The sequence below is a fragment of the Mycobacterium scrofulaceum genome, from assembly GCF_002086735.1.
Taxonomy (GTDB): domain Bacteria; phylum Actinomycetota; class Actinomycetes; order Mycobacteriales; family Mycobacteriaceae; genus Mycobacterium; species Mycobacterium scrofulaceum.
The window spans coordinates 1-56,877 of the sequence record NZ_MVIJ01000023.1 but is presented as its reverse complement, the minus strand read 5'-3'; the positions used below and the strand labels follow the sequence as shown (position 1 = coordinate 56,877).

The 56,877-nt window shown below is 69.0% G+C and carries 54 protein-coding genes and 4 pseudogenes (1 of these 58 only partly in view); 24 read left to right on the top strand and 34 right to left on the bottom strand.

Translation table 11 applies throughout. The annotated features are described in order from the left end of the window. The 3 genes from imuA' to BST44_RS16215 all read right to left on the bottom strand — a co-directional run. On the bottom strand, positions 1-181 hold the 5' end (the start) of the coding sequence (imuA', locus tag BST44_RS16225) for a DnaE2-dependent mutagenesis accessory factor ImuA' (protein WP_083178124.1). 509 nt of this gene lie to the left of the window's left edge; 181 of the gene's 690 nt are visible here — the first part of the coding sequence; the start codon lies at positions 179-181; its stop codon lies beyond the left edge, outside the window. Positions 182-462: 281 nt separating this feature from the next. After that, positions 463-2,043: a glutamine-hydrolyzing GMP synthase gene (gene guaA, locus BST44_RS16220; RefSeq protein ID WP_208619815.1), complete on the bottom strand. Its 1,581-nt coding sequence runs from the start codon at positions 2,041-2,043 to the stop codon at positions 463-465. A 93-nt stretch (positions 2,044-2,136) separates the two neighbouring features. Next, entirely contained in the window at positions 2,137-2,778 is a 642-nt protein-coding gene (locus tag BST44_RS16215) for a winged helix-turn-helix transcriptional regulator (RefSeq protein ID WP_083178123.1), read from the bottom strand. A 78-nt stretch (positions 2,779-2,856) separates the two neighbouring features. Between BST44_RS16215 and BST44_RS16210 the strand changes: the two genes are divergently transcribed. From BST44_RS16210 to BST44_RS30675, 4 genes are all read left to right on the top strand, one after another. Then, positions 2,857-4,392 (top strand): DHA2 family efflux MFS transporter permease subunit, encoded by a 1,536-nt coding sequence (locus tag BST44_RS16210; RefSeq protein ID WP_083178122.1) that lies wholly within the window; start codon positions 2,857-2,859, stop codon positions 4,390-4,392. A 31-nt stretch (positions 4,393-4,423) separates the two neighbouring features. Continuing rightward, positions 4,424-5,248 (top strand): class I SAM-dependent methyltransferase, encoded by an 825-nt coding sequence (locus BST44_RS16205; protein ID WP_083178121.1) that lies wholly within the window; start codon positions 4,424-4,426, stop codon positions 5,246-5,248. Continuing rightward, positions 5,245-6,048: a class I SAM-dependent methyltransferase gene (locus BST44_RS16200; RefSeq protein ID WP_083178120.1), complete on the top strand. Its 804-nt coding sequence runs from the start codon at positions 5,245-5,247 to the stop codon at positions 6,046-6,048. The genes BST44_RS16205 and BST44_RS16200 overlap by 4 nt, the downstream gene beginning before the upstream one ends. 99 nt (positions 6,049-6,147) lie before the next feature. Beyond that, positions 6,148-6,453, top strand: a complete 306-nt coding sequence (locus BST44_RS30675) for an alpha/beta fold hydrolase (RefSeq protein ID WP_208619814.1) — start codon at positions 6,148-6,150, stop codon at positions 6,451-6,453. A 342-nt stretch (positions 6,454-6,795) separates the two neighbouring features. Here the strand turns inward: BST44_RS30675 and BST44_RS16190 are convergent, their stop codons facing one another. Further along, positions 6,796-8,043: an HNH endonuclease signature motif containing protein gene (locus BST44_RS16190; RefSeq protein ID WP_083178119.1), complete on the bottom strand. Its 1,248-nt coding sequence runs from the start codon at positions 8,041-8,043 to the stop codon at positions 6,796-6,798. An 87-nt stretch (positions 8,044-8,130) separates the two neighbouring features. Next, on the bottom strand, positions 8,131-9,252 hold the full coding sequence (locus tag BST44_RS16185) for an NmrA family NAD(P)-binding protein (protein WP_083178118.1): 1,122 nt from the start codon (positions 9,250-9,252) through the stop codon (positions 8,131-8,133). A 100-nt stretch (positions 9,253-9,352) separates the two neighbouring features. Here BST44_RS16185 and BST44_RS16180 point away from each other — a divergent pair, with 100 nt between their 5' ends. The 3 genes from BST44_RS16180 to BST44_RS16170 are packed head-to-tail and all read left to right on the top strand — an operon-like array spanning position 9,353 to position 13,159. Next, a complete protein-coding gene (locus tag BST44_RS16180; RefSeq protein WP_083178117.1) occupies positions 9,353-9,967 on the top strand; it encodes a TetR/AcrR family transcriptional regulator in 615 nt (204 codons plus the stop codon). Between the two features lie 22 nt (positions 9,968-9,989). Further along, positions 9,990-10,796 carry a beta-phosphoglucomutase family hydrolase gene (locus BST44_RS16175; RefSeq protein WP_083178159.1) on the top strand — a complete coding sequence of 269 codons (807 nt, stop codon included), beginning with the start codon at positions 9,990-9,992 and terminating at the stop codon, positions 10,794-10,796. After that, complete coding sequence (locus tag BST44_RS16170) at positions 10,793-13,159, top strand: glycoside hydrolase family 65 protein (protein ID WP_083178116.1); 2,367 nt, start codon at positions 10,793-10,795, stop codon at positions 13,157-13,159. The genes BST44_RS16175 and BST44_RS16170 overlap by 4 nt, the downstream gene beginning before the upstream one ends. A 3-nt stretch (positions 13,160-13,162) precedes the next feature. Here BST44_RS16170 and BST44_RS16165 read toward each other — a convergent pair whose 3' ends face one another. Further along, positions 13,163-13,729: a TetR/AcrR family transcriptional regulator gene (locus BST44_RS16165; protein WP_083178115.1), complete on the bottom strand. Its 567-nt coding sequence runs from the start codon at positions 13,727-13,729 to the stop codon at positions 13,163-13,165. Positions 13,730-13,789: 60 nt separating this feature from the next. On the opposite strand from BST44_RS16165, the gene BST44_RS16160 reads away from it, so the two are divergent. Further along, positions 13,790-14,692, top strand: a complete 903-nt coding sequence (locus BST44_RS16160; RefSeq protein WP_083178114.1) for a TauD/TfdA dioxygenase family protein — start codon at positions 13,790-13,792, stop codon at positions 14,690-14,692. Here BST44_RS16160 and BST44_RS16155 read toward each other — a convergent pair. Genes BST44_RS16155 through guaB form a run of 3 tightly spaced genes read right to left on the bottom strand, consistent with a single transcriptional unit; the run spans position 14,689 to position 19,213 of the window. Further along, positions 14,689-16,425: a GMC oxidoreductase gene (locus BST44_RS16155; RefSeq protein ID WP_083178113.1), complete on the bottom strand. Its 1,737-nt coding sequence runs from the start codon at positions 16,423-16,425 to the stop codon at positions 14,689-14,691. The two genes, BST44_RS16160 and BST44_RS16155, sit on opposite strands and share 4 nt — an antisense overlap. Before the next feature lie 42 nt (positions 16,426-16,467). Then, positions 16,468-17,595, bottom strand: coding sequence for a GuaB3 family IMP dehydrogenase-related protein (locus BST44_RS16150; protein WP_083178112.1), 1,128 nt, complete (start codon positions 17,593-17,595; stop codon positions 16,468-16,470). Positions 17,596-17,602: 7 nt separating this feature from the next. Next, entirely contained in the window at positions 17,603-19,213 is a 1,611-nt protein-coding gene (gene guaB, locus BST44_RS16145; protein ID WP_083178111.1) for an IMP dehydrogenase, read from the bottom strand. Between the two features lie 163 nt (positions 19,214-19,376). Between guaB and BST44_RS16140 the strand changes: the two genes are divergently transcribed. Beyond that, positions 19,377-19,784 carry a DUF5319 domain-containing protein gene (locus BST44_RS16140; protein WP_046186907.1) on the top strand — a complete coding sequence of 136 codons (408 nt, stop codon included), beginning with the start codon at positions 19,377-19,379 and terminating at the stop codon, positions 19,782-19,784. A gap of 7 nt (positions 19,785-19,791) precedes the next feature. On the opposite strand, the gene BST44_RS16135 is transcribed toward BST44_RS16140, so the two are convergent. From BST44_RS16135 to BST44_RS16125, 3 genes are all read right to left on the bottom strand, one after another. Further along, a complete protein-coding gene (locus tag BST44_RS16135; protein WP_208619813.1) occupies positions 19,792-20,556 on the bottom strand; it encodes an anti-sigma-D factor RsdA in 765 nt (254 codons plus the stop codon). Next, a complete protein-coding gene (locus tag BST44_RS16130) occupies positions 20,543-21,118 on the bottom strand; it encodes a sigma-70 family RNA polymerase sigma factor (RefSeq protein WP_007167936.1) in 576 nt (191 codons plus the stop codon). The genes BST44_RS16135 and BST44_RS16130 overlap by 14 nt, the downstream gene beginning before the upstream one ends. 90 nt (positions 21,119-21,208) lie before the next feature. Next, complete coding sequence (locus BST44_RS16125) at positions 21,209-22,027, bottom strand: hypothetical protein (protein WP_208619812.1); 819 nt, start codon at positions 22,025-22,027, stop codon at positions 21,209-21,211. 354 nt (positions 22,028-22,381) lie between these two features. Between BST44_RS16125 and BST44_RS16120 the strand changes: the two genes are divergently transcribed. From BST44_RS16120 to BST44_RS16110, 3 genes and pseudogenes are all read left to right on the top strand, one after another. Continuing rightward, complete coding sequence (locus BST44_RS16120) at positions 22,382-22,690, top strand: WhiB family transcriptional regulator (RefSeq protein WP_046184677.1); 309 nt, start codon at positions 22,382-22,384, stop codon at positions 22,688-22,690. A 77-nt stretch (positions 22,691-22,767) separates the two neighbouring features. Beyond that, positions 22,768-23,532: a superoxide dismutase family protein gene (locus tag BST44_RS16115; protein ID WP_083178108.1), complete on the top strand. Its 765-nt coding sequence runs from the start codon at positions 22,768-22,770 to the stop codon at positions 23,530-23,532. Between the two features lie 30 nt (positions 23,533-23,562). Next, positions 23,563-23,700, top strand: a pseudogene (locus tag BST44_RS16110) (styrene oxide isomerase); the annotation flags it as partial. Positions 23,701-23,826: 126 nt separating this feature from the next. On the opposite strand, the gene BST44_RS16105 reads toward BST44_RS16110, so the two are convergent. Next, on the bottom strand, positions 23,827-26,799 hold the full coding sequence (locus BST44_RS16105) for an AMP-binding protein (protein ID WP_083178107.1): 2,973 nt from the start codon (positions 26,797-26,799) through the stop codon (positions 23,827-23,829). Further along, positions 26,786-27,250, bottom strand: coding sequence for an STAS domain-containing protein (locus BST44_RS16100; RefSeq protein ID WP_083178106.1), 465 nt, complete (start codon positions 27,248-27,250; stop codon positions 26,786-26,788). Before BST44_RS16100 ends, BST44_RS16105 begins: the two co-directional genes overlap by 14 nt. A 318-nt stretch (positions 27,251-27,568) precedes the next feature. Here BST44_RS16100 and BST44_RS16095 point away from each other — a divergent pair, with 318 nt between their 5' ends. The 6 genes from BST44_RS16095 (at position 27,569) to BST44_RS30950 (ending at position 33,538) form a co-directional block, all read left to right on the top strand. After that, positions 27,569-28,396: a GAF and ANTAR domain-containing protein gene (locus BST44_RS16095; RefSeq protein ID WP_083178158.1), complete on the top strand. Its 828-nt coding sequence runs from the start codon at positions 27,569-27,571 to the stop codon at positions 28,394-28,396. Positions 28,397-28,526: 130 nt separating this feature from the next. Continuing rightward, entirely contained in the window at positions 28,527-29,102 is a 576-nt protein-coding gene (locus tag BST44_RS16090; protein ID WP_142274523.1) for a hypothetical protein, read from the top strand. Positions 29,103-29,300: 198 nt separating this feature from the next. Further along, positions 29,301-30,413, top strand: coding sequence for a glycosyltransferase (locus BST44_RS16085; protein WP_083178104.1), 1,113 nt, complete (start codon positions 29,301-29,303; stop codon positions 30,411-30,413). Beyond that, a complete protein-coding gene (locus BST44_RS16080) occupies positions 30,410-31,432 on the top strand; it encodes a glycosyltransferase (RefSeq protein WP_083178103.1) in 1,023 nt (340 codons plus the stop codon). The genes BST44_RS16085 and BST44_RS16080 overlap by 4 nt, the downstream gene beginning before the upstream one ends. After that, entirely contained in the window at positions 31,429-32,907 is a 1,479-nt protein-coding gene (locus BST44_RS16075) for a glycoside hydrolase family 130 protein (protein ID WP_083178102.1), read from the top strand. The genes BST44_RS16080 and BST44_RS16075 overlap by 4 nt, the downstream gene beginning before the upstream one ends. Positions 32,908-33,160: 253 nt before the next feature. Beyond that, on the top strand, positions 33,161-33,538 hold the full coding sequence (locus tag BST44_RS30950) for an HPF/RaiA family ribosome-associated protein (protein WP_244184835.1): 378 nt from the start codon (positions 33,161-33,163) through the stop codon (positions 33,536-33,538). Between the two features lie 783 nt (positions 33,539-34,321). Here the strand turns inward: BST44_RS30950 and BST44_RS16065 are convergent. The 3 genes from BST44_RS16065 to BST44_RS16055 form a co-directional block, all read right to left on the bottom strand. After that, positions 34,322-34,501: a DUF6131 family protein gene (locus BST44_RS16065; RefSeq protein ID WP_083178101.1), complete on the bottom strand. Its 180-nt coding sequence runs from the start codon at positions 34,499-34,501 to the stop codon at positions 34,322-34,324. 49 nt (positions 34,502-34,550) lie between these two features. Next, on the bottom strand, positions 34,551-34,724 hold the full coding sequence (locus BST44_RS16060) for a CsbD family protein (RefSeq protein WP_083178100.1): 174 nt from the start codon (positions 34,722-34,724) through the stop codon (positions 34,551-34,553). Positions 34,725-34,810: 86 nt separating this feature from the next. After that, entirely contained in the window at positions 34,811-35,260 is a 450-nt protein-coding gene (locus tag BST44_RS16055) for a hypothetical protein (RefSeq protein ID WP_083178156.1), read from the bottom strand. A gap of 159 nt (positions 35,261-35,419) precedes the next feature. On the opposite strand from BST44_RS16055, the gene BST44_RS16050 reads away from it, so the two are divergent. Then, positions 35,420-36,181: a TetR/AcrR family transcriptional regulator C-terminal domain-containing protein gene (locus BST44_RS16050; RefSeq protein WP_083178099.1), complete on the top strand. Its 762-nt coding sequence runs from the start codon at positions 35,420-35,422 to the stop codon at positions 36,179-36,181. 36 nt (positions 36,182-36,217) lie between these two features. On the opposite strand, the gene BST44_RS16045 is transcribed toward BST44_RS16050, so the two are convergent. Then, the gene (locus tag BST44_RS16045; protein WP_244184833.1) at positions 36,218-37,348 is read right to left on the bottom strand and encodes a sensor histidine kinase; all 1,131 of its coding nucleotides are present in this window, start codon (positions 37,346-37,348) and stop codon (positions 36,218-36,220) included. Between the two features lie 572 nt (positions 37,349-37,920). Between BST44_RS16045 and BST44_RS16040 the strand changes: the two are divergent. After that, positions 37,921-38,163 (top strand): annotated as a pseudogene (locus tag BST44_RS16040) (fatty acid desaturase); the annotation flags it as partial. A 321-nt stretch (positions 38,164-38,484) separates the two neighbouring features. Here BST44_RS16040 and groL read toward each other — a convergent pair. From groL to glmS, 15 genes and pseudogenes are all read right to left on the bottom strand, one after another. After that, positions 38,485-40,119 (bottom strand): chaperonin GroEL, encoded by a 1,635-nt coding sequence (gene groL, locus BST44_RS16035; protein WP_083178098.1) that lies wholly within the window; start codon positions 40,117-40,119, stop codon positions 38,485-38,487. A gap of 19 nt (positions 40,120-40,138) precedes the next feature. Beyond that, a pseudogene (locus BST44_RS31700) lies at positions 40,139-40,238 on the bottom strand (hypothetical protein); the annotation flags it as partial. A gap of 73 nt (positions 40,239-40,311) precedes the next feature. Then, entirely contained in the window at positions 40,312-40,614 is a 303-nt protein-coding gene (groES, locus tag BST44_RS16030) for a co-chaperone GroES (RefSeq protein ID WP_007167930.1), read from the bottom strand. 201 nt (positions 40,615-40,815) lie between these two features. Next, positions 40,816-41,838 carry a tRNA (adenosine(37)-N6)-threonylcarbamoyltransferase complex transferase subunit TsaD gene (gene tsaD, locus BST44_RS16025; RefSeq protein WP_083178097.1) on the bottom strand — a complete coding sequence of 341 codons (1,023 nt, stop codon included), beginning with the start codon at positions 41,836-41,838 and terminating at the stop codon, positions 40,816-40,818. Beyond that, positions 41,835-42,302 (bottom strand): ribosomal protein S18-alanine N-acetyltransferase, encoded by a 468-nt coding sequence (gene rimI / locus BST44_RS16020; protein ID WP_083178096.1) that lies wholly within the window; start codon positions 42,300-42,302, stop codon positions 41,835-41,837. The genes tsaD and rimI overlap by 4 nt, the downstream gene beginning before the upstream one ends. Further along, positions 42,299-42,922 carry a tRNA (adenosine(37)-N6)-threonylcarbamoyltransferase complex dimerization subunit type 1 TsaB gene (tsaB, locus tag BST44_RS16015; RefSeq protein WP_083178155.1) on the bottom strand — a complete coding sequence of 208 codons (624 nt, stop codon included), beginning with the start codon at positions 42,920-42,922 and terminating at the stop codon, positions 42,299-42,301. The genes rimI and tsaB overlap by 4 nt, the downstream gene beginning before the upstream one ends. After that, on the bottom strand, positions 42,919-43,407 hold the full coding sequence (gene tsaE, locus BST44_RS16010; protein WP_142274526.1) for a tRNA (adenosine(37)-N6)-threonylcarbamoyltransferase complex ATPase subunit type 1 TsaE: 489 nt from the start codon (positions 43,405-43,407) through the stop codon (positions 42,919-42,921). Before tsaE ends, tsaB begins: the two co-directional genes overlap by 4 nt. A 19-nt stretch (positions 43,408-43,426) precedes the next feature. Continuing rightward, complete coding sequence (locus tag BST44_RS16005) at positions 43,427-44,479, bottom strand: alpha/beta fold hydrolase (RefSeq protein WP_208619817.1); 1,053 nt, start codon at positions 44,477-44,479, stop codon at positions 43,427-43,429. 52 nt (positions 44,480-44,531) lie between these two features. Continuing rightward, positions 44,532-45,707 (bottom strand): alanine racemase, encoded by a 1,176-nt coding sequence (gene alr / locus BST44_RS16000; RefSeq protein ID WP_083178154.1) that lies wholly within the window; start codon positions 45,705-45,707, stop codon positions 44,532-44,534. 84 nt (positions 45,708-45,791) lie between these two features. Next, positions 45,792-47,174 carry a glutamate decarboxylase gene (gene gad / locus BST44_RS15995; protein ID WP_083178093.1) on the bottom strand — a complete coding sequence of 461 codons (1,383 nt, stop codon included), beginning with the start codon at positions 47,172-47,174 and terminating at the stop codon, positions 45,792-45,794. A 24-nt stretch (positions 47,175-47,198) separates the two neighbouring features. After that, positions 47,199-48,620 (bottom strand): NAD(P)H-hydrate dehydratase, encoded by a 1,422-nt coding sequence (locus tag BST44_RS15990; RefSeq protein ID WP_083178153.1) that lies wholly within the window; start codon positions 48,618-48,620, stop codon positions 47,199-47,201. A 33-nt stretch (positions 48,621-48,653) separates the two neighbouring features. Further along, positions 48,654-49,331, bottom strand: coding sequence for a rhomboid-like protein (locus tag BST44_RS15985; protein WP_083178092.1), 678 nt, complete (start codon positions 49,329-49,331; stop codon positions 48,654-48,656). Positions 49,332-49,431: 100 nt separating this feature from the next. Then, positions 49,432-50,283, bottom strand: a complete 852-nt coding sequence (locus BST44_RS15980; protein ID WP_083178091.1) for a DUF4436 domain-containing protein — start codon at positions 50,281-50,283, stop codon at positions 49,432-49,434. Positions 50,284-50,403: 120 nt separating this feature from the next. Then, complete coding sequence (locus BST44_RS15975; RefSeq protein ID WP_083178090.1) at positions 50,404-51,294, bottom strand: DUF4436 domain-containing protein; 891 nt, start codon at positions 51,292-51,294, stop codon at positions 50,404-50,406. Between the two features lie 91 nt (positions 51,295-51,385). Next, positions 51,386-53,251, bottom strand: a complete 1,866-nt coding sequence (glmS, locus tag BST44_RS15970; RefSeq protein WP_083178089.1) for a glutamine--fructose-6-phosphate transaminase (isomerizing) — start codon at positions 53,249-53,251, stop codon at positions 51,386-51,388. Positions 53,252-53,334: 83 nt separating this feature from the next. Between glmS and BST44_RS15965 the strand changes: the two genes are divergently transcribed. From BST44_RS15965 to BST44_RS15950, 4 genes are all read left to right on the top strand, one after another. Then, positions 53,335-53,781: a DUF2510 domain-containing protein gene (locus BST44_RS15965; protein ID WP_083178088.1), complete on the top strand. Its 447-nt coding sequence runs from the start codon at positions 53,335-53,337 to the stop codon at positions 53,779-53,781. 421 nt (positions 53,782-54,202) lie between these two features. Continuing rightward, entirely contained in the window at positions 54,203-54,439 is a 237-nt protein-coding gene (locus BST44_RS15960) for an Rv1535 family protein (RefSeq protein ID WP_083178087.1), read from the top strand. A gap of 23 nt (positions 54,440-54,462) precedes the next feature. After that, a complete protein-coding gene (locus BST44_RS15955; RefSeq protein WP_083178086.1) occupies positions 54,463-55,302 on the top strand; it encodes a dienelactone hydrolase family protein in 840 nt (279 codons plus the stop codon). An 88-nt stretch (positions 55,303-55,390) separates the two neighbouring features. Continuing rightward, complete coding sequence (locus BST44_RS15950) at positions 55,391-56,446, top strand: LLM class F420-dependent oxidoreductase (RefSeq protein ID WP_083178085.1); 1,056 nt, start codon at positions 55,391-55,393, stop codon at positions 56,444-56,446. A 5-nt stretch (positions 56,447-56,451) separates the two neighbouring features. Here BST44_RS15950 and BST44_RS15945 read toward each other — a convergent pair. Then, a pseudogene (locus BST44_RS15945) lies at positions 56,452-56,877 on the bottom strand (hypothetical protein); the annotation flags it as partial.

Genomic DNA, 56,877 nt, shown 5'->3' with positions numbered 1-56,877 from the left:
CCAGCCACTGCGGCAACGCCAGCCGGGACTCCGATTCCGGAAGCAGGTCGTCGGCGCAAGGGGTTGGGCGGGACGCGGACCCCGGCACCCTCCCGGTGATCACGGCCATCCGCCGGCGCAGCGATTCCAGCTGCTCGGCGCGGGTTTCCGGCCGGTGATCGGGGGCGAAAGCCGCAGTCATGACCAACCTCCTACCACCGCTCTCGCACGACTGTTTTCGAAAGTATGTTCGACTGATTGCGAGTAAACACCCGCCCTCCGACAACCGTCAAGAAACGTGAGGGGCGCTTTATGCGATCGATACCGGTGGGGCGAAAGGGGCGATTTTGGCGTTCGGAGGGGGCGCCGAGGGCGGCGCGCATTCGCGAGTCATAAACCACTGCGACTCCCGTCGGCGTGTCGTCGCAACCAGTTATGTGTCGCGACACGGGCCGGCAGTCGCGCCCGAGCGAGGCGCCGAACCTACTCCCACTCGATGGTGCCGGGGGGTTTGCTGGTGATGTCCAGCACCACGCGGTTGACCTCGGGCACCTCGTTGGTGATGCGGGTCGAGATGCGCTCCAGCACCTCGTAGGGCACCCGGGTCCAGTCGGCGGTCATGGCGTCCTCGCTGGACACCGGCCGCAGCACGATCGGGTGCCCGTAGGTGCGGTTGTCGCCCTGCACACCGACCGAGCGGACGTCGGCCAGCAGCACCACCGGGCACTGCCAGATCAGGTTGTCCAGGCCGGCGGCGGTGAGCTCCTCGCGTGCGATCAAGTCGGCGCGGCGCAGGGTCTCCAACCGCGCCGCGGTGACCTCGCCGACGATCCGGATGCCCAGACCGGGGCCCGGGAAGGGTTGCCGCGCAACGATTTCCTCCGGCAGGCCAAGCTCACGCCCGACGGCGCGCACCTCGTCCTTGAACAGCAGCCGCAGCGGCTCGACGAGCTTGAACTTCAGGTCGTCGGGCAGGCCACCGACGTTGTGGTGGCTCTTGATGTTGGCGGTCCCGCTGCCCCCGCCGGATTCCACCACGTCGGGATACAGCGTGCCCTGCACCAGGAAATCGACCTCAGACCCGGTGGCGCTCAAGATGTCCCGCACCGCGCCCTCGAAGGCCCGGATGAACTGGCGGCCGATGATCTTGCGCTTGCCCTCGGGATTGGTCACCCCCGACAGCGCCTTCAGGAAGGTGCCCGCGGCGTCGACGGTGACCAGGTTGGCGCCGGTGGCGGCCACGAAGTCGCGCTGCACCTGTTCGCGCTCGCCGGCGCGCAGCAGTCCGTGGTCGACGAAGACACAGGTCAGCCGGTCGCCGATGGCGCGCTGCACCAGCGCGGCGGCCACCGCCGAGTCCACCCCGCCGGACAGCCCGCAGATCGCGTGGCCGTCTCCGATCTGTTCGCGCACCTGCTCCACCAGTGCACCGGCGATGTTGGCCGGCGTCCACTCCGTGCCCAGCCCGGCGAACTCGTGCAGGAATCGGCTGAGCACCTGCTGCCCGTGCGGGGTGTGCATGACCTCGGGGTGATACTGCACCCCGGCCAGCCGGCGGCTGCGGTTCTCGAAGGCGGCCACCACCGCGCCCGGGCTGCTGGCGACCACGTCGAATCCGTCCGGCGCGGCCGTGACCGCGTCACCGTGGCTCATCCACACCGGCTGGGCGGTCGGCAGACCCGAATGGAGTTCGCCGCCAACCACGTTCAGCTCGGTGCGGCCGTACTCGCTGGTGCCCGTGTGGGCGACGGTCCCGCCCAGGGCTTGCGCCATGGCCTGAAATCCGTAGCAGATGCCGAACACGGGCACCCCGAGGTCGAACACCGCCGGGTCGAGTTGCGGGGCGCCTTCTTCGTAGACACTGGACGGACCCCCGGAGAGCACCAACGCCGACGGCTGCCGCGCCTTGATCTCGTCGATCGAGGCGGTGTGCGGGATGACCTCGGAGAAGACCCGCGCCTCCCGGATCCGCCGGGCGATCAGCTGCGCATACTGCGCGCCGAAATCGACCACGAGCACGGGCCGGACCGGCCCGGCCGCTTCGGGACCACCAAGGTTCGCCACGCTGCAAGCTTAATGGGGCTTCTGATCGGCCCGGACGGCCACGTCGCGGCGGGCACGCCGGGCGCGGCCAACGGACGGCGGCGAACCGCCCGCCTAGAGCGCGAACGCCTGACGCACCGCGCCGACCGCGGCAGGATCGCCCGTCACGGCGATGCGCCGCAGCGCCGCCCTGCGCTTGGCCTCGCTCGCGCCCAGGCGGGCGGTCACCAGATCCGCCGCTGCCGCGGTGATCGTGACCGAAGGTTCGCCGTGACCACCGGCCAGGCGGCCCCGGGTCACCGCGAAGTCGAAACGCCGGCCGTCGATCTCGGCCCGGCAGGTCGCCTCCAGACCGGCGGCCTTGGCCGAGTCGAAGCCGAGCAGGATTCCGGCCAGAAACCCGTTGAGCGGCGACACCCCGCCGCCCTCGAACGGGTCCAACCGGTCCAGGCCGAACAGCGCGACGCTCCGCAACACGGGCAACGCCCGCTGCCACCCCGCGTCACTGAGGGTGTAGACGGTCCGCCCGATCGGGGCGGGCAGGTCGGTGCGGTCGACCAGCCCGGCGTCTTGGAGTTCCTTGAGTCGCTCGGCCAGCAGATTGGTTGCGATACCGGGCAACTCGGCGCGCAGGTCACCGTAGCGGCGGGGACCGCCGACCAGTTCGCGCAGGATCAGCAGCGTCCACCGCTCGCCCAGCACGTCGAGCCCGAGCGCGATGGGGCAGTTCTGGTTGTAGGTCCTGCGGGTCGCCACCAGGCCACCCTACCAATGGTAGACATGATTCTCTACTAACTACTTGATTTATTTGTCTCTTAGCTTTAGCGTCTTGTCATGCACACGGAACCCCTGTTGCGAAGCCGCCCCGTCCCCGCGCTCGCCGTCATTTGCCTCGGGGTCTTCGTGATCAGCGTCGACGCCACCATCGTCAACGTCGCGCTACCCACCCTGTCGCGCGAACTCGGCGCCGACACCGCGCAACTGCAATGGATCGTCGACGCCTACACCCTGGTGATGGCCGGCTTACTGCTGTCGGCCGGCAGCCTGTCCGACCGCTACGGCAGGCGCGGCTCGCTGAGCCTCGGCCTGGCCTTGTTCGCCCTCACCTCCGGCGTCGCGGCACAGGTCGATTCGGCCGACGCACTGATCGCGGCCCGCGCGGCCATGGGGGTGGGCGCGGCGGTGATCTTCCCGACCACGCTGGGGCTGATCACCAACATCTTCACCGACCCGGTGCCCCGCGCGAAGGCGATCGGGCTGTGGGCGGCCATGGTCGGCGTCGGGGTGGCCGTCGGACCGATCAGCGGCGGCTGGCTGCTGGAACACTTCTGGTGGGGCTCAATCTTCATGGTGAACATCCCGATCTCCGCGCTGGCCATCGTCGGGGGCGCGTTGTTCGTGCCGACCTCGCGCGACCCTGCGGCGCCGCGCGTCGACGTCGGCGGCCTGATCCTGTCCGCGGTCGGCATCACCACACTGGTCTACACGGTCATCGAGGCGCCCACCTGGGGCTGGACCGACGTCCGGACCGCGGCCGGATTCGCCCTCGCCACGGCGGTTCTCGCCGGATTCGCGGCGTGGGAACGGCGCAGCACCCACCCGATGCTCGACGTGTCGGTGTTCGGAAATCGCCGCTTCTCCGGCGGCAGCCTGGCCGTCACCGCCGGCTTCCTGACGTTGTTCGGCTTCATTTTCGTCATCACCCAGTACTTCCAATTCATCAAGGGTTACACGGCATTTCAGGCCGGGGTGCGGTTGCTGCCGGTCGCCGGCTCGATCGCGCTGGCGAGCATCGTGGGGCCCCGGCTGGTGGAACGAATCGGCACCACCGCCGTCGTCTCCGCCGGTCTCGCGGTGTTCGCCGCCGGGCTGGCCTGGGCGTCGACGGCCGACGCCGCAACGCCGTACACCCAGATCGCCGCGCAGATGCTGGCGCTCGGCGGCGGCCTCGGCCTGACCTTTTCGCCGGCCACCGAGGCCATCATGGGATCGCTGTCGGCCGACAAGGCTGGAGTCGGCTCGGCGGTCAACGACACCACGCGCGAACTCGGGGGCACGCTCGGCGTCGCCATCGCCGGCAGCATCTTCGCCTCGGTCTATTCGGGACATCTCGAGCCGAGCGCGCTGACCGGGCTGCCCGCCGAAGCCATGCGGCACTCGATGGCCATGGCGCACAACGTGATCGGGCGCCTGCCGGCCGCGCAGGCCGGCCACGTCCGCGCCGTCGTCGATCGCGCCTTCCTCGACGGCCTGCGGGTGAGTTCGCTGGTCTGCGCGGGCATCGCGCTGGGCGCCGCGATCGTCGTCGCCTGGCTCCTGCCGGCCCGCGGGCGGCAGGCGGCCCCGTCCGCCGTACTCGCCCAGGCCTAGCCCCCCACCACAGAGAAAGGCACGAAACCAAATGAGCGCAACCGACAGCACGTATGTCCTCGGCCACGCCGACGTAGAGGTACAGCGGCTCCTGCTGCAGGGACGGATGTACGACGACTACACCGAGCACGCGCTGCGGCTCGCCGGCCTGCATCCGGGCATGCGGGTGCTCGACATCGGCAGCGGCCCCGGCGACGTGTCGTTCGTCGCCGCGCGGCTCGTCGGGCCCACGGGAAGCGTGCTCGGCGTCGACGCCGCACCCGAGATGATCGAGCTGGCCCGCGCCCGCGCGGCCGAAAAGGGCCTGTCAGCAATGCGTTTCATGCAAAGCGCAGTCGACGCGATCACCCTCGACGAACCCGTGGACGCCGTCATCGGCCGGCTGATCTTGATGCACCTGCCCGACCCGGCCGCCACGCTGCGGCACCTCAGCACGTTCGTGCGCCCCGGCGGCATCATCGCGTTCTCGGAGATCGACGTCACCGCCGCGCGCTGCGTCCCGGACCTGCCGCTGTTCGACAAGGTGATCGCGGGTATCGCCCGCGCCTTCGGGGCCATGGGGCTGTCCGCGCGGTTCGGCGCCACGCTGCACACCGTTTTCGCCGCCGCCGGCCTGGGCGTGCCGCAGTTGACGCAGGGCACGCCGAGCGGCACCGCCGCCGACGCCGACATACTGGCCTACGCCGCGGAAGTCTGGCGGCTGGTCTCCCCCGTCGCGGAACAAGGGGGCTTCGCCATAGACGAGGTCGCCGACATCGGCAACTTCGTTCCTCGCTTTCGGGAGGAGGCGCAGGCCGCCGACGCCCTCATCACGATGCCCCCGATCATCACCGCATGGGTGAAGGTGCAGAAGTGAACGACACCATCCAAAACCAGTACGCGACGGGCCTGTCGCGCAACAACATCGAGCGGGCGCTGCGCTCCGCCGGCAAGGACCTCGACAGCCTCGCGCCCGCCGACCTGGGCCTGGTGGAGGACTTCCACACGATGGGCCGAATCGCCACCGCGCAGCTGGTCGACCTCGCGGGGATCAACGGTGACAGCGATGTCCTCGACGCCGGCAGCGGGGTCGGCGGCACCGCCCGCTACGTCGCCGACCGCTACGGCTCCCGGGTCACCGCCGTGGACCTCACCGAGGAATACTGCGAAACGAATCGCTGGCTCAACCGGCTCGTCGGGCTCGACGACCGGATATTTGTTCGTCAGGCCGACGTCACCGCACTCCCCTTCGCCGACGGCGCTTTCGACGTCGCCATCAGCCAGCACGTTCAGATGAACGTGGCCGACAAGGCACGCCTCTATTCCGAAGCGCACCGGGTGCTGAAATATGGCGGTCGGCTTGCCCTGTGGGACATCGCGATTGGTGACGGTGGCACGCTCGACTACCCACTCCCGTGGGCCGACCACCCCACACGCAGCCACCTGGTGACCCCTGGTGACCTGCGCGCCCTGGTCGAATCCGCCCGGTTCACCGTCGAATCGTGGAACGACCTCACCGACCAGGCGGCCGCGCTCATGCAGGCCTTGCTCGCCCAGCCCGAAACCCCGCTGGGCCTACAGGCCTTCGTCACCGACTTCCGCCGGAAAGCCGAAAACCTCGCCCAGGCCCTGGCCGACGGGCGCCTTCGCGCGATCCAGGCGATAGCCGAATCGTAATACCATGCAAATCAAGAGATCCCGGACCAGCACTACACGCTGTCGTGGTGCCGCGGCCGCGGCGAGGTCGGGTTCCTGCCGCGGCCCGACGGCTCCCGGTTGCGCTACTTCACGGCGGGAACCGGCCCGACGCTGGTCCTACTGCACCCCGTCCGCACCCAGCTGGACTACTTTCAGCGGGTCGTGCCCGGCGCCCGATACGACGAGCCCGCATTGCGCAGCGCAGTAGTCGAATTCGTTAGAGCGCTCGACCTGCGTGACGCCACGCTGGCCGGCGAATCGATGGGAGGGGCGCTCGCGCTGCTCGCCTCCATCGAGCTGGCCGACTCCGTATCCGCGTGGTCACCTTCAACCCCTACGACTATCCGGGCGGGCTGGAACGAGGCAACTGGTTCGCCCACGTGATCGCAACAGGCCGCCGGGGGACCTGATTCGCGAGCTGCGCCGCAGCGGCCACCGGCCCGGCTACCCCGGGGTGAATCGGGCCATCATGCGCATCCTCCCGGGGCTCATCGACGCCAAAACCCGCTACGCGCAGGTCAAGACGTCCGTCACGCTGGTCTACAGCGAGCACGATTGGTCGCGTCCGGCGGAGCGGGAGCAGGTCGCTCGTCTACTCGGTGCCCGGACCGTCACGGTGAGCGGCGTGGGTCACTTCTCGGCTCTCGAACGCCCCGCCGAGATGGTCAGCATCATCCGGCACGGCCGGTGTACCCAACTGGCGGAGCAGCCGACTTGGCCCATATCTCAGTTGGTAGTTGGCGGCGGCTGGGGTTGGAAGGGTGTGTACCACCACCAGTCGGCGCGCTCGCCCAGAGGCCCCGGGCACGGCGGGACCTGGGGTGGGGTTTGAGTCGGTGGGCGCGCGAGTGAGCCCGCGCGAAGTGGTCGACCGGAGTCGTCGGTGACGACGAGATCGTGGGCGGGTCCGGTGATGGTGATGACGCCGCGGTGGTGTGCCCGGTGGTGATACGGGCACACCAGCACCAGGTTGGCCAGCTCCGTGGGGCCGCCATCTTCCCAGTGCCGGAGGTGATGGGCGTGCAGGCCGCGAGTGGCGCCACAGCCGGGCACCGCGCAGGTCGATTGTCGGTGTTCGAGCGCGCGGCGCAGCCGCCGGTTGATCACCCGCGTCACCCGGCCGGCGCCGACGGGCTGGCCGTCGCGTTCGAACCAGACCTCACAGGTGGCATCACAGGTCAGGTAGCGGCGTTGCGCGTCGGTGAGCAGCGGACCCAGGTGCAGGGCGGCGGCGCGCTGCTCGACGTCGACGTGGACCACCACCGTGGTGTGCTGCCCGTGGGGCCGGCGGGCCGCCTCGGCATCCCAGCCGGCCTCGACCAGGCGCAAGAACGCCTCGAGGGTGCCCGGCAACGGCGGCCTCTGCTCTGAGCCGGGGTCGCCATCGTCGTGATCCCGTTTCCACTCGGCGATCAGCGCGTCACGATGCGACGCCAGCGCGGCGTCAAACGTCGCCGCCTCGTCTTGGGGCAAGCTGATCCGATAGCAACTGCCTCGCTCGTTGGTGGTCTTGGTGATCGAGCGCTCGGGCTCGCACCGGGGTTCGGGGTCGGGTCGCGGCTCCAGCTTTACCGCGGTACGCAACTGGTTGACCGTGGCCACCTGCGCGAGCTGGACGTAATGCTCATCAGATCCCTCACCCGCGCGTGCGGCGATCACCCCCACCTGATCCAGCGACAGCCGCCCCTCGCGCAACGCCTGGTTGCACCGGGGAAACTCCCGCAGCCGGCTCGCGATGGTCGCGATCGTGTGGGCGTTTGCCGGTGACGAGCCGGTCTTCCACGCCACCAACGCCGCCACCGACCGCGCACCGGTGATGCCGCACAGCTCGTCGCGATCGATCTCGGCCACGATCTGCACGATGCGCCCGTCAATCGCGTTGCGCTGACCGGTCAGCTCCGCCAACTCCTCGAACAACACATCAAGACGCTCGGCAGGGCTTACTGCCGAGGGAGCCGATGCGGTCAAGGACATGACCGCATCATTGCAGCCGGGTCCGACAACTCTCGGCTAGCCAAATCCATGCCAGGGCGTGCATTTCGTAGTTGGCTCCACCACCACCTACTGGGCATCCACCGCCAACTCGCCCAGGCCGAACCGGTAGTGGGCGGGGTCAACTGACGGTGCGTGCTCGGCCTGCCACACGGCCGACTCGGCCGAATACCGGGGCAGGGCGGGCTGCGGATGCTGCCGGCGTCTGTCGAAGCGGTCGAGCCGGGGCGTGGGCACCAGCCCGGTCAGCACGAGATTGCCGACCTCCCGCAGCATCCCGCCCGCGGTGCGCCGGGTGTCCGCGGCGTTGACATAGCGGCGGGCGATGGTGAGGAAGTCTTCCGGCTCAACCCCCGCGACGTCACGCACGTCGGTGGTCGGACCGCCCACCTCCCAGGTGCCCAGGCCGGTCTCCGGCAGGTAATGCCGCAGACCGGACTCGAAGAACATGTCGACCCCGAGCCGCTTGGCGCTCACGCGCACCGCTCGCAGGAACATCCACGACGGGATCTCCATGAGGCGGACGCGCCGGCCGAGCGCCTCACCGACCGCATCGGCGATGTCCGCGCCGGACAACAGCTTTGGCCCGGTCGGGCGGTAGGCCCGCCCGTCGTGGCGGTGCGGGTCGAGCAGCGCACCCACCGCGACGCGCGCGATGTCCTCGTTGGACGGGGGCGCGTTGAGCCGACCCCCCGTCCTCGGCATCGGCAACACACCGAGTTGGGCCGCAACCGGCAGGACCTGGAAATAGTTGTCCGCGAAGAAGCCGGGATCGACCGCGACGTGAGCGGTGTCCGGCAGCAGCGCAAACAGCCTGTCGGACAACCACTGTTGGCGTGTCATCAGAGACGGATGCTCGGGGCTGGCCAGCCACTGACCCAGCGCGACCACCGCCTCGACGCCGGCGCTGCGCGCGGCCACCGCAAAGCTGACCGCACTGTCGAGCGCATGCGGGTGGTACGGGGGGTTGAAGAACAGTCGATCCACGCCGTCGACCGCCACCCGAACCTGTTGAACGTCAAGCATATCCGCCACGACGACCTCGGCACCCAGGGCGCGCAACCGGGCGCTGCGGCCGTCGTCGCGATGCACCAATGCCCTGGTGGCCACCCCCCGTTCCAGCAATTGGGCCGCCACCGCGCCGCCGACCTTTCCCGTGGCGCCGGTGACCAGCACGCGTGCGTGTGTCATTGGAGTTCCCTTCTCGATATGTGACCAGTGGTTACATCAGCAGTATGCGGCCGCTATGTGACCGTTGTCAACATCCCGGCGAGCGTGAGATTCTGGCGGCATGGGTTCCGACGACGCCGCGCCCCCCGGCAAACAGGGCTACCACCACGGGGCGTTGCGGTCGGCCCTGGTCGAGGCGAGCATCGCCCTGGCCCGCGAGGGCGGCCCCGATCGGGTGATCCTGCGTGAGGCGGCCCGGGCCGCCGGGGTGTCGCATTCGGCCGCCTACCGCCACTTCGCCGACCGCGAGGCGCTGTTGGCCGAGGTGTCGCGCTTCGCGCGCAACGAGCTCGCCGAGCAGATGCGCCGAGGGGTCACTCGCAGCACCGACCCGCGCAAGAGACTGCGCGCGGTCGGCACGGCCTACATCGACTTCGCGATCGCCGAGCCGGGGCTGTTCCGCACCGCGTTCACCTCGCATCCCGCGATCTCGGCCGGGCCAACCGACGCCACCGACGAACCCTTCGGGGTCCTCGGCCAGGTGCTCGACGAAGCCCAGGCCGCCGGCCTGCTGGACGCCCGCCGCAGGCAGGGGGCCGAGGTCGCGGCCTGGTCCGCCGTGCACGGCCTGGCCGGCCTGCTACTCGACGGGCCGCTGCCCGCGAGCCCCGCCGCCATCAAATCTTCGCGGGCCCGGGTGCTGGACCTCATCGAGCGCGGCCTGCTGGACGAGTGACGCTGGCGGCATGCATCCCGGCATGGTGGAGTGGGTATCGCACCACCAACCCCCACCGGCCGAGAAAGCGAGGTCCGCAGTGAGCCCAGCACTGGGTCTGCCCGAGAAGGTGCATGCCTGCCTGTTCGACCTCGACGGGGTGCTCACCGACACCGCCAGCGTGCACACCAAGGCGTGGAAGGCCATGTTCGACGATTACCTGTCCGAGCGGGCCAAGCGCACCGGGGAGGAATTCGTCCCCTTCGACGCGGCGGCCGACTACCGCACCTACGTGGACGGCAAGAAACGTGAGGACGGGGTCCGGTCGTTTCTGGCCAGCCGCGGGATCGACCTGCCCGACGGCAGCCCGGACGACCCGGACGACGCCGAGACGGTCTACGGCCTGGGCAACCGCAAGAACGACATGTTCCAGCGCGTCCTGCACAAGGACGGCGTCGAGGTCTTCGAGGGATCACGCAGATACCTCGAGGCGGCGTCGGCGGCCGGCCTGGGCATCGCCGTGGTGTCCTCGAGCGCCAACACCCGCGACGTCCTGGAGATCACCGGCCTGGACCGTTTCATCCAGCAGCGGGTGGACGGTGTCACGCTGCGCGACGAGCACATCGCCGGCAAGCCGGCGCCGGATTCCTACCTGCGGGGGGCCGAGTTGCTCGGCGTGGGCGCCGACGCCGCGGCCGTGTTCGAGGACGCCATCTCCGGTGTGCAGGCCGGCCATGCCGGTAACTTCGGTTACGTGGTGGGCGTCGACCGGGTGGGCCAGGCCGACGATCTGCGCCGCAACGGCGCCGACGTGGTGGTCACCGACCTCGCCGAGCTGCTGCAGTCATGATCGACGACGAAGCCTTCCCCGTCGATCCCTGGCACGTCAGCGAAACCAAGCTGGACCTGAACCTGTTGGCCCAGTCCGAATCCCTGTTCACCCTGTCCAACGGGCACATCGGGCTGCGCGGCAACCTCGACGAGGGCGAGCCCTACGGCCTGCCCGGCACCTACCTGAACTCCTTCTACGAGATCCGGCCGCTGCCCTACGCGGAGGCCGGCTACGGCTACCCCGAGGCGGGGCAGACGATCGTCGACGTCACCAACGGCAAGATCGTCCGCCTGCTGGTCGAGGACGAGCCGTTCGACGTCCGCTACGGCGAATTGCTCTCGCACGAGCGGACTCTGGACATGCGTGCCGGAACGATGACCCGGCGCGCGCACTGGCGCTCGCCCGCCGGCAAGGAGATCAAGCTGGTGTCCACCCGGCTGGTGTCGCTGGCCCAGCGCGGTGTGGCCGCCATCGAATACGTCGTGGAGGCGGTCGGCGATTTCGTCCGCGTGACGGTGCAGTCAGAACTGGTCACCAACGAGGACCAACCGCAGACCTCGGGCGACCCGCGGGTGTCGGCCATCCTGGAGAGCCCGCTGGTGGCCGTCGATCACGAAAACACCGACACCGGAGCGCTTCTCATGCACCGCACCCGCAGCAGCGCCCTGATGATGTCGGCCGCGATGGACCACGAGATCGACGTCCCCGGCCGCGTCGAGTGCAGCACCGACGCCCGCGACGACCTGGCGCGCACCACCGTGATCTGCGGGCTGCGCGCCGGCCAGAAGCTGCGCCTGGTCAAGTACCTGGCGTACGGCTGGTCGAGCATGCGCTCGCGCCCGGCGCTGCGCGACCAGGCCGCGGCCGCCATCCACAGCGCCCGCTACAGCGGGTGGCAGGGCCTGCTGAACTCGCAGCGGGCGTACCTGGACGACTTCTGGGACAGCGCGGACGTCGAGGTCGAGGGCGACCCCGAATCCCAGCAGGCGGTGCGGTTCGGGCTCTTTCACCTGCTACAGGCCAGCGCGCGCGCCGAGCGGCGCGCGATCCCGGCCAAGGGGCTCACCGGAACCGGCTACGACGGCCACGCCTTCTGGGACACCGAGGGTTACGTGCTGCCGGTGCTCACCTACACCGCGCCGCACGCGGTGGCCGACGCGCTGCGGTGGCGGGCGTCCACCCTGGACCTGGCCAAGGAGCGGGCGGCCGAACTGGGCCTCGAGGGCGCCAGCTTCCCGTGGCGGACCATCCGCGGGCAGGAGTGTTCGGCCTACTGGCCGGCCGGCACCGCGGCCTGGCACATCAACGCCGACATCGCCATGGCCTTCGAGCGGTACCGCATCGTCACCGGCGACGAGGAACTGGAAAAGCAGTGCGGCCTCGCGGTGCTCGTCGAGACCGCCCGGCTCTGGCTCTCGCTCGGCCACCACGACCGGCACGGCGTCTGGCACCTCGACGGCGTCACCGGTCCCGACGAGTACACGGCGATCGTGCGCGACAACGTGTTCACCAACCTGATGGCCGCGCACAACCTGCGCACCGCCGCCGACGCCTGCAACCGCCACCCCGAGGCGGCCGAGGCGATGGGCGTCACCACCGAGGAGACGGCCTCCTGGCGCGACGCGGCCGACGCGGCCAACATCCCCTACGACGCCGGCCTGGGCGTGCATCAGCAGTGCGACGGGTTCACCACCCTCGCCGAGTGGGACTTCGAGAAGAACACCACCTACCCGCTGCTGCTGCACGAGGCCTACGTCCGGCTCTATCCCGCGCAGGTGATCAAGCAGGCGGACCTGGTGCTGGCGATGCAGTGGCAGAGCCACGCGTTCACGCCGGAACAGAAGGCGCGCAACGTCGACTACTACGAGCGGCGCATGGTGCGCGACTCGTCGTTGTCCGCCTGCACCCAGGCGGTGATGTGCGCCGAGGTGGGCCACCTGGAGTTGGCCCACGACTACGCCTACGAGGCCGGGCTGATCGACCTGCGCGACCTGCACCACAACACGCGCGACGGCTTGCACATGGCGTCGCTCGCCGGCGCCTGGACGGCGCTGGTGGGTGGCTTCGGCGGCCTGCGCGACGACGAGGGCATCCTCTCGCTGGATCCCGCGCTGCCCGATGGCATCTCGCGGCTGCGGTTCCGGCTCCGGTGGCGCGATTTCCGGCTGACCGTCGACGTCAACCATTCCGACGTCACCTACACCGTGCGCGACGGGCCGGGGGGCCAGCTCACGATCCGGCACGCCGGCGACGAGGTGACGCTGAGCACCGACGCGCCGAAAACCATCGCGGTGCGCGGCCGCAAGCCGCTGCTGTCGGCGCCCCAGCAGCCGCCGGGCCGCGAGCCGCTGCACCGCCGGGCGCTGGCCCGGAAAAAGTGAGCATCAGCCGGGGTTGAGAATCCGCGCCACCTCGACGCGCGCGGCCTCGCGTATGTCGTCGTCCGTCAGCTCGTCGAGCCCGGTCGCCGACCGCAGGATCGGCGCGAAGAGTCGCCAACCGAATTGCAACGCAAGGGCGTTGGCGACGGCGAGGCGGGCCTTGATCTCGGTGTCGTGCAGCGGCAGCACCCAGTCCAGCAACGTCGCGATGGTGGGAAAGCGCGTCTGCAGCTGCCCCGCCGGATACCCGTCGAGCACGGTGCGGGCCATGACTCGCATCTGCCGGTCGAGGGCGCGGTCCAGCACGTCGGCGGGCGGCTCGGCGCTCAGCAGGGCGCTCAGGTTGGCGCCCAGGTGATCGAGCACGGCGCCGACGAGTTTGTCCTTGGTGCCGAAGTGACGAAACACCAGCCCGTGGTTGACGTTGGACCGGGCGGCGATGTCGCGGATCGAGGTCGCGGCCGGGCCGCGCTCCGCGAACAGGTCGGTGGCGGCCTCCAGGATCGCCGCGGCGACCTCCGCCCGCCCGGTGGGCATGTTGGCGCGGCCTCTTGCGGAAGGTGTAGTCATGCGACTACAGTACTCGATGTAGTCAGTTGACTACGCCCCTTCGCACTAGGATTGATGACAATGAGTGGTCAGATAACCGTCACCAAGCTCGGCAGCCGCATCGGCGCGCGCGTGGACGGGGTGCGCCTCGGCGGCGACCTCGACCCGGACGCGGTCGACAAGATCCGCCGGGCGCTGCTGGCCCACAAGGTGATCTTCTTCCGCCACCAGCACCACCTCGACGACCAGCGGCAGCTGGCATTCGCGGGCCGGCTGGGCACGCCCGTCGGCCACCCGGCCGCCGAGCTGCTGGCCGCCAAGAACGCGCCGGTGATCACGCCGATCAACTCCGAATACGGCAAGGCGAACCGCTGGCACACCGACGTCACGTTCGTCGCCAACTACCCGGCGGCCTCGATCCTGCGGGCGGTCACCCTGCCGCGGTACGGGGGGTCGACGCTGTGGACCAACACGGCCGCCGCCTACGAGGCGCTGCCGGAGGCGCTCAAGGGCCTGGTGGAGAACCTCTGGGCCCTGCACAGCAACCGCTACGACTACGTGACCGAGGAATCGGTGCGGGCGATGAGCGACGCCCAGCGGACGTTCCGCCAGGTCTTCGAAAAGCCGGACTTCCGGACCGAACACCCGGTGGTGCGGGTGCACCCCGAGACCGGCGAGCGCACGCTGTTGTTGGGAGATTTCGTGCGGGGCTTCGTCGGCCTGGACAGCTACGAGTCGAGCGTGCTGCTGGAACTATTGCAGCGGCGAATCACGGTGCCAGAGAACACTATTCGCTGGAGCTGGGCGCCGGGTGACGTCGCCATCTGGGACAACCGGGCCACCCAGCACCGGGCCATCGACGACTACGACGACCAGCCCCGGCTGATGCACCGCGTCACGCTGATGGGCGACGTGCCCGTCGACGTGCACGGCGAGCGCAGCCGGGTGGTCAGCGGCGCCCCGCTCGAGGCGATCGCGAGCTAGCCGGTCGACCGCGCCGGCGTAATCGGCAACCAGCGCAGGGCACCCGGTGCGTCGAGGGGCACCACCGGGTGCCCTGGCGCGATCGGGTCCAGCCGGCGGTAGGGCTCGCCCTGCGGCGGGCGCTGATCGTTCTCGCCCTTGTTCGGCCACAGCGACGCGGCCCGTTCGGCCTGCGCGGTGATCGACAGCGACGGGTTGACGCCCAGGTTCGCCGAGATCGCGGCGCCGTCCACCACGAACATCGTGGGATAGCCGTACACCCGGTGGTAGGGGTCGATGACCCCGTGTTCGGGGCTGTCGCCGATCGCCGCGCCGCCGAGGAAGTGCGCCGTCAGCGGGATGTTGAACAGTTCTCCCCAGGTGCCGCCGGCCACGCCGTCGATCTTCTCGGCGATGCGCCGGGTGACCTTGTTCCCGACGGGATTCCAGGACGGGTTCGGGTCGCCGTGGCCCTGCTTGCTGGTGTACCAGCGGATGCCCAGCTTGCCGCGTTTGGTGAAGGTGGTGATCGAGTTGTCCAGGTGCTGCATGACCAGCGCGATCAGGGTGCGCTCGCTCCACTGGTGGACGTTGAGCATCCGCATCATGCGGCGCGGGTCCTCGCGGGCCTGGTCCAACAGCTGCTTCCAGCGGGGCACGTCCGTGCCCCCCGGACCGCTGCCGTCGGTCATCAGCGTCTGCAGCAGGCCCATCGCGTTCGATCCCTTGCCGTAGCGGCAGGGTTCGACATGGGTGTCGGCGGTCGGGTGGATCGACGACGTGATGGCCACGCCGTGCGTCAGGTCCAGGTTCGGGTCGACCTCGAGTTTCCCGGCGCCGACGATGGACTCGGAGTTGGTGCGGGTCAACACGCCCAGCCGCCCGGACAGGCGCGGCAACTTGCCCGTGTCGCGCATCTTGAACAGCAGATGCTGAGTGCCCCAGGTGCCCGCGGCCAGGATCAGGTGCGTCGCGGTGTAGGTGCGCCGGTCGCGGCGCAGCCAGCTGCCGGTGCGCACGGTGCGGACCTCCCACAGCCCGTCCGGCCGCTGCTGGAAGCCCTTCACCGTCGTCATCGGAATCACTTGCGCGCCAGCGGATTCGGCGAGGCCGAGGTAGTTCTTCAGCAGGGTGTTCTTGGCGCCGTAGCGACATCCCGTCATGCAGCAGCCGCACTCCAGGCAGCCGGTGCGCTCCGGGCCCGCGCCGCCGAAGTACGGGTCCGGCACGGTCTTGCCCGGCGTCTTGGTGCCGTCGGGCCCGAAGAACACCCCCACCGGGGTGGGCACGAAGGTGTCACCGCAGCCCATCTCGTCGGCGACTTCCTTGAGCACGCGGTCGGCGTCGGTGAAGGTCGGGTTCGTGACCACCCCGAGCATCCGTTTCGCCTGCTCGTAGTGCATCATCAGCTCGTCGCGCCAGTCGGTGATGTGCGACCACTGCCGGTCTTTGAAGAACGGCTCCGGCGGCACGTACAGCGTGTTGGCGTAGTTCAGGGAGCCGCCGCCCACCCCGGCGCCGGCCAGGATCAGCACGTTCTTCAGGGGATGGATCCGCTGGATGCCGTAGCAACCCAGCTGCGGGGCCCACAGGAACTTGCGCAGGTCCCACGAGGTCTCGGCGAAGTCCTCGTCGGCGAAACGCCGCCCGGCCTCCAATACGCCTACGCGGTAGCCCTTTTCGGTCAGCCGCAGCGCGCTGACGCTGCCTCCGAAACCCGAACCGATGATCAGAACGTCGTAATCCGGCCTCATCGCACCAGTATGGCCTTACTCACGGGTAACGAGCCAGTGCCCTCAGCTACCGACGGTCAGCCCTACCTTCTGGAACTCCTTGAGGTCGCAATAGCCGGCCTTGGCCATCGACCGGCGCAGGCCGCCGACCAGGTTCAGCGAACCGAACGGGTCGTCGGAGGGCCCGTTGAGCACCCGCTCGAGCGGCGGGCGCTCGCCGAGCGCGATCTGCAGCAGCGCCCCGCGCGGCAACGACGGGTGCGCCGCCGCGGCCGGCCAGAACCAGCCCTCGCCCAGCGCCTCGGCGGACTCGGCCAGCGGCGTGCCGAGCACCACCGCGTCGGCCCCGCAGGCGATCGCCTTGGCCAGCTCGCCGGAGGTGTGGATGTCGCCGTCGGCCAGCACGTGCACGTACCGGCCGCCCGTCTCGTCGAGGTATTCGCGGCGCGCGGCGGCCGCGTCGGCGATGGCGGTGGCCATCGGCACGCTGATACCGAGCACCTCGTCGCTGGTGGTCACCCCCCGGGTGGAGCCGTAGCCGACGATGACGCCGGCGGCGCCGGTGCGCATCAGGTGCAGCGCCGTGCGGTGGTCGAGCACCCCGCCGGCCACCACCGGGACGTCGAGCTCGGAGATGAAGGTCTTGAGGTTCAGCGGCTCGCCGTCGCTGGCCACCCGCTCCGCCGAGACGATGGTGCCGTGGATGACCAGCAGGTCGATGCCGGCCTGCAGCAGCACCGGGGTCAGCGCCTGGGCGTTCTGCGGGCTGACCCGCACCGCCGTGGTCACCCCGGCCTCCCGGATGCGCGCGACGGCCGACCCCAGCAGATCGGGGTTCAGCGGCGCGGCGTGCAGCTCCTGCAGCAGCCGGATCGACGCGGACGGTTCGGGCTCCTTGGTGGCGGCCTCGACGAGCTGCGCGATCTTGGCCTCGACGTCGGCGTGCCGGCCGATCAGCCCCTCGCCGTTGAGCACGCCCAGCCCGCCGAGGCGGCCGAGCTCGATGGCGAACTCCGGCGATACCAGGGCGTCGGTCGGGTGGGCCACCACCGGGATCTCGAAACGGTAGGCGTCCAGCTGCCAGGCGGTGGAGACGTCCTGCGATGACCGGGTGCGCCGCGACGGCACGATGCTGACTTCGCTCAGTTCATAGGTACGACGGGCGGTGCGGCCCATCCCGATTTCGACCATGCCGGCCTCAGCGCGCGAAGTAGTTCGGCGCTTCGACGGTCATGGCGACGTCGTGCGGATGGCTTTCGCGCAGCCCGGCCGACGTGATCCGGACGAACTGCGCCTGCTGCAGCGCCTCGATGGTGGGCGAGCCGGTGTAGCCCATCGCGGCGCGCAGGCCACCGGTGAGCTGGTGGATCACCGAGGACAGCGGGCCGCGGAACGGCACCCGGCCCTCGATGCCCTCGGGCACCAGCTTGTCCTCGCTCAACGCGTCGTCGGCGAAGTAGCGGTCCTTGGAGTACGACTTCGCCGCGCCTCCAGAGCCGCCCCGGCCCGCCATGGCGCCCAGCGACCCCATGCCGCGGTAGCTCTTGAACTGCTTGCCGTTGACGAAGATCAGCTCGCCGGGGGCCTCGGCGGTGCCGGCCAGCAGCGAACCCAACATGGCCGTCGAGGCGCCGGCGGCCAGGGCCTTGGCGATGTCGCCGGAATACTGCAGCCCGCCGTCGGCGATCACCGGCACGCCGGAAGGCCGACAGGCCGCTACGGCTTCCAGGATCGCCGTGATCTGTGGCGCGCCGACCCCGGCGACCACCCGGGTGGTGCAGATCGAGCCCGGACCAACGCCGACCTTGACCGCGTCCGCGCCCGCGTGGACCAGCGCCAGGGCGGCCGACCGGGTGGCGACGTTCCCGCCGATCACCTCGACCTTCTCGCCCACCTCGGCCTTGAGCTTGCCGACCATGTCGAGCACCAGCCGGTTGTGCGCGTGCGCGGTGTCCACGATCAGCACGTCGGCCCCGGCGTCGACCAGCATCATCGCGCGGACCCAGGCGTCCCCGCCGACGCCGACGGCGGCGCCGACCAGCAGCCGGCCGTCGCTGTCCTTGGTGGCCAGCGGGTGCTGTTCGGTCTTGACGAAGTCCTTGACGGTGATCAGCCCGGTGAGCCGGCCGTGGCCGTCGACGATGGGCAGCTTCTCGATCTTGTTGCGGCGCAACAGGCCCAGCGCGGCGTCAGCGCTGACCCCCTCCTGGGCGGTGATCAGCGGCGCCTTGGTCATCACCTCGGCGACCTTGCGGGTCTGGTCGACCTCGAACCGCATGTCGCGGTTGGTGATGATGCCGACCAGCGCCCCGGTGTCGTCGACCACCGGCAGACCCGAGATCCGGAACCGGGCGCACAGCGCGTCGACCTGCGCCAGGGTGTTGTCCGGCCGGCAGGTGACCGGATCGGTGACCATGCCGGCCTCCGAGCGCTTCACCATCTCGACCTGCCCGGCCTGTTCGGCGACGGGCAGGTTGCGGTGCAGCACGCCCATGCCGCCGGCCCGGGCCATCGCGATCGCCATCCGCGACTCGGTGACGGTGTCCATCGCGGAACTCACCAGCGGGACCTTGAGCCGGATCTTTCTGGTGAGCTGGCTCGAGGTGTCCGCGGTGGCGGGAACGACGTCGGAGGCGGCGGGCAGCAACAGCACGTCGTCGAAGGTGAGGCCCAGCATCGCGACCTTGTGCGGGTCGTCGCCCCCGGTCGGCACGGGGTCGTCGACCAGTCCCCCTATCCGCGGATCGCGCACGTAGGGGCTGCCGACGAGGTCGGAGCTGTCTTCCAGGTGGGACATGCCACGGGTCATCGGCGGGGCCCTCCATACGATGCGGCGTGAGCTTCCCATCCTATCGGCTCGCCCGACCCCTCCACCCGCTTGCCGGGGCGCGCCGCGGGCGCCAAAACGCGCGGAAACGACGGGCGGCTTCCCTGCTGGCGTTATCCCCGCCCGGCTGCGTAGGCTAGTGTGCGTGCGCGATCACCTCCCACCGGGTTTGCCGCCCGACCCCTTCGCCGACGACCCCTGCGATCCGTCGGCTGCGCTCGAAGCCGTAGAGCCGGGGCAGCCCCTGGACGCCCAAGAGCGGATGGCGGTCGAGGCCGACCTCGCCGACCTGGCGGTCTACGAGGCCCTGTTGGCGCACAAGGGAATTCGCGGGCTGGTGGTGTGCTGCGACGAATGCCAGCAGGACCACTACCACGACTGGGACATGCTGCGCGCGAACCTGCTGCAGCTGCTGATCGACGGCACCGTCCGCCCGCACGAGCCGGCCTACGACCCCGAGCCGGACGCCTACGTCACGTGGGATTACTGCCGCGGCTACGCCGACGCCTCGCTCAACGAGGCCACCTCGGACGCCGACGGATACCGCCGCTAGCGCGCCGCTACGGCGTGTCCGGAATCACCGCCGACGGGCCGGGTGTCAGCCCGTGATGCCGATGCTTGCTCCACGACTGACCCGGCGACGCCGGCTCTGACGGGACGGCCGACGCCTCGGACGGCGTAGCGGCCGCTTTCGGGGTGGCCGCGGGCGGGGCCGACCACGCCGACGGCGCGTTCGCCGATGGCGGCAGCGTCGCGTTCGGATTGCGCGACTGGACCCGCAGATTCAACAGCTTCAGCTGGTTCGTCAGCTCCTGTTTGCCGGCCGGGTCGTCGATCGACTGGACCAGGCTGCTCACCTCGGTCAGCTGGCTGCGCGCCTGGTCCCACTGGCCCGCGTCGATCGACTCCTGCACTTTGGCCAGGTCGGCCTTCGCGGACAGCAGGGCCTGATGCTTCTCGTTGACCCGCGGCTGGTCGAAGAACATAGCGTGCAGCCCGTACAGGGTGGTGCCGGGACGGGCCTCGACCACCATGGCGCCGAAGCCGCTCATCACCAGCAGCGCCGCGGCCACCGATCCGATGGCCGCCAGCCCGCGCCGGCTGCGCCGGCGGTCGGCCAATCCGGTACGCAGGGCCGCGACGGCCTCTTCCGCCGAGACCAGCGCGCTGGCCGGCGGCCACCGCAGGTTGTCGCGCCAGTCCTCCAGCAGGGTCGCCATCGCGTCGACGTCGGGGTCGCCGACGTGCACCGGTCGCCGCTCGGCGAGCGCGTCGAGGAGCAGATCGGTGCGGGCGAATTCGTCCAGGGGTTCAGGCACAGTCACCTGCCGCGATCATCTCGGACTTGAGCCGGGACAGCGCCCGGTGCTGGGCCACCCGGACCGCACCGGTGGTGCTGCCGACGGCGGACGCGGTCTCCTCGGCCGACAGGCCGACGACCACACGCAGGATCAGGATCTCGCGCTGCTTGGCGGGCAGGATCTCGAGCAGTTCGCTCATCCGGCTCACCGAATCGGCTTCGATGGCCCGTTGTTCCGGGCCGGCGTCGGACGACCAACGCTCGGGGATGATCTCGGTGGGGTAGGACAGGTCACGGCCGGCGGCGCGATGGGCGTCCGCGACCTTGTGCGCCGCGATGCCGTACAGGAACGCGAGGAAGGGGCGTCCGCGGTCCCGGTAACGCGGCAGCGCCGTGATAGTCGCCAAGCACACCTCCTGTGCCACGTCATCCGCTGACAGGCCACCCCGCTCGACTGTCCCGACCCGCGCGCGGCAATAGCGCACGACAATCGGACGGATGGTCTCCAGCACCTCCCGTAGTGCGTTACGGTCCCCCGCCACGGCCTTGGCCACCACGGCGTCGAGACGATCCCCTTGAATTGTCATCGACGGCGGTATCTCCAACGTTACGAACCGGACACATCGCGGGCTAACCGGGCTAACTAACGCATTGACAATAACGGGCGCGGGGCCATTTCAAGCGGAACGCCACGTCGCACCGGCGCGCCGGACGTGGCCTGCGCAGACATCGCGAATTTCGTGCAGCTGCCGCGTCGATAACGTGACGCTTCCGAGATCAATCAGCAAGCACGCCAACGCCCATCGAAGGGGAACGAGCCCCAGGCGGCCCGTGGCGTCCAGCGCCGCCTCGGCCACCGCACGGGCGCGCTCGACGGCCCCGGCGGTGCACAGGGCGGCCGCCAGCACCACCTCGCTCTTGACCGCGTGCCGCGCCGACGGGACGAGCATCGCGCCCGCCAGCCGCGCCGCCTCGTTCGCATGGCCGACGGCGAGTTCGCCGTCGCCCCGGGCCATCGCCAGCTCGGCGGCCACCCACCCGCGCCGCACCGGCTGCCGGTCCGGCACCGGTCCGGCCCCCAGCTCCGCGTCGGCACGGGCGAGCAGTGCCGCCGCGGCCGCGAACCGGCCGACGCCCAGCGCGTCGGCCGCCAACCCGATCAGGGCATCGGCGCGCGCCTCGCGGTCCGCGCCCGCCAGCGCCAGGGCGCGCCCGTCCCAGCCGCGCGCCGCGGAGTGCCAACCGAGTTGGCGCAGAAAGGATCCCTGCGTGCTGTGGGCCAGCGAGACCAGCGGTCCGGCGGGCACGCTGCGGCGCAGCGCAGCCAGGTCGCAATAGGCGCTGCCGTAGCGGCCCTGCCCGCCGGCCGCGACCGCGCGCAGCCACAATTCCTCCGGCGTGACCGCCGTCGGCAGCGGCCAGGCCCCCGGCCGGTCACCGAAGGCGGCGGCCGCCAAGTTTCGGCCAATCACGGAAGTGTGACGAGTTTCAATCACGACGATGGTAGTAAACAGTTTGTGGTGTTCGCGTTACCGAACTGTTAATTACAATAGGTCCTGTACTAATCGCGGTCGGCCCTCTCTCGGCCCGTGAGCTGGGAAATCTCGATTCGGTCAAGTGCCTGGTAGCACGGTGCGTGTTTCGCCAACGCGCGGCAGATGAACGCGGCGTTAATTCTTTTATAACCATTACATACTTTGCCGGGCTAAGTGGCTATTGACGCAAATTCTCCGTCCGCCCTAACGTCTACGCATGACGGGTAGTCATCGGTGACGCCGCTTCAATTCAGTTGCACAATCGCTTCGCGGACCTGACCTTACTGGGCGTGCCGTGCAGAGAGGGAAACACCAATGCCACAGCCGGAGCAGCTACCTGGACCCAACGCCGACATCTGGAATTGGCAATTGCAGGGCTTGTGCCGCGGCGTTGACTCGTCGATGTTCTTCCACCCCGACGGTGAACGCGGCCGCGCCCGCATGCAGCGCGAGCAGCGCGCCAAGGAGATGTGCCGGCAGTGCCCGGTCATCCAGGAGTGCCGTTCGCACGCCCTCGAAGTCGGTGAGCCCTATGGCGTCTGGGGCGGCCTGTCCGAATCCGAGCGTGACCTACTGCTGAAGGGCGACATCGGCCGCACGCGCGGCATCCGCCGCTCCGCCTGAGCCCGGGCCCCAGCGGGCCTGCCGCTGCGCGCGGTCGGGCTCGTTTGGGCTGCCGCCAATGCGGGTAGGCCCAGCCCATGAAAAAGGGCGTATCCTTCGCGACCGCATTGCTTGCCGCCGCCGTTGCGCCGTTGGCCGCATGCGCAAATCAGCAGGGTGGCCAGGCCACCAGTTCGACGTCCTCGAGCGCGCCGCCCGGCACGGAGCGGATGACCACGCAGTTGAAGAGCGCCGACGGAAACCAGGTCGGCACCGCCACCATCGATTTCGCGAACGGTTATGCCACGGTCACCGTGGAGACCGGACCCAATCAGGTTCTCAGCCCCGGCTTCCACGGCCTGCAAATCCATTCGGTGGGCAAATGCGAGGCCAATTCGGCCGCGCCGGCGGGCGGCGCGACCGGCGACTTCAACTCCGCCGGAAGCGTCTACCAGGCGCCCGACCACACGGGTTTCCCCGCCAGCGGCGACCTGACCGCGCTGCAGGTGCGCAACGACGGCTCGGCGAAACTCGTCACCACCACCAACTTGCTCACCGCCTCCGACCTGCGAAACAGCTCGGGCACCGCGCTGATCATCCACCAGACGGCGGACAACTTGACCGGGAGCGCCACCGGCGAGTCCGGCAAGCGGGTGGCCTGCGGTGTGCTCGCCGCGGCCTCGGCGACGACGACGTCGTCGACCTCCACGACGACCAGCGTCACGACGAGCACCACCACCACCGAGGTGCCGCCGCCGTCGACGAGCACGAGCACCGTCACGGTCACCAGCACCCCGGCGTCCACGTCCACGCTGCCGACCACGACGGCGACCACGCCGCCAAGCCTTCCGCCCAGCCCCTGACACGCGCAGTCCGGCGCCTACCCTGCTGACATGCAGAAGGTGCTGTTCACGCTCGGGTTGGTCCTGTTCCTACTCGGCCTGTTCACCGGCTTCGCCGTCCCGGCGCTGAAGAACCCGCGCATGGCGCTGTCGAGCCACCTCGAGGCAGTCCTCAACGGCATGTTCCTCGGCCACGAACCTTGCCGGCCAACCCCAGGGTGCGTTGGCACACGCCCAGCGGATGGGCCCGACAGCAAAATGGCGACCGCCGGGGTACAACGCCGCCGCGGCCTACTGACCACTTCGACTGGGCGCCTACTCAATCTCCCGGGTTAGGTGCCGCCGTGCTTCCTGGCCGATGGCGGCCGAGTGTCGGTACTGGCCGTCAGTGACGTCGTGGTACCAGGTGCTTTTCCCCGGCCCCGGCAACCCGGCGTCCCGCAATGCGACCGACAGCGGGCGGTAGGAGGGCGTGAGCGGTATGCGGTCAACGATGTGGACGATGGCGGGACGCTGATCCCGGGGGAGGCCGCATAATGCGGTGGTCAGGGCAGCCCCGGTGAGGGTGGCGCCCGTGTCGAGCGCCACGGCCGCAACCGCGACGTCGTGCGTGTCGGTCGCAACGGGATAGACCACGGCCAGGTCGATCACGGCGATGTCGCCGAGGGCATCGCAGATCGGCTGGCAGAAGACCGGTCCGCGACTCGACTGGATCACCGTGTTCCTGTTGTCGACGAACCAGTAGTCGCCGTCGCGGTCGCGGCGAAACAGGTGGTCCGTGGTGATCCACGTGTCTCCCTCGGCGAATACACCGCGCATCGACACGCGTGCGGCATCGAGTCCGAAGCGCGGCTTCGCGAGCAGCACGCCCACCTCGTCGTCCGCGCAGGGCCGCACGAAGCCGTTGTCATCCTCGATGAAGCGGCCCGTCGCGGCGTCGTAGCGTCCGAGCCGAATCTCGGTGCTGCCCGGCAGCGGCCGACCCTTGGCACCGGTCTTCGTGCCGGCGACATTGGCCAGCACCGCGTTCCCCTCGGTGGAGGCATAGAATTCCAACACCCGGGCGGGGGCGAATCGGTCAGTGACCTTGCGCCACAGCCCGATTGGCATCCCGGCTCCGATAAACAGGCGGATCGGATGATGTTGGGCAAGCTCGGGCGACGTCGCCTCCACCAGTTCGAGCAACATGGCCCAGGTGTAGGTCACTACCGTCACCCCGTACCGATGAACCTCGTCGGCGAACCGCGTTGGGTCGACGCCCCGCGTTAACGCGATGCGCGACCCGCCGGCGATCGCGCCGCCGAGGCCGACCATCAGACCCGACGGATGGTGCAGCGGGGTCAGGCAATAGATCGTGTCGCCGCGGCCCAGCGCGGCGACAGCGGCCGTGCCATAGGCCGACAGCGCCCACCGATGATTGGTGACCTCTTTGATCACCCGGCGCCCTCCCGTCGTGCTGAAGAACACGTAGGCGAGATCGCTTGCCCGGCCGGGGTTCGGCCGATACCACTGGGGGAGCCGCTCGGCGGACGGGTCGGGGCGGTCTAGCTCGACGATCAGGTCGGACTCCGTCCGGCCGAGCTCCGCGGCGCTTCGATGACCGAGGACGAGCACCCTCGCGCCGATCGCGGCGGCCGCCGCCAGATGGTTTGGGTCCGTGACGATGTCGGCCACCTCGCACAACTGGACGGCGGCGGCGAGGTCGGCGTCTGGCGGTAGCAGCACCGCCACCGCGCCGAGCCGCGACAGTGCCGCGATCGCGGTCACGGCGCTGGGGCTGGTGTCCATCAACACACCGATGTGGGCTCCCTGACGGATACCGGCGGCGATGAGGCCGCGCACCGCGCTGTCGATGCGATGATCGACCGCCGCGTTGGTGTGAACCCGATCCTCGAAGAGAAAGCATTCTTCCTCGGGCGCTTTGCTCGCCTGTTCGGCCATCAACCCCCCCAACGACACTCGGGTATGGGGCTGCAGTCCCCCCAGGCGGGCGAGCCGGGGCAGGGCACGCACGGCCTCCTCTGCGATCTCCCTGCCGCTGCGCGCCACCCCCACCGCGGCGTCGGCCAACCCCAAGCTCACACCGATGCTCAGTTCGGCCAGCACACCCGCCGAGTGACCGATACGTGACGACAGGCCGACACCGCCGTCGATCCCGCCGCCAGGGTCAGCCCCCATCGCGTGCACGCCGGCCGGCCTCGACCCTCGACCGTCTCGCCACAGCACCCATTGTCCGACGGCGGGCCACGTTTGCGTGGCGGCGGTCGATCCGACCACGAGTCCGAAATGGCCTGTCCGCAAAAGTACCTCGGACACCCCGGCGCGAGGCGCGGCCCGCCGGATTCCTCGAACGGACGCGGGCTGGCCGATGCCGTCGATCTCACCGATGAAAGCAAGTACTGGACAGGTGATTTCAGCGAGCGTGATCAACGTGCCATCGATCACGGCCCCGCCGGTCATCATGCGATTATGGACCACGAACTGCCTTAATAGTTCGGCGACGGCGGGACCCGACCATGCCACCCAGCCGTCCACCTCCAGGAAGCGGCGTTGCTGTTCTCTCGGCAGCAACGCCGCTCGGTCATGGAGTTGCCGGACAAAGTCCCACCTCGCCCGCACCGTCTTGATCGGGTCCAGAAGTTGGAACCCGGTCCGGGCCATCCACCCCGAGACGGAGAGACGGTTGAAAACGTGGTCGGCGATCAGCTGTGCGCCGCGGGCCGCCAGGACCGCGGGAATTCCGAACGGCAGACCGCTGAGCGAATCGACGGCGCTACCGAATGTGATGACGCTGGCCAAACCCTCGGAGCGTCGGAAGGCCGCGGTTTGGTAGCAGAACATGCCGCCCTGTGAGTAGCCCGCCAAATGCACTTTACGGCCGGTGTGGGCGCGTACCGAATCGATGACCCGGCTCAGCGCGACAACATGGTCGCTCAAAGTGCGTTCGAGTCCACCGGTTTCCCGGGCCGGCGAGCCGAAGTCAACCACCCACGGGTCAACACCGAGATCATGCAGAACTCCGACCGCACCCTGGTCTCTAGTGACGTCAAACACGTTGGCCGACATCATCATCGGCGGGACAAGTATTACCGTTGGCCGCGACGGATCGCTCGCGCTGTCGGGGAAGTACCGTCGTAGCCGGTACATGTCGCACCGTTCCACGGTCTGAAACGGCGACGTACGGGAGCCGGTCTGGAAGCCACCGAACCGCAGCACCTCGACACCGTTCTGCACGGTCGCGATCACGCGGTTCGCGGGACCGGCAATCAGATCGCTACCCCATTCCATCGGAACCACAAGTCTTTTCGGGATGCTCCGCATCGGACGCCGACCCTTGGAGGCTGGCCAGTGCCGCACTGACGGTGCTGACGGCCGGCAGCCAGCCGTCCGGATCGCAGATTCGTAGCAACAGGGATACCGCAGCGCCAGGCACCAACGCCCAGTCTAGTCCAGCGCACGCGCAGCTCACCGAGATTCTGTGCAGCGCTGAGAAACCCGCGGCGCCAAAGAATTCCAGACGGGTCAGATCAAGGATCAGCCCGCGGCAACGCGCCAACTGAGCGAGCGCGTACTCGGTGAAGGTGCGTGCATTCGTCTGGTCGATGTCGCCGTGGGCGCTGACAATGGCCACCGACGACTTCAGCCAGTGAGCATCCAATCGCGCCAATTCGCCTTTGCGCGGCGTGAAGGAAATGGCATCACCCGGCATGGCGGAAGACGACATCAAAGAGTCGGTCATGGTGACCCAGTCGTGCGGACGATCACCGGCATGTCAGGCTCGGAGCTAACGCGCTCCTAGGGTTCAGCAGCGTACGGCCAAAACCGATCCGGACCAGCTGAGCTGCTCAGCAGCTATGACACTACACTCCCTTGGGCGCGTCCGCGCAGGTGGCAGCCCTCGAGTCCAAAATCAGGACTTGGCCGGCCAACTTCGCCTTACCCGGGCCCGCCGGCTTCGCCCTAGGATGGGAGTGATCTCGCGGCGGCTACGCCCTGGGTACATGGCTGGTCGCCGGTGATGTCGGGCTCCAGCAAGATTACGAAACAGGTAGCGGCGATGGTGGAGTTCACCGAGGGCACCGATGGGCCGCCGCTGGCGTCGCGGACATCGGAGCAGCTCGGTAGTGATGGCGCCGATTTGCGGGCGGCGATCAGCAATCTCGCGGGTCTGGTTGCCGGTCATCGCCGCCTGCCTGAGTTGCTGGCGGAGGTAGCGACGTTCGCTGTCCGCGCGATACCGGGAGCCGAAGGCGCTGGGGTCACTTTGCTGAATGTCGACCGGGTGGACAACATGGTCGCGGCGTTGGCGGCCAGCGCTCCCTTTGTTGCCGAGATTGACGAAATTCAGTACGTCACCCTCAATGAGGGGCCCTGTATTACCGCGGCGCTGGAACGTCGCACGGTGCGCTCAGGGTCGTTGGGTGGGGAGAAGATGTGGCCGCGGTTCGGTCCACGCGTAGGCAGGTTGGGGGTGCACAGCGCGCTGTCGCTCCCGCTGTTGCTGCCTGATCGGGTGGTCGGGGCGATCAACGTATATGCCCACGGCAAAGACGTTTTCGATGAGCACGCCGCCGAATTCGGGGAGTTGTTCGCCAAACCGGCGGCGGTCGCCGTGTACAACGCGCAAATCCTCGCGGACGCGCTCGCTCTAACCGTCCAGTTGCAGACGGCGTTGTCCGTCCGCCCGGTGATCGATCAAGCGATTGGCCTCATCCGCGGACGTACCGGGCGCAGCGCCGAGGACGCGTTCACCCAGCTGCGGGCGATGAGCCAATCTGAGCACCGCAAGTTGGCCGATGTGGCGCAACACCTGGTCGACGAAGCGGTTCGCCGCGCCCGCGCCCGCTCCCGACCCGAGCCGGAAAACCCAGCCGGCGTACCGTGACAAGCGAGGAACTAGTCACGAGACCGGTCCTGACTCGCGTCTCGGGATCCTCACCGCGCACAGCGACTGGCCATGCGCGGCGCCGGCAGGCTTGATCGCGCTCGGGAGCGTGCAGCGGAGCGGTCCTCTCGTGAAGCTCACCGCGGCCCTTGCCGCAGACCTGGGCATTCTCACCGAGGCTTTGGATGGGCCCGGCGTCGATGTCGCCCTCAGTCTGCGCCAGCTCGCGGCCGATGCCACCGTCGCCGTCCCCACCTTTCTGGGTCTGAGCGTGGCCGTCGCCAGCAGTGACCCGCCGTTCACGCTCACCGCATTCGTCGAGGGTGTCGGGGCGGGTGACGTCCACACCTCGCTGAGGCTGGCGCTGTCAGGTGTCGGTGACGTCGGTCTTCTCCCGGCTGTGGTCCTCGTCTTGTACGCGGGGTCGCCGGGAACCTTTATCGATCTGGCCGCGGACCTCGCGTGGCTCACCGCCCGGTCGCTCAGTGACTTCGTCCTTGATCAGCACCTGCCGAACCTTGCCGAGCAGTGTTCTGCGACAAATCTTTTCGAGGATTCGGTCATCAACCAGGCGATCGGGGCCCTCATCGGCCAGGGCTACACGCCCGAGCAAGCCGAGCGGCACCTCACGGTTGAAGGTGCCGCCGCCGGTCTCAGTCGACACGTTCTCGGCCTGCGCATTCTGGCGGGGCTCAATGCGCGGTAGCCGCTCATTGGGTGTAGCCTCGTGCTGTTGGGAACCCAGCAAGTCCGTGATGAAGTCAGCCGTCCGCCGCTGATATCGCAGAGCAGCCGCTCACGCCGGACACACCGGTGACAACCGTCCGTCGGGATCACCTTGAGCGCTTTATCCACCCATGAAACATCGAATGCCCCCCTTTTTGGGCGAGGGCATTGCGGCTCCATGAGTTTCGGCATCCTCAGTACGTATCCACCGACACCGTGCGGGTTGGCGACGTTCAGTGCAGCCTTGTCGGAAGGTTTGTGCGCGAATGGATCTGACGTCAGCATCGTGCGAACTGGCGACGGGTCGTCATCTCCTGATGCTCGGGTGATCGGAGAACTGGTCAACGGTTCCGCGACATCCGTGGCAGCAGCCTCCGAGTTGCTGAATGAGAGCGATATCGCGATCGTGCAGCATGAGTACGGCATCTACGGCGGTGTCGACGGAGACGAGGTGGTGGACATCATCGGGGGACTGCGCATCCCGTCGATCGTGGTCGCCCACACGGTCCTCAAGGACCCGACCCCGCATCAGCGTTTTGTGCTGGAGGCGATCGCGGCGACGGCGGCTCGGGTCGTCGTCATGTCGGAGGCGGCCAGGCAGCGCCTGTGCCTCGGTTTCGACGTCGATCGCCGAAAAGTCACCACGATCGCGCATGGTGCGACCGTCCGGACAAACGCCTCGGTACTGCGCTCGGGCAGACCGACCCTGTTGACGTGGGGTCTGCTGGGTCCCGGGAAGGGCGTCGAGCGGGTCATCGAGGCGATGGCATCGCTGCATGAGCTCCATGGCCGACCGCGTTACCTGATTGCCGGCCGCACGCACCCAAAGGTTTTGGCCGTCGACGGTGAGGCATACCGCGAGGCCCGTGCCGAACAGGCGCGGCGCACCGGCGTAGCGGACTCTGTGTGCTTCGATGCCAACTACCGCGATGTATCGTCGCTGACCGCGCTGGTTCAGTCCTCGGCCGTGGTCGTTCTGCCCTACGACTCCACGGATCAGGTCACTTCCGGCGTTCTGGTCGACGCAATCGCAAGCGGGCGGCCGGTCGTCGCCACCGCCTTCCCCCACGCCGTCGAACTCCTCGGTAGCGGGGCGGGCATCGTCGTCGATCACGACGATCCCGATGCGCTGGTATCCGCCCTGCGCCGAGTGCTGACCGAACCGCGCCTCGCCGGCGCCATGGCTGCGGAGGCCAGCCGGTTGGCCCCGACGCTGGCCTGGCCGGTGGTGGCCAATGCCTATCTGGTTCTGGCACAACGGATTCTCGCCACACGTCGGGCGCCGGTATGATCGCCACCACGCCGGAGCCGAGATTCGACCACCTGCTGCGTTTGACGGACGGGCGCGGAACGTTCGAGCACGCCCGTTTCGCCGAACCCCGGCGCGAGCACGGCTACTGTACAGACGACATGGCCCGAGTCCTCGTCGTCGCGACCCGCGAGCCCGAGCCTCACGGGCAGGTGAAAGGCCTCGCCCGCGTTGCCATACGGTTCCTGAACGACGCGCAGTCTCAGGCGGGCCCCTGCCGAAACCGAATGGACAGCAAGGGCCGTTGGGCGGATGAGCCCTCGCTGGAGGACAGCTGGGGCCGCAGCATCTGGGGACTGGGCACCGCGGCCGGGCACAGTGACGTTGGCCTGGTTCGTCGGTTGGCCGTCATTCAGTTCGAACGCGCCGCGCAGGTGCGATCGCCGTGGCCCCGGGCGATGGCGTTCGCGGCGTTGGGCGCCGCCGAACTCCTCGCCGTCGACCCCGGGCAGCGCGCCGCACGCGAACTCCTCACCGACTATGCCAAGACCGTGGCCCAACCGAGCAACGACGGCGCCTGGCCGTGGCCTGAGCCGCGACTCACCTACGCGAATGCCGTTCTCGCCGAGGCGATGATCGCGGCGGGCGTGGCTCTCGACGATTCGACATTGCGGCACCAGGGCTTGGATCTGCTGGGTTGGCTGATCGAATACGAGACGGCAGACGGTCACCTCTCGCCCACTCCCGCAGCGGGCAGGGGGCCGGACGACCCCCGGCCCGCATTCGATCAGCAGCCGATCGAGGTTTCCACCCTCGCCGACGCGTGCGCGCGTGCCGCTGCCATTGACGCCGGTTCGATCTGGCGTGACGGGGTCCTGGCCGCTGCGGCCTGGTTCATGGGTGTCAACGACGCGCAACAGCTCATGTGGGACCCAGGGACGGGCGGCGGATTCGACGGCCTGCGCGCCGATGGCGTGAACCACAACCAGGGTGCGGAGTCGACACTGGCGGTGCTCTCGACGATGCAGCACGCCAGACGCTTCTCAACTGTGCGGCAATGACTTCCGCGCAGGCTGCTCTCGCCACACGCGGCCCCGTGAGGCTCATGGCCGACCCGTCGCGGGTCATCACCCGACTCTTCGTACCGGGCCAGGAAGGTTTCGAACACCAGGAGTCCCGCGCGGGAGCGGTGTTGGCGCGAATCCTCGCCCTCGACGAGGGTCAGGTGCGGTCTTCGCTGGACGACGTCGTCGTCCGCTTCGACGGGCGTCACCGCGATCTTGCCGGCACGTTCCGCCGGCACGCCCGTGAACTCACCGATCGGCTGGACCCCGGCCATGAACTCTCCGAAGCGCGAACGTTGCTGCTGGGCGCGGCATTCACGAGTGAATACGCCCTTGAAGGTGCGGCGTTGTGTAACCCCAGCATCGTGGCCCATCCCGACCAGGCTGGAACCGTCGCAGGCAGCCTGCGATTCGTGCTGAGCGTCCGGGGCATCGGCGAGGGACACCGTTCGTCCATCGGGTTCCGGACCGGCGTCGTCGATGCAGCCGGCCGCGCCACGATCGACGATCCTGCTCCGTTCGCCACCGCCGGAACGCCCAAGCCTGCGCTCCTCGACGCGGCCGTCTTCCGCAGCGAACTCACCCGACTAGACGACGCCGGAGAGGTCGCCGACTATATCCTCGACCGGCTCGACACGAGCTTCACCCGGGCTGCTCTCGATCAACAACTCGCCCAGCTCCAGACTCATCTGAGCACCCGCGCACACGCCCAGGAGACCATTTCCGCGATCCGCAGCATCGCCGAACGGACGTATGCCGTCGAGTTCGCTGACTGCATAACACTTTCCGAGCGCGTCTTGTGGCCCTCGATGGGTGCAGAGCAGGGCGGCATGGAGGATGCACGCTTCGTCCGTTTCATCGACGACGACGGATCTGTCATGTTCTACGCCACCTACACGGCCTACAGCGGATCCCACATCGGCCAACAACTCCTCACGACCAAGGATTTCCAGTCCTTCACCTCCGCGCCGATCGTCGGCAGCGCCGCCGCCAACAAAGGTCTGGCGCTGTTTCCTCGCCGGATTCGCGGTCACTTCGCCGCCATGTCGAGATCAGATCGCGAATCGAATACGGTTGCTTACTCCGATCGCCTGTCCGTTTGGACGAGCGCACTCCCCTGCCAGAGCCCGACCCGAGCATGGGAGGCGTTACAACTCGGGAACTGCGGTCCGCCCATCGAAACCGACGCCGGGTGGCTGGTGCTCACCCACGGCGTCGGACCGATGCGCACCTACCGCATCGGGGCGATTCTGCTTGATCTCGACGATCCGACACGAATCCTTGGTCAACTACCGCAGCCGCTACTGAGCCCCGCTTCAGATGAGCGGGACGGCTACGTGCCCAACGTGGTCTACTCCTGTGGCGCGCTAGTCCACGCCGACACCCTGGTGCTGCCGTACGGCATCGCTGACACCGCCATCGGTATCGCCACCGTGCCGCTCCCCGAACTCCTCACAGTTCTGAGCCGCTGAGGCCCAAGACATTTCAAACGACACCTGCACGCCGGCGCAATGTGTCAACATTATTGACATACGGTGGTGAAGGGCGTCTAATTGAGACATACCGGAAACCAGCTATCGCCGGAACTCATCTGGAGTTCGCCGAACGATCAACGTGTTTCCGTCTGTTCCCGGGAAACCGGTTCCGAACATCGAACGACCACGACACGCGTCGGGAAAGACGCCGAGCGCCCGCGTGCACCCTGCAGTTCTACGGAGGACGACCATGATCAACCCTGACAACGAACAACGAGATGCGTTCGGCGAGCAGGTGCTTCACGTCGGCGCGGGTTTCAAAGAAAAGGAGCGGCCGCACGTATTGGAGACGTTGTCGACGCTCGGTCCGCACCTGCTGGGACGATGGGATCCGCGGGACATCGATGTGGAAGTCTCGTTGCAGGACCGCGGCGGCAAGGAGCAGCGCGTCACTTTGCGCACGAGCCTGCCCGGTCGTCCGCCACTGGTGGCGACCGCTGAGAACCCGGACATCACCCGCGCCATCTGCGAAGCAAAGCGTGAGCTGATCCGGCAACTTGAACACCAGAAGTCAGCGCGCGACCCTATGAGCAGCCGCCGGCGCAACAGCGCGACGATCCGCCACTAGGGCCGCCTGCACACCCTTCTCGATCGTCTCATTTTTGTAAATCGCCCTATTTTGTAGGAAGCGTCACAAACCAGCAGCTCGCTTTCGCGGGCAGACAGAGGGACGGTCAATGACGCACATCATCGAAGCAGAAGTTGTCGACAACCATGCCGCCATTGGCGGATTGACGCCACCGGCTACGGGCAGGGCGGCCGTACTTGACCGTCCACGAAGTACTCCGCGCGGGTATACGCCGCGCCACCGGACGCAGAGATATGGCTGCGGCCCAGTCGACATGGGATTCCGAAGGCGGGGCAAACCAAGCGAGGGAGTAAGTGGCGGGAAGTCTGTGCGCGGCCTCCACTTTTTGAACCCTCACACGTGGCGCCTGGTAGAGACAATCAGGGGCGCCCCTGGCGCGGTGCTCACGGCACCGGCCGGCTTCCGAATAGTTCGAGGGCGCTCGAACTTCCGGTTGAGTTCGGTGAGGGAAGTAGCCGCGCCAGTGTGACGTGACTTGCGCCGCGTGTTGTAAGAGCTGCCGCGACAATGACGACGATCCCTACGACACTTCCCGGTAGTCATGTCGTCTCATTGATTCGTTGGGTGGCGGTTAGTTGTTGGAATCGCTCGAATCGAGCTGTGGCAGTTATGGACTGGGGCGGGGTAGCTGCGCGTTACCTTGGGGATTTGGCACCGCGTGACGCGGCCCTGCTTGCGCAGTCAACCGGCCGACGGCGACGAGAAGTCGTCGGGGCCGACACGGTGGGTTACGCACGCCTGGCCGGTCTAGTAGTAGCCGGTCTAGTAGTAGTGGCGGCGGCCGCCGACGGCGTGTCCCATCCGTCCCGCGACCATCAGTAACAAGCCGACGACGAGGAGGATGACCCCGATGACCAAGCAAATATGGGCGAAGGCGAAGGTAGGGACGAGGCTGGGCAGGAGCAGCCCGAGGACGATAAGGATGATTCCGAGGGTGATCATGGCGTTTAGCTAGTTTCTGTGTGGATGTCTGGGCAGGAGGATGGCCGGGTCAGTGCTTGAAGGCGTCTTTGACCTTGGCCCCTGCTTGTTTCGTGTTGCCCTTGAACTGATCGACGCGCCCCTCGGTGCGTAGCCGGGTGTTGCCGGTGGCGCGGCCCAAGAGCTTCTTGGTGACGCCTTTGGCCCCTTCAAGCTTGTGGGCGATCTTCTTACCTATACTCATTGCTTCTTATCTCTGTTCGTTGCGGATTCTTCATTGCAGGGATCAGAGCTCGCGACAAGGAATTCCTCTGTCGACTGGTTCGGCGCCTAGTAGCGTCCGCCGCCCCGCGGTGCTGTTGGTTGCCGACCCCACGACCGGCGCCCGAGGAAGGATCCCCTCTTCCTCCTCGGGCGGGTCGTGACCAATTGGGAGTTCACCATTGAGCCGGTATCCGCGCCGACGGGCTGGTTTTGGAATTCGCGGTCTCGGTTCACAAACTCGACTTCGCGCCGGGATCGTGCGAGCTCGCGGCGGGCGTCGCGCCCGCGCCCCGCGGTGCGCCGCGCACCGGCCAGCAACACGCTCATGCCCAGCATCGCCAGCGCGCCGATCACGATCCCAAAGAGGAAAAGGGTGCCGGTCGATCCGGTGACGTGGTAGCCCAACACCGAGAAGTTCTCGCTCAACGGGTGAGCGGCCCCCGCGTTGTTCAGCACGCCGAGGAACCCGACGACCACGGCGAAGAATAGAACAACTAATCCAACGATGACAATCATGTCGGGTCTCCAATTGCAATGCTTGATATCCATTACACACCGCAGGTAGGGTGCTGTCAACGTTGTTGACTATCAGTGTTTGTCACCATCGTTTAATTTTGGTGTCGAATTTGACTCGGTGGCCGCTTCGAGACGAGCCAGAAGGGAAGTGCTAAGGCGATGACGAGACAGTCGGCCGGCCCCAACACCGGCGCTGACGACGAGGGCCCGCCCGCAGCCGGCAGAGACACTGGTCAACTCAACCGGTCGATGATCCTGCAGACCGCGCTCAGGATCGTGGACGGCGACGGTGTGGACGGACTGTCAATGCGCCGCCTCAGCGAAGCGGTGGGGCGAGATCCGGTGATGCTCTACCGGCACGTGCCCAACAAAGCCGCGGTGCTCGACGGGGTCGCGGAGATTGTGCTCGCACAGCTATCCGTCGACAGTACGGACCCGGACTGGGCGGGCCAACTGCGCACCGTGGCGCACAACTTCCGCAAGTTGGCCCTGACGCACCCCAACGTGGTGCCGCTGCTGGTCACGCGACCCTTGGCCACCCCGCTCGGGCAGCGGCCACCAGGAATGCTGCGGCCGCTAGAGGATGTCCTCGCGCTGCTCATATCCGCCGGCTTCACCGGCGAGGATGCCCTGCACATTTACCGAGTGCTGTTCGGCTACCTATACGGCCACATCCTCAATGAGTTACAGGAGGTTATCGAGCGACCCGAGGAAACGGACCATGTGCTCCGGCTCGGTCTTCACCGGCTCGCGATCACCGATTTCCCTCAACTGCGTGCCCTGGCACCCGCCCTGGCCTCTTATGATGGCGCCGCCGAGCTGGACCGCTTCCTCGATCTGCTGCTCCCCGGCATGACCGCGACGCTCACCGGCGGCGACGGACGGCCGCCAACCGCGGAAGATGCGTCCGCCGCCGGATGACTCCCTGAGCCACTCATCGTCGCAGCGCGGCGACGATCACGGCAACGGTGCTGACCAGCGCAGCACGGTACCTCCGCCGGGGGCACCCGCGATGGTGAACGCGCCGCCGGCCTGCTGTGCTCGGTGCTGCAAGCTGGTCAAGCCACCGCCGGTGACGTCGCCGGGGACACCTCGACCGTCGTCGATCACTTCGATGCACACGCCGTCCTCGACCTTGACCGTCACCGCAAGTCTCGTCGCGGCGGCATGCCGGACAGCGTTGCTGACCGCTTCGCGCACAACGGCTTCGGCGTGATCGGCGAGTGCAGCATCGACGATCGACAAGGGGCCTACGAATTGAACCGTGGTCTCCAATTCGGATCCGCAGCAGCGCGCGACTGCCTCGTCGAGCCGATGTCGCAGCCGGGCGGTGTCCGGCGGTGCCCCGTCCAGGTCGAAAACTGCGGTGCGAATCTCCCGAATGACGCCTTGAAGATCATCAATGCTGCCGGACAGTCTCTGCTGCACCTCAGTTGATCGCGCCCGCGGGATGGTCCCCTGTAGGTCCAGTTCGACCGCAAAGATCCCCCGGATCACGTCGTGCAGGCCGTGGGCGATTCTGTCGCGGTCAGCAAGAATGTCGATTTCGCGCGCCCGGCGCTGTGCGGCCCCCAGCTGCCAGGCGAGCGCTGCCCGGTCGGTGAATGCGGCCATCATGTCGAGCTGCTCGTCGCTGAACGTCCGGGCGCCGTCACGCCGCACCGCGACCAACACCCTCACCACGGCATCGGTGGTGCGCAGCGGAAGCACCAGCGTCGGGCCGGCATGTTGGACGCCGTCGATGGCGACGTCGAAGTTGTTGAGACGTCGAGGGGTTCGCTCCAGGCAGGCCTGCCCGACGGAGGTACCGGCCACGCGGATGACATGGCCCGGCATCGAGGTTATTGCGGAGCCGGCGGTTTCTACGATCATCAGATCGGCCACCTCCGACGTGGGTATGTCGTGGTTGATTGCGACGGCGACCAGTGCGATCTCGGCGCCCGTCAGCTTGAGAGCTTGCTGGGCGATGGGCCGATAGACCGTTGCGGGCATCGGCACCGGAGGGTAGTTCGGTTCCGATGTCACGCTTCGCTTCGCCGCTTTAACAGCAGACATGGTCATTCCTGTCAATCGGGATGCGGACGGCAATGACGAGCGTATTCGCGCTGGTCACGAGGCTTGTCACGCTCGGCGCGTCGACCGTTGTCGCACCCGTCGGTGCCTGTTGGAGTGGGTCCATCGGCTCGGCCGGCGAGTTGAACTGGCGTGTCTTCGCCCGGTTGAGTTGAGCCAGTACCGCGACCCCTGCGGATCATCAACAGCTTCGGTCCGGGGCAGCTCTATCAGGGAAACGCGAGTGTCGGCACGGACAGCAAGTGATGTAGTCATGGTGACCTGAAGTTCCATTGATCACCGGCGTGTGAGGGCTCGGAGCCAATGCTCCTAGAGCTAAGCGGCGAAAACGGCCAAACTCATCCCGCACCAGCTGAAATTCTCAGCACCTTGACGCTACACCATTTCGTACCTACCCGGGATCGGCGCGATAGCGGGCTCGGTGCCGGCAGTCGCGGTTGACTGGGCTGCCGCGTCAGCCAACCCACCCGCGGCGAAACAATCCGGATCGCCGATGACGCAACGGCGACAACGGCCACGACCCGATCGGTCTTCATGTGGATCCGAATGATTGGGTGCAGCCGGCGAGCAATCGTCAACTGAGACACTCGTTCCTGTTGCAGTACGCCAAGAACTGGCGCACGATGGCCAAGTTGTCGCTGCCGGACCGCTACTTGCGCGACACCGCCGACGACGCTCCGGAGACCCGCAGCGAGCGGATGTTCCCCGAACTGCAGCCCGGTTTCGCCGGGACGGACCCGGCGACAGCGCGCCGCCGCGGGCTCAACACAGCGATCCGCCAACACCGTCGCGCCCGTGCCTCGATGAAGGGCGGCATCGATCAGGCGTAGATGTCGGGCCTGCGCCGCTCCCACGGCGTGGCCAAGTGCAGCAGTTTCGACCGAGCATATGACCAGCGCGTCCGCACCGCCATCATCAATAGTGCCGGGATCGATCTTGAAAACCCGCTGACAGGTGTCGCGTTCGCTCAGCCGCGGGACGCAGCATAGTGGGACTGACCAGTCCGACCCTGTCCCGACTGCTCAGTGAGCGTGGCCGTAGTCGTCCGCGTTGCCATGCTTCTGGGGCAAACCCGTCTAGGAGCCACCCCCTCTCCGAAAACGAAAGCGCCCCCGGCCAACTGACCGGGGGCGCTTCGTTAGGAGGTGCGTTTAGTGGTGGTGATGCCCGTGGCCGTGGCCGTGGCCGTGGCCGTGGTCATCGTCCGCGTCGGCGGGCTTCTCGACGATGGCCGTCTCCGTGGTCAGCACCATGCGGGCCACCGACGCCGCGTTGACGACGGCCGAGCGGGTCACCTTGACCGGGTCGATGACGCCGGCGCCGAGTAGGTCGCCATAGGCGAGCGTCTCGGCGTTCAGCCCCTGCCCGACGGGCAGCTCGCTGACCTTGTTGACCACGACCGAGCCGTCCAGCCCGGCGTTGGTGGCGATCCAGTACAGCGGGGCCGCCAACGCCTCGAAGAACACGTCGACCCCGAGCACCTGGTCGCCGCTCACCGTCCCGCGCAATTCCGTCAGCGCCTTGCGGGCGTGGATGAGCGCCGTTCCGCCGCCCGCGACAATGCCCTCCTCGACGGCCGCCTTGGCGGCCGAGACGGCGTCCTCGACGCTTTCCTTGCGCTCCTTGAGCGCGGTCTCGGTGGCGGCACCGACCTTGATGACGGCCACGCCGCCGGCCAGCTTGGCCAGCCGCTCCTGCAGCTTCTCGCGGTCCCAGTCCGAGTCGCTGTTCTCGATCTCGGCGCGCAGCTGCTTGATGCGGGCCTCGACCGCGTCCTTGGAACCGCCGCCCTCGACCACGATGGTGTCGTCCTTGCTGACCACCACGCGGCGGGCCGAACCCAGCACGTCGGTGCCGACCTCGCGCAGCAGCAGGCCGGCGTCGGGATTGATCACCTGGCCGCCCGTGACCACCGCGAGATCCTCGAGGAACGCCTTGCGCCGGTCACCGAAGAACGGCGCCTTGACCGCGACCGCCTTCAGCGTCTTGCGAATCGAGTTGACGACCAGGGTCGCCAGGGCCTCGCCCTCGATGTCCTCGGCGATGATCAGCAGCGGTTTGCCCATCTCGGCGATCTTCTCGAGCATCGGCAGCAGGTCGGGCAGCGAGCTGATCTTCTCCTGGTGCAACAGGATCACCGGGTCGTCGAGCACGGCCTCCTGCGAGTCGAAGTCGGTGACGAAATACGCCGACAGGAAACCCTTGTCAAAGCCGACGCCCTCGGTGAACTCCAGCTCGGTGTTCAGCGTCGAGGACTCTTCGACGCTGAGCACGCCGTCGGTGCCGACCTTGGTCATCGCCTCGCCGACCAGCTCACCGATCTGCGGGTCGCGCGACGACACCGTCGCCACCTGCGCGATGCCCTCCCTGCCGGAGACGGGGGTGGCCTCCGCAAGCAGCGCCTCGGACACCGCGTCGCCGGCCTTGCCGATCCCCACGCCCAGCTCGATGGGGTTGGCGCCGGCGGCAACCATGCGCAGGCCGTCCTTGATCAACGCCTGCGCGAGCACGGTCGCCGTGGTGGTGCCGTCGCCGGCGACGTCGTTGGTCTTGGTGGCCACCGACTTCACCAACTGGGCACCCAGGTTCTCGAACGGGTCCTCCAGGTCGATCTCGCGCGCGACGGTGACGCCGTCGTTGGTCACCGCCGGCCCGCCGAATGCCTTGGCCAGCACCACGTGCCGACCCCGCGGCCCCAGCGTCACCCGTACCGCGTCGGCGAGCTTGTTCACGCCGGCCTCCATGGCGCGGCGGGCGGTTTCGTCGTACTCAATAAGCTTGCTCATCAGGCTCCTTGTTTAAACGGTGGCGACCCGCTTCGCCCGGCTGCGCCGCGCTTGCGATCACCACGTGCTCGATGGTGGCGACCCGCTTCGCCCGGCTGCGCCGCGCTTGCGATCACCACCACCCGCTAACGCATGCCGCCCCGGAAATCGCCCGCGGCCATGCGCGGGGATCGCCGGGGCGGAACACGGTGCTTACTTCGATACGACAGCCAGCACGTCGCGCGCCGACAGGATCAGGTACTCCTCGCCGTTGTACTTGATCTCGGTGCCGCCGTACTTGCTGTAGATGACGGTGTCGCCTTCCGAGACGTCCAGCGGGATCCGCTTCTCACCGTCCTCGTCCCAGCGGCCGGGACCGACTGCGACGACGGTGCCTTCCTGCGGCTTCTCCTTGGCGGTGTCAGGAATGACCAGACCGGACGCGGTCGTGGTCTCGGCCTCGTTGGCCTGCACGAGAATCTTGTCCTCGAGTGGCTTGATGTTCACCTTCGCCACGATTGGAGCCCTCCACTAGTTAGATCGGGTCCGGGGCGGATGCCCCGGAATTATCAAGGGATTCGGCAGTCGTCCGGGCCCGAGCGCCGTCGTCGCGGGTGCCGGCGCAGGGTTTGGGCCGATTGCCACCTAGCACTCTATACACGAGAGTGCTAGCACTCAAGGGCGGCCGGCTGCGCGCCAGATGTTCGCTACGGGCGATCAGCTGACCTGGGCTTTTACCACCGGAAGCCCCGGGTCGCTGGGCACGTCCAGCGGGGAGGGCGGCGCCCCGGCGGCCACCAGGTGCGCGGCGAAGGACGCGATCATCGCCCCGTTGTCGGTGCACAGCCGCGGCCTGGGGATCCGCAGCGTCAGTCCGGCCGCCGCGCACCGCCGCTCCGCCAGCTCCCGCAGCCGCGAATTGGCGGCCACGCCCCCGGCGATCAGCAACGTCGAGGCGCCGAGCCCCGTCGCCGCCCGCACCGCCTTCATCGTCAGCACGTCGGCGACCGCCTCCTGAAAGCCCGCGGCGACGTCGGCGTTCACCGCGTCCGGGTGGCTCTCCAGGTAGCGGGCCACGGCCGTCTTGAGGCCGGAGAAGCTGAAGGCGTACGGGTCGTCGCCGGGGCCGGTCATGCCGCGCGGGAACGTGATGGCGTCGCGGTCGCCCGTCCGGGCCAGGTCGTCGAGCACCTTGCCGCCGGGATAGCCCAGCCCCAGCAGGCGGGCCACCTTGTCGTAGGCCTCGCCGGCGGCGTCGTCGACGGTGCTGCCCAGCTCGGCGATCGGCTCACCGAGCGAACGCACGTGCAGCAGGTGCGTGTGTCCGCCGGAGACCAGCAGCGCCACGCACTCGGGCAGCGGGCCGTGTTCGTAGACGTCGGCGGCCAGGTGCCCGCCCAGGTGGTTGACGGCGTAGAACGGCACCCCCCACGCCGCCGCGTACGCCTTGGCCGCGGCCACCCCGACCAGCAGCGCGCCGGCCAGTCCGGGCCCGATCGTGGCGGCGACGACGTCCGGCTTGGCCGCGCCGGCCGCCGCCAACGCGCGACGCATCGTGGGGCCGAGCGCCTCCAGGTGCGCCCGCGACGCGATCTCGGGCACCACGCCGCCGAACCGGACGTGTTCGTCGACGCTGGACGCCACCTCGTCGGCCAGCAGCGTCACCGTGCCGTCGGCGGCGAGCCGCGCGATGCCGACTCCCGTTTCGTCGCAAGAGCTTTCGATGGCCAAGATGATCATTGGGCCGCCCTGCGCATGGTGTACGCGTCGGCGCCGCTGGCGCGGTAGTAGCGCCGGCGCAGGCCGATCTGCTCGAAGCCCACGCTGCGGTACAGCGAGATGGCCGCCTCGTTGTCGGTGCGCACCTCCAGGAAGACAGCGCCGGCGTCGGCGAAGACCAGCAGCTCGTCGAGCAACCGGCGGCCGATGCCCCGCCCCTGATAGGCCGGGTCCACGCCGATGGTGTGCACCTCGTACTCGAACGGCGGCGTGCGGCCCAGCCGCGAGATTCCCGCATACCCGACGAGCGTGCCGTCGGCGCGCGCGCCGACGTAATGGTTGTGCTTGCTGGCCAGCTCGCGGTTGAACGCCGCCGCGGGCCAGGGGTCGTCGCCGTCGAACAACTGCCTCTCCAGTTGGGCGCAGCGCGCGGCGTCGGCGGGGGTCAGCGCGCCGAGCGTCACGGGCTCGCTGGGGGCGGTCACCCGCGCGCCGCCATCGGTTTGGCGTCCGGGCGGCGCAGATACAGCGCCACCAGGGGCAGCGGGCGCTGCGACCAGTCGGGCACCGCGGCGACGAGCCCGGCCGGCGTGGGGTGGATCGGCCCGCGACGCGGCAGGTCGAACAGCGCCGCGTGCTCGGGCGAGCCGGCCACCGCCTGGGCCGCGCCCGGGTCGACGTCGGCCGGGGCGTTGACCCCCGGCCCCTCGACGCGGAACCCGTCGCGGTAGCGGGCCCAGTAGACCTCGCGCCGGCGGGCGTCGGTGACCACCAGCACCTCGCCGGTGGTGCGCGCGCCGATGGCGTCCAGGCTGCACACGCCGCGCACCGGGATGCCCAGCGCGTGCCCGTAGGCGGCGGCCGTGGCCATCCCGGCCCGCAGGCCGGTGAACGGGCCGGGGCCACAGCCCACGACGACGGCGTCCAGGTCGCCCATCGTCAGCCCGGCGTCGGCGAGGGCGGCCAGCACGTTGGGGGTGAGCCGTTCGGCGTGGGCGCGGGCGTCGACGGTGACCCGCTCCGCCAGCACGAAGAGGTCGTCGCGGCGCACGATCCCGGCCGTGACGGCCGGGGTGGCGGTGTCGAGCGCCAGCACGAGAGTCACGACCGGCCCCACTGCCACGAAGCGATCCGCACGTCGGACCCGCTGAGGCGTTCCAGGCGGACGTCGAGGTGCCGCTCGGCGAGGCGTTCGACGAGGCCCTCGCCCCACTCCACCACCACCACCGCGTCGTCGAGATCGGTGTCGAGGTCCAGCGAGTCGAGCTCGGCCAGCAGGTCGGCGCCGCCGGTGTCCAAAAGCCGGTACATGTCGACATGAATCATCGCCGGTGCGCCGGTGCGCCGCGGCGGGTGCACCCGAGCCAGCACGTACGACGGCGAGGTGACCGGGCCGTCGACGTCCATCGCCGCGGCAATCCCCTTGGCCAGCACGGTCTTTCCCGCGCCGAGCGGACCGGTGAGCACCACCACGTCTCCCGCGCGCAGCTGTTCGCCGAGCCGCGACCCCAGTGCGACGGTGTCCTCCACGCGCTCCAGCGTGGCCGTGCCCTCCTGCGGTGATCGCAAGCGCGGCGAAGCCGGGCGCAGCGGGTCGCCGCCATCAAGGCTAGCCACGGCGCCACAGCCTTTCCCGCATCCAGCGGGCCGCCAGCCCGGCGCGACCCGGGGTGGCCCGCTTGACGAGCCGGACCAGCCCGTCGTTGATCGCCTCGGGCTTGTCCAGCAGCGCGAGGTGGCTGGCGCCGGCGACGATGACCAGCTCGGACCGCGGCAGCGACGCGGCCATCTTGCGCGAGTATTCGTCCGGCGTCAGCAGGTCGTGGTCGCCGCAGGCGATCAGGGTGGGGATGCGCAGCAGGGTCCACAGCCCGGCGGTTTCGTCGTGGTGTTCCAGGGCGTCCAGGAACTCCACCATGGTCGGGATCGGGGTGCCGTTCATCATTTGCTGCGAAAAGGCGTCCAGTCTCCGGCTGACGTGCAGGTCGCTGTAGGACGCGGCCCGCAGGACGGGGCCGATCAGCGAGCGCGACACGGTGCGGCCGCGGTGCATCAGCTTGGGCGCGGACCGCGCGGTGAACCGGAAGGCTTCCAGCGCCGGGTTCTTCAGGATCTCGCCCAGCGGGGACCTGGCGACGCCTTCGGCCGCCGACGAGATCAGCGCGGCGCCCACGATGCGGCGCCCGTACTGGCCGGGGAACTGGCGGGCATGCGCCAACACGGTCATGCCGCCCATCGAGTGACCGACCAGCACGACCATGCCGCGCGGCGCCACCGCCGCGAGCACGGTCTCGAGATCCCTGCCGAGCTGGGTCAGCGTGTAGCTCTCCGGCGCGGCCTCGTCGGAGAGGCCGTGGCCGCGCTGGTCGTAGAAGACCATCCGGACACCCGGGCCCAGGTGGTGGGGCAGCCGCGTTCGCTGGAAGTGGAAGGCGCCCATCCGCAGACAGAAACCGTGGACGAAGACCATGGTCAGCGGGGCGTCCGCGGGGCCGGCCTCCCGGATCGCCAGCGACACCCCGTCGGGGGTGGTGACCAGCGAGGCGCGGTCGTCGTCGATCGTGTCGAAATCCTCGTCGGCGTAGGGGTCGTCGGCGCCGCGGGCCCGCTGGGTCATCGAGCGGCGGGCCGAGGCTCCGACGATGGTGGCGAGGGCCGTCACCCCCGCCCCGCCCGCGAGCCAGGCCCTCCCCTGCCGGCGCCTGCGGGTCTTCTCAGGGCTCAAGGGTTCGTGCCTCGCGGTAGGTCCGGGTGATCCGCCCGCGGGGGCTGGTCACCACCTCGTAGTGGATGGTGCCGAGCAGGTCTGCCCAGTCCTGTGCGGTGGATTCCCCGCTGCCGCCGGGCCCGAACAGGATCGCCTCGTCGCCCTCGGCGACGTCGGCCCGGCCGGGGCCGAGGTCGACGACGAACTGGTCCATGCAGATCCGTCCCACGCCGGGCCGCCGCTTGCCGTTGATCAACACCTCCAGCCGCCCGCCCAGCGACCGGAAGACGCCGTCCGCGTAGCCGACCGGCAGCAGCGCCAGGTTGGTGTCGCGCTCGGCGGTCCAGGTGTGCCCGTACGACACGCTCTCGCCCGCCCGGATCGACTTGACCAGCGCCACAGGGCATTTCACGGTCATCGCCGGCACCAGCCCCATGTCGCCGAGTTCGGGCACCGGGCTCAGCCCGTACACCGCGACGCCGGGCCGCACCAGGTCGAAGGCCAGGTCGGGCCGCGACATGGTGGCCGACGAGTTCGCCAGGTGCGCGACCTCGAACCGCACCCCGCTCTCGCCCGCCTGCGCCAGCATGTCGGCGAAGCGTTCGGCCTGAAGATCGTTGACGGGGTTGGCCGGTTGATCGGCGAACACCATGTGCGACATCAGGCCGCGCAGCCGGATGGCGTCCTCGGCCACGGCCCGGCGCAGCGCGGTCAGCATCGACGGGTACTGCGCCGGGTGGACGCCGTTGCGGTTCAGCCCGGTATCGACCTTGACGGTGACGGTCGCCGTGCGGCCGGTCCGGCGCGCCGCGTCCAGCAGCTCGTCGAGCTGACGCTCCGACGACACGGCGATCTCCACGTCGGCCAGCAGCGCGGGGCCGAAGTCGATGCCGGGCGGGTGCAGCCAGGCCAGCACGGGCGCGGTGATGCCGTCGGCGCGCAGCGCCAGCGCCTCGGCGACGGTGGCCACGCCCAGCTCGGCCGCCCCGCCGGCCAGCGCCGCGCGGGCCGCCTGGGTGGCGCCGTGGCCGTAGCCGTCGGCCTTGACGACGGCCATCACCTGGGCGCCGCCGGCGTGCTCGCCCAGCAACCGCACGTTGTGCTCGATGGCGCCCAGGTCCACCAGGGCCTCGGCGAGCACGCCCGGCGTCAGGGATGTCGGCGTAGCGGCGCACCCTTTCATGGCCGCCATTGTCCCAGAACCGGGCCGACCGCCGCCCCACGCCGTCGCAATGGTCACAACGGCCGCACTCGTGTGGCAGGCGGCTCAGTGCGCGAAGTGCTGGGCCTCGTAGTGGCCGCCGGGCTTGAGCTTGTCCAGCGAGCTCAGCGCGGAGACCGCGTCGTCGTGCAGTGCGCGGGCCAGGTCGGCCGACAGGCCCTCACGCACCACGATGCGCAGCACCGAGACGTCGGTGGCGTTGTCGGGCATCGTGTAGGCCGGCACCTGCCAGCCGTAGGTGCGCAACTCATGGGACACGTCGAACTCGGTGTAGCCGCGGTCCCCGGCGAGCCGGAACGCGACCACCGGGATCGCCGACCCGTCGGAGATGAGCTCGCAGTGGTCGCTGACCCGCAGCTGCTCGGCCAGCCAGCGCGCCGTCCCCGACAGCGCCTGCATCACCTTGGAGTAGCCGTCGCGGCCGAGCCGCAGGAAGTTGTAGTACTGGCCGACCACCTGGTTGCCCGGCCGGGAGAAATTCAGCGTGAAGGTCGGCATGTCGCCGCCGAGGTAGTTGACCCGGAACACGAGCTCTTCGGGCAGGTACTCCTTGCTGCGCCACACCACGAACCCGACGCCGGGATAGGTCAGCCCGTACTTGTGGCCGCTGACGTTGATCGACACCACCCGGGGCAGGCGGAAGTCCCACTTGAGTTCGGGGTGCAGGAAGGGCACCACGAACCCGCCGCTGGCGGCGTCGACGTGCACCGGCACGTCCACCCCGCCGCCGGCCGCCAGCTTGTCCAGCGCGCCGCAGATCTCGGCGACCGGCTCCAGCTCACCGGTGTAGGTGGTGCCCAGGATCGCCACCACGCCGATGGTGTCCTCGTCGACGGCGTCGACGACCTGTTCGGGGGTGATGACGTAGCGCCCCTCCTCCATCGGCAGGTAGCGGGGCTCGACGTCGAAGTAGCGGCAGAACTTCTCCCACACCACCTGCACGTTGGAGCCCATCACCAGGTTGGGCCGGCGCGCCTCCCAGCCCTTCCCGACCTTCGCGCGCCAGCGCCACTTCATGGCCAGCCCGCCCAGCATCACCGCCTCGCTGGAGCCGATCGTGGAGACCCCGCACGCGCTGTAAGGGTCGGCGTCGTTCAGGCCGTCGGCGTGGAACAGGTCGGCCACCATGCACACGCAGCGCTGCTCGATGGCCGCGGTCGCCGGGTACTCGTCCTTGTCGATCATGTTCTTGTCGAACGTCTCGGCCATCAGCCGGCCGGCCTCGGGATCCATCCAGGTGGTGACGAACGTGGCCAGGTTGAGCCGCGAGCTGCCGTCGAGCATCAACTCGTCGTGGATGAAGCGGTAGGCGGCCTCGGGGTCCATCGACTCGTCGGGCATCCGCAGCGCCGGCACCGGCGCGGTGAACAGGCGGCCGGTGTAGGCGGGGGCGATCGCGTGCGCGGGCAGGGACGGATGTTGCGGCACTGGGAGATCCTCTCGGTAGCGGCGCTAAATGGCGGCCAGGGCGGCCCTGATATGCGGAACCATCCGGGACGACGACGTCGGCGCGGCACCGGGGCCCGGGTCTGCGGCCGCGGACGCCGCCGCCCGCGCGTGGACGAACGCCGCCGCCGCGGCCGCCTCGGCCGCCGGCAGGCCCGCCGCGAGCAGTGCGCCGATCATGCCGGACAGCACGTCGCCGGAACCTGCGGTGGCCGCCCACGATTGCCCGGCCGGGTTGAGGTACACCGGGCCGCCCGGATCGGCGATGACCGTGACGTTCCCCTTGAGCAGCACGGTCGCGCCGAAGGTGTCGGCCAGCTTGCGGCACGCGCCCACCCGGTCATCACCCGGGGGGGTACCCGCCAGGCGGGCGAATTCACCGGCGTGCGGGGTCAGCACCGTGGGGGCGTTGCGGTTGGCGACCAGCTCGGGGTGCGCCGCCAGGATCGTCAGCCCGTCGGCGTCGACGATCACCGGCAGGTCGGTCTCCAGCGCGAACCACAGCGCCGCGGCGCCGGTGTCGTCGGTGCCCAATCCCGGCCCGACGACCCAAGATTGGACGCGCCCGGCCGACGCGGGGGTGGGCGAGGCGATCACCTCCGGCCAGTGCGCGAGCACCTCGCGGTGCGCGCTGCCGGCGTAGCGCACCATGCCGGAGGTCGCCGCGACGGCGGCCCCCGTGCACAGGACGGCCGCACCCGGATACGTCGACGAGCCGGCCATCACGCCGGTCACGCCCTGGGTGTACTTGTCGTCGTGGGGCCCGGGCACCGGCCAGCGGGCGGCCACGTCGGCCGCCTCGAAACCCAGTACGTCCGTGCCCGGCAGGTCGAGCCCGATGTCGATCAGCTTCACCCGCCCGCAGTCGCCGAGCGCGTGCACGGGCTTGAGCCCGCCGAAGGTCACGGTCAGCGCCGCGCGCACCGCGGGGCCGCCGATCGCCCCGGTCGCCACGTCGACGCCGCTGGGGATGTCGACGGCGAGGACCGGGATCCCCGCCTCGTCGACCGCGGCGAAGACCTCGGCGGCGGCCGGGCGCAGCGGCCCCGACCCGGAGATGCCCACCACGCCGTCGATGACGAGATCGGTTGTGGGCGCGACGCTTTCGACAACACGGCCGCCGGCCTTGGTGAACGCCGCCAGCCCCTTGCGATGGGTGCGTTCGGGATTGAGCAGCACCGCGTCCGCGGCGGCGCCGCGACGGCGCACGAAGGTCGCGGCCCACAGCGCGTCACCGCCGTTGTCCCCCGAGCCGACCACCGCGCACACCCGGCGGCCGGCCACCCCGCCGGTGCGGGCCCGCAACTCGGCGACGACCTCGGCGGCGAGCCCGAAGGCCGCGCGCCTCATCAGGGCCCCGTCGGGCAGGCTGGCCAGCAGCGGCGCCTCGGCCCGGCGGATCGCGTCTACGGAGTAGTAGTGCCGCACCTTAGCCACATTACGGGTCGGCGGCCGGCCGGCTCAGGCCGATGCCTCGCGCGATCGCTGCCGTCGCGCCATGGCCCGCAGGCGCGCCGGGCTCAGCTGCCGGGGGTCCTTGTGCCGTGTCATCGGGTAGAAGCAGAGCCCGATCAGGATCGACGTGAAGTGCCCGATCGCGGTGAAGTTCAACTCAATACGATCCATTGCCAGCAACGGGAAACCGAAGATGACGAACAGCACGCCCAGATAGCCCCACCGCCACGGCCGGGCGATGTGATAGGCCAGCACGCCCATCACCCCGACCAGAAAGTAGCTCACGCCGATGTCGCGCGCGTGCACCAGCCGTTCCGACGCGTCGTGTTCCTCGATCGCGAAATACAGCAGGCCTTCGCTGAAGTAGGTGGACAGGATGTGGGCGCTCAATCCAACTGTGAGCCAACGTAATTGGCCAAGCCAGTGTTCGGCCGGCGCCAGGAACAAGCTGAACAGGATCAGGTACGGCGTCAGGTTGTCCCCGTCGATCCACAACAGGCTGGAGAACAGCACGTCGAGCGGGTCGCGCGCCAGCCCGTGAATGTTGGTCGAATGGTGCATCAGCATCGAGTGCAGTTGCCGCTGGGGAAGCCAGTGCTGAATGAACGTCGTGATCAGCAGGACGAGCAGCCAGCCGTAGGTCAGCGGCGCGCTGCTGACGTAATGCCAGACCGCGAGTCCCATGCTGCGCAGTCGGGATCGCACCGGAGCATTCGTCACGTCATCACCTTCGCACGCCGGTCGTCGGGGAGCGCAACTCAGGCGGTGGCGCCGGGCGAGCGCCTCATGCGCTCGACGGCGCCGGGGCGGGATCTGCCGGCACGGGAACCTCGGGCCGCAGATGCCGCCACCAGCACATGATGTAGAGCAGCATCGAGACCACCAGGAGGACCAGCACCCACAGCACCAGCGTGATGTCGATCCAGCCCCCGAAGGGCGGCGAGCCCGGCAGCGCGTTCCGTAGGGGCACCACCGCGAAGAGCATCGCCGCGTACCACGTCGTCATCGGGGGCTGGAACTTGCGCCGGTTGCGGACGGTCTGAACGGCGACGAACAGACCCAGGCCGGCGATGGCCACCAGCACGCACAAGATGACGATGCCGAACGCGGCCGCGCTGAGCGAGCGGTGCACGCTCACCCGGTAGGGCCCGGACCCGTCGGTGGACACCTGCCAGCCGGAGAGGTGGTTGACGAAGGTCACCGGTACGCGCTCGGGCACCTCCCCGGGGCCGTGCATGAGCTCCACCTCGACCGGCCCCGAACGGTAGTGGTCGAATGGCCAGCTCTCGATGTCCCCCGCGATGGTCAGCGGGACGGGAAAGACGCCGGGCAGCATGCCTTTGGTCCACGTGCGACGGGTCGGCGTCGCCACGGATCGCACCCGGAGGCTGACGTCTTCCTTGAAGTGCTGGGTCTCGGGGTCCAGCAGCGCCGACCCCGGCGAGATGGTCAGGTTGCCCATCAGCACGCTGTAGTTCGACTGGATGTCCTCGATGGCCAGCGTCGCCGTGCTCCGGTCACCCCCGGCCGGGGTTTCCGGGTGATGGTGGCGCCCCCCGCCGCTGGCGTAGATCGCGACCGAGGCGACGTACGCCGCGACGACGCCCACGATCAGAGCGATGATCCCATATCTCACGACTGCCCCCTGCCCGACTTGGCCCCGTGGCCACCCAACGCGAGAAAAATCATTGCCCACGGGCAATGTAGTTGACCGGCTGCCGGAAACGCCTTGAAACCGCAAGGATTTCGATCCACGTCAGCCCGACGCCGCGGCGACCGGCTCCGACGGCGGTGCGACGGCCTCGGGCCGCAGGTGGCGCCACCAGCAGACGATGTAGAGCAGCATCGCCACCACCAACGCGACGATCACCCAGAGCACGACGGTCACGTCGATCCACGCCCCCACCGGGGGCGAGCCCGGAAGCGCGTTGCGCAGCGGCACCACCGCGAAGAGCATCGCCGCGTACCACGTCGTCATCGGGGGCTGGAACTTTCGCCGGTCACGCATCGTCTGAATCGCCACGACCAGCCCGAGCACGGCGATGGCGATCAGCACGCCGCAGATGACGATGCCGAACACGGCGGTGCTCGGCGCGCGGCGCACGCTCATCCGGTAACCCTCGTGGCCGGCGCTCTTGGTGGCGGAGACCTTGAATCCGGGGAGGTGGTCGATGAGTCGCACCGGGATGAGTTCGGGCGGTTTGGTCGTGTCGCCACCATGAAACAGCTGCACCTCGATCGGTCCCGAGGTGTAGTTGTCGAACGGCCACCGTTCGATGTGACCGGCGATGGTCAGCGGGAGCGGAAAGACGCCGGGGAGCATGCCTCTGGTGTAGTCGCGCCGACTGGGCTGGGCGGCCGACCTGACGCGCAGCATGAGGTCTTCCTTGAGCCGGTGGGTGACCGGGTCCAGCAGCTCGGGTCCGGGCGCGACGGCCACGGTGGCCACCACCGCGCTGTAGTTCGACTGCATCTCCTCCACGGTCAGCGTCGCCATGCTCTGGGCGGCGGTCTCCGCGTTGTCGCTGAGGGTGCCGGCTGACGTCGTCTCGACCGTGTTGTGGTAGAGCTCGACCAACGCGACGTAGGTCCCGACGATGAGCAGGACGAAACCCACCGCGGCGAGTCTTCTGGCCGCCGAACGCATGCTGCTCCTACCCGTGGGGAGTTGACGTGTCCCAGGCGAATCTAACGGAACGGCTGCGGATCTCGCGGCGATACGGCCGAAGCGGCACTGACTATTCGACGGTGACGGACTTGGCGAGGTTGCGCGGCTTGTCGACGTCGTATCCGCGCGCCTGCGCCACCGACGCGGCGAACACCTGCAGCGGGATGGTCGACAGCAGCGGTTGCAGAAGCGTTGACACCGAGGGGATTTCGATGAGGTGGTCGGCGTAGGGCCGCACCGTGTCGTCGCCCTCCTCGGCGATCACGATGGTGATCGCGCCGCGGGCCTGGATTTCGCGAATGTTGGACAACAGCTTGGAGTGCAGCGTGGCCTGCCCCTTGGGCGAGGGCATGACGACGATGACCGGCAGGTCGTCTTCGATCAGCGCGATGGGGCCGTGCTTGAGTTCGCCGGCGGCGAATCCCTCGGCGTGCATGTAGGCCAGCTCTTTGAGTTTCAGCGCGCCTTCGAGCGCCACCGGGTAGCCGACGTGGCGCCCGAGGAAGAGCACGGTCTCCGACTGCGCGAACCGGTAGGCCAGGGCGGCCACCGGCTCGATCATCGCGAGCACCCGCGCGACCAGGTCCGGCATGGCTTCCAGCTCCCGGTACTCCCGCTCGACCTCGTCGGGGTACTTGGTGCCGCGGGCCTGCGCCAGCGCCAGGCCCACCAGGTAGTTGGCGGTGATCTGCGCCAGGAACGTCTTGGTCGAGGCGACGCCGATCTCGGGGCCGGCGCGGGTGTAGAGCACGGCGTCGCATTCGCGCGGGATCTGTGAGCCGTTGGTGTTGCAGATGGCCAGCACCTTGGCCTTCTGCTCCTTGGCGTGGCGGACGGCTTCGAGCGTGTCCGCGGTTTCCCCGGACTGCGAGATCGCGACCACCAGGGTGCTGCGGTCCAGCACCGGGTCGCGGTAGCGGAACTCGCTGGCCAGCTCGACTTCCACCGGCAGCCGGGTCCAGTGCTCGATCGCGTACTTTGCGAGCAGGCCGGAGTGGTAGGCGGTGCCGCAGGCCACCACGAACACCTTGTCGATCTCGCGCAGCTCCTGGTCGGAGAGGCGCTGCTCGTCGAGGGTGATCCGGCCGTCGACGAAGTGCCCGAGCAATGTGTCGGCCACCGCGGTGGGCTGCTCGGCGATCTCCTTGAGCATGAAGTACTCGTAGCCGCCCTTTTCGGCGGCGGCCAGGTCCCAGTCGATGTGGAACTCGCGGTACTCGACGTCGGGGTTGCCCCGGAAGTCGGTGATCCGGTAGCCGTCCGCGGTGAGCACCACGGCCTGGTCCTGCCCGAGTTCGACGGCGTGGCGGGTGTGCGGGATGAACGCGGCGACGTCGGAGCCCACGAACATCTCCCCGTCGCCGATCCCGAGCACCAGCGGCGTCGAGCGGCGCGCGGCCACGATGGTGCCGGGCTCGTCGGCGTTGGTGAACACCAGTGTGAAGTGGCCTTCCAGCCGGCGCAGCACCGCCAGCACCGAGGCGGCGAAGTCCCCCGCGGTCGCTCCCTGCCGGTAGGCCTGCGCCACCAGGTGCACCGCGACCTCGGTGTCGGTGTCGCTGGCGAATTCGACGCCCTGGGCCTCCAGCTCGTGGCGCAGGCTCGGGTAGTTCTCGATGATGCCGTTGTGGACGACGGCGATCTTGCCGGCGGCGTCGCGGTGCGGGTGCGCGTTGCGGTCGGTCGGCCGCCCGTGGGTGGCCCAGCGGGTGTGGCCCAGGCCGGTGGTGCCGCCCAGCGAATCCGGCGGCATCTGCGCGACGGCCTCCTCCAGATTGGCCAGCCGGCCGGCGCGACGGCACACCGTGAGCGTCCCGGCGCCGTTGACCAGCGCGATCCCCGACGAGTCGTAGCCGCGGTACTCCATCCGGCGCAGCGCATCCATGACGACCTTGCAGGCAGGCTGCTGCCCGACGTAGCCGACGATTCCGCACATCTGAACCAGGGTAGTGCAGCCTGCCGCCCGCCACGGCACGCCGACGCTAACGTTAGGGCGCCCACCTGCGCGAAAGGCCCACGTTGACCGACCCCTACCGTCGTTTTCAGCTCAGCCTCACCGAGCACACCGGAGCCGTCATCTTCTGGCAGCAGCGCAGCTACACCTTCACCGGGACGCTCGAGCAGTGCGAGAGGGCGTATCGCACCGCGCAGGCGCACAACCTGGGGGCCGGGTGGTGGAGCGTGGTGTCGCTGTTGGTGATGAACTGGGTGGCGCTGATCTCCAATTGGGGCGCGATCCGGGGCGTGCGCAAGCTGGCCGAGCAGCCGCCGGGCGGTCAAATCCCCGCTCCGCCGGCCGGCCATGCCGCCGCCCCGGGGACCGGCTATGTCCCCGCCCCGCCGGCCGCGCCCACCCCGCCGCCCGGGTGGTACGGCGACCCGTCGGGTCCGGGGCACCGCTACTGGGACGGGGTCAGGTGGACGCCGTGGACCAATCCACCCGGTTTTCCGCCGCAAGGACGCTGACCGTCACCTTCATACCGTCTTCATAAACGGCAGAAACGTTTTTCACTTGATGTATTTCTGACGTTTTCGTTTGTGTCATCGCTCTAGCAATCCAGCTACCTAGAATTCTGCATATCGGCTAAGACCGGCGACCGCCGAAGCCGGCAGAAAGGACAGCTCGTTGACGCCCGCTTGATCAGTTCCACCTGCGGAATCGTCGGATTCGCCGGTGCAGATGCGCGCTGCGCAACCATATCTTTTCAGTATTAACTGTTTCTCGCAGACATCAATGTCGATCGTCCAGCTACCCGATAATCGCGTTTTGCTTGTTGTCGCTAATTCGGTTTGGATCGAAAATCCATGCAACGCGTAAACCTCCGGATAGCTAATCGTTAATAAACGTTAATCAAAAATTTTTACATACTTCTGCAAGGGGATAATCATGACCGCTGTTCTGTTCGACGACGTGATGACCGTGGCGCCCGCGCCCAGCCTGACGCTGGCGGCGGCGCCTGCGCCGGCACCCCAGCCGGCACCCAGGCCGGCACCCAAGCGGCGGCGCGAGCCGATCGCCAGCGGCGACCCGATGGTGGACACGGCCGCCCGGTTGCTGAGCATCCCGCTGCGCCACGTGTACGCGGCGCTGTGGCGGGTGGGCGTGATCGAGGTCGTGGCCTGACGCGGATGCGCTAACGTCGACGCGTGGCCCGCACCCGCAAGCTTTTCGCAGCCCTCAGCCGCCGTGGTCCGCACCGGGTTTTGCGTGGTGACCTGGCTTTTGCCGGGCTGCCGGGGGTGGTGTACACGCCGGAGGCGGGGCTGAATCTGCCCGGGGTGGCGTTCGGCCACGACTGGCTCGCCGGCGCCGCCCGCTACGGGGGCCTGCTCAAGCACCTGGCGTCGTGGGGCATCGTGGCCGGCGCCCCCGACACCGAGCGGGGCCTGGCCCCTTCGGTGCTGAACTTCGCCTTCGACCTCGGCACCGCGCTGGACATCGTGTCGGGGGTGCGGCTGGGACCGGGCAAGATCAGCGTGCACCCCGCCAAGCTGGGCGTGGTGGGGCACGGCTTCGGCGGCTCGGCCGCCGTCTTCGCCGCGGCCGGCATGCCGAACAAGCTGGCCGCGGCGGCGGCGCTGTTTCCCGCGGTCACCAGCCCTCCGGCCGAGGCCCCGGCGACGGCCCTGACGCTGCCGGGGCTGATCTTGACCGCGCCCGGCGATGCCCAGTCGCTGACCTCGAACGCGCTGTCGCTGTCGCGCGCCTGGGACGCGGCCACGCTGCGCATCGTCAGCAAGGCCCGGCCCGGCGGGCTGGTCGAGGGCCGGCGGCTGACGAAGGCGTTCGGCCTGGCCGGCCCGCACCGGCGCACGCAGCGAACCGTACGCGCGCTGGTCACGGGTTACCTGCTCCACACGCTGGGCGGCGACAAGACCTACCGCGACTTCGCCGATCCCGACGTCCATCTGCCCAAGACGGACCCGGTGGATCCCGAGGCGCCGCCCGTCGCCCTGGAGGAGAAGATCGTCGCGCTGTTGAAGTGACGCGGCAGCGGAGCACCGGACGGGCGTGTCGGCGGGCTGGGACTGCCGCGCCCCGCCTCGCGCAGGGCGGTCGTGGTATCTGTCGTTGATGCGCATCGGGATCGCCCTGGACTATTCGGGCGGCTTTCACCAGGCCGTGGACCGCGTCGTGGAGCTCGAGAAGGCCGGCATCGACATCGCGGTGGTGGCCGAGGCGTACGCCTTCGATGCCGTGAGCCAGCTCGGTTACCTGGCCGCCAAGACCACCACGGTCGAGTTGGCCTCGGGGGTGTTCCCCATCTACGTCCGCACGCCCTCGCTGCTGGCGATGACGGCCGCGGGGCTGGACTTCGTGTCCGACGGGCGGTTCCGGCTGGGAATCGGCACCTCCGGGCCCCAGGTGATCGAGGGCTTCCACGGCGTGGAGTTCGACGCGCCGCTGGGCCGTACCCGCGAGATCGTGGAGATCTGCCGCAAGGTGTGGCGCCGCGAGCGGCTGCAGCACAACGGCAAGCACTATCAGATCCCGCTGCCGCCCGGCCGCGGCACCGGCCTCGGCAAAGCGTTGCACCTCATCAATCATCCTGTGCGCGAACGCATTCCGATCACCATCGCCGCGCTCGGCCCCCAGAACGTCGAGCTGACCGCCGAGATTGCCGAGGGTTGGCAGCCCGTCTTCTTCCTCCCGGACCAGGCCGCCTCGGTGTGGGGCGACGCGCTGGCGGCCGGGACCGCCAAGCGGGATCCCGCCCTGGGGCCGCTGGACGTGATGGTGCACGCGTCGGTGGCCATCGGCGACGACGTCGACGTCGACGTCGACGCGAGGCTGGCCTGGGTCAAGCCGCAGCTCGGCCTCTACCTCGGCGGAATGGGCGCTAAAGGCCGCAACTTCTACCACGCCCTGGCCACCCGCTACGGGTTCGGCGAGGTCGCCGACCGCATCCAGGAGCTGTACCTGTCGGGCCGCAAGCGCGAGGCCATCGACGCGGTGCCCGACGAGCTGGTGCGCGGCATGTCGCTGGTCGGTCCGCGGGGTTACGTCGCCGAACGCCTCGCGGCCTTCGCCGAAGCCGGGGTGACGACGATGCTGCTGAGCCCGCTGGCTGCCGACCGCGCCGAATCCGTCCGCTTCGTCGAAGAAGTGCTGGCGCTGCGCCCGGCCTGAGGTCGTCACTGCCCCGCCTGCGGCAGCTGGTCCGCGGCGATCTCGCAGGGCGTCTTCCCCTCGGTCGCCGGCAGCGCGGGACCGCCCGCCGCCGGCGCCGCATCCGGTGCCGGCGCCGCATCCGGCGCTGGCGGCGCATCCGGCGCTGGCGGCGCGCCGACCGGTTCGGCGGCGGCGTCGGGCTCAGCCTCTCCGGTGTCTTCGACCTCCTTGACATCTCCGGCGTGTTCGGTGTGCGTCTCCGGGGTCTGTTCGTCGGTGTCGTCGTCCTCGAAAGGCTCCCCGTCGAAGCCGTCCCCGCGGTCGAAGGGCTCGCTGTCCCCCAGGCCGTCACCCGCCGAGCCGATCAGCGCGCCGACCGCGTCGACGATCCGGCCGGCCAACCCGAGCAGACCCCCACCGCCACCGTCGCCGAGCCCGCCGCCCAGCCC

Bases quoted from the DNA above. Each gene is read 5' to 3' on its own strand.
- BST44_RS15950 (WP_083178085.1), top strand. From the start codon at position 55,391: ATGCGCATCGGGATCGCCCTGGACTATTCGGGCGGCTTTCACCAGGCC.
- BST44_RS16165 (WP_083178115.1), bottom strand. From the start codon at position 13,729: ATGACTACACCTTCCGCAAGAGGCCGCGCCAACATGCCCACCGGGCGG.
- BST44_RS16095 (WP_083178158.1), top strand. From the start codon at position 27,569: ATGGTGGAGTTCACCGAGGGCACCGATGGGCCGCCGCTGGCGTCGCGG.
- BST44_RS16055 (WP_083178156.1), bottom strand. From the start codon at position 35,260: ATGATTGTCATCGTTGGATTAGTTGTTCTATTCTTCGCCGTGGTCGTC.
- BST44_RS16100 (WP_083178106.1), bottom strand. From the start codon at position 27,250: ATGACCGACTCTTTGATGTCGTCTTCCGCCATGCCGGGTGATGCCATT.
- tsaD (WP_083178097.1), bottom strand. From the start codon at position 41,838: ATGATCATCTTGGCCATCGAAAGCTCTTGCGACGAAACGGGAGTCGGC.
- BST44_RS16170 (WP_083178116.1), top strand. From the start codon at position 10,793: ATGATCGACGACGAAGCCTTCCCCGTCGATCCCTGGCACGTCAGCGAA.
- BST44_RS16065 (WP_083178101.1), bottom strand. From the start codon at position 34,501: ATGATCACCCTCGGAATCATCCTTATCGTCCTCGGGCTGCTCCTGCCC.
- BST44_RS16185 (WP_083178118.1), bottom strand. From the start codon at position 9,252: ATGACACACGCACGCGTGCTGGTCACCGGCGCCACGGGAAAGGTCGGC.
- BST44_RS16115 (WP_083178108.1), top strand. From the start codon at position 22,768: ATGAAAAAGGGCGTATCCTTCGCGACCGCATTGCTTGCCGCCGCCGTT.
- BST44_RS16080 (WP_083178103.1), top strand. From the start codon at position 30,410: ATGATCGCCACCACGCCGGAGCCGAGATTCGACCACCTGCTGCGTTTG.
- BST44_RS16150 (WP_083178112.1), bottom strand. From the start codon at position 17,595: ATGGTCGAAATCGGGATGGGCCGCACCGCCCGTCGTACCTATGAACTG.
- BST44_RS16085 (WP_083178104.1), top strand. From the start codon at position 29,301: ATGAGTTTCGGCATCCTCAGTACGTATCCACCGACACCGTGCGGGTTG.
- BST44_RS16175 (WP_083178159.1), top strand. From the start codon at position 9,990: ATGGTGGAGTGGGTATCGCACCACCAACCCCCACCGGCCGAGAAAGCG.
- BST44_RS16120 (WP_046184677.1), top strand. From the start codon at position 22,382: ATGCCACAGCCGGAGCAGCTACCTGGACCCAACGCCGACATCTGGAAT.
- BST44_RS16160 (WP_083178114.1), top strand. From the start codon at position 13,790: ATGAGTGGTCAGATAACCGTCACCAAGCTCGGCAGCCGCATCGGCGCG.
- BST44_RS16050 (WP_083178099.1), top strand. From the start codon at position 35,420: ATGACGAGACAGTCGGCCGGCCCCAACACCGGCGCTGACGACGAGGGC.
- glmS (WP_083178089.1), bottom strand. From the start codon at position 53,251: ATGTGCGGAATCGTCGGCTACGTCGGGCAGCAGCCTGCCTGCAAGGTC.
- groL (WP_083178098.1), bottom strand. From the start codon at position 40,119: ATGAGCAAGCTTATTGAGTACGACGAAACCGCCCGCCGCGCCATGGAG.
- BST44_RS16205 (WP_083178121.1), top strand. From the start codon at position 4,424: ATGAGCGCAACCGACAGCACGTATGTCCTCGGCCACGCCGACGTAGAG.
- BST44_RS16155 (WP_083178113.1), bottom strand. From the start codon at position 16,425: ATGAGGCCGGATTACGACGTTCTGATCATCGGTTCGGGTTTCGGAGGC.
- BST44_RS16075 (WP_083178102.1), top strand. From the start codon at position 31,429: ATGACTTCCGCGCAGGCTGCTCTCGCCACACGCGGCCCCGTGAGGCTC.
- BST44_RS16190 (WP_083178119.1), bottom strand. From the start codon at position 8,043: ATGTCCTTGACCGCATCGGCTCCCTCGGCAGTAAGCCCTGCCGAGCGT.
- BST44_RS30950 (WP_244184835.1), top strand. From the start codon at position 33,161: ATGATCAACCCTGACAACGAACAACGAGATGCGTTCGGCGAGCAGGTG.
- BST44_RS15960 (WP_083178087.1), top strand. From the start codon at position 54,203: ATGACCGCTGTTCTGTTCGACGACGTGATGACCGTGGCGCCCGCGCCC.
- guaB (WP_083178111.1), bottom strand. From the start codon at position 19,213: ATGACCCGTGGCATGTCCCACCTGGAAGACAGCTCCGACCTCGTCGGC.
- BST44_RS16180 (WP_083178117.1), top strand. From the start codon at position 9,353: ATGGGTTCCGACGACGCCGCGCCCCCCGGCAAACAGGGCTACCACCAC.
- BST44_RS15975 (WP_083178090.1), bottom strand. From the start codon at position 51,294: ATGCGTTCGGCGGCCAGAAGACTCGCCGCGGTGGGTTTCGTCCTGCTC.
- BST44_RS16105 (WP_083178107.1), bottom strand. From the start codon at position 26,799: ATGGAATGGGGTAGCGATCTGATTGCCGGTCCCGCGAACCGCGTGATC.
- BST44_RS15985 (WP_083178092.1), bottom strand. From the start codon at position 49,331: ATGGGACTCGCGGTCTGGCATTACGTCAGCAGCGCGCCGCTGACCTAC.
- BST44_RS16130 (WP_007167936.1), bottom strand. From the start codon at position 21,118: ATGACAATTCAAGGGGATCGTCTCGACGCCGTGGTGGCCAAGGCCGTG.
- BST44_RS16210 (WP_083178122.1), top strand. From the start codon at position 2,857: ATGCACACGGAACCCCTGTTGCGAAGCCGCCCCGTCCCCGCGCTCGCC.
- BST44_RS16060 (WP_083178100.1), bottom strand. From the start codon at position 34,724: ATGAGTATAGGTAAGAAGATCGCCCACAAGCTTGAAGGGGCCAAAGGC.
- alr (WP_083178154.1), bottom strand. From the start codon at position 45,707: ATGAAAGGGTGCGCCGCTACGCCGACATCCCTGACGCCGGGCGTGCTC.